The 47,120-nt window shown below is 71.6% G+C and carries 42 protein-coding genes and 1 tRNA gene; 16 read left to right on the forward strand and 27 right to left on the reverse strand.

The window, feature by feature from the left end; genetic code table 11:
* Positions 1-113: 113 nt before the first annotated feature.
* From ABZZ74_RS40935 to ABZZ74_RS40960, 6 genes are all read right to left on the reverse strand, one after another.
* Complete coding sequence (locus ABZZ74_RS40935; RefSeq protein WP_356949226.1) at positions 114-1,328, reverse strand: acyl-CoA dehydrogenase; 1,215 nt, start codon at positions 1,326-1,328, stop codon at positions 114-116.
* A 6-nt stretch (positions 1,329-1,334) separates the two neighbouring features.
* Entirely contained in the window at positions 1,335-2,357 is a 1,023-nt protein-coding gene (locus ABZZ74_RS40940) for a phosphotransferase family protein (protein ID WP_356949227.1), read from the reverse strand.
* A gap of 134 nt (positions 2,358-2,491) precedes the next feature.
* Positions 2,492-2,809 (reverse strand): DUF202 domain-containing protein, encoded by a 318-nt coding sequence (locus ABZZ74_RS40945; RefSeq protein ID WP_356949228.1) that lies wholly within the window; start codon positions 2,807-2,809, stop codon positions 2,492-2,494.
* Complete coding sequence (locus ABZZ74_RS40950; RefSeq protein WP_208780979.1) at positions 2,806-3,198, reverse strand: DUF202 domain-containing protein; 393 nt, start codon at positions 3,196-3,198, stop codon at positions 2,806-2,808. The genes ABZZ74_RS40945 and ABZZ74_RS40950 overlap by 4 nt, the downstream gene beginning before the upstream one ends.
* Positions 3,195-3,719, reverse strand: coding sequence for an NUDIX domain-containing protein (locus tag ABZZ74_RS40955; protein WP_356949229.1), 525 nt, complete (start codon positions 3,717-3,719; stop codon positions 3,195-3,197). The genes ABZZ74_RS40950 and ABZZ74_RS40955 overlap by 4 nt, the downstream gene beginning before the upstream one ends.
* Positions 3,720-4,293: 574 nt before the next feature.
* Complete coding sequence (locus tag ABZZ74_RS40960; protein WP_356949230.1) at positions 4,294-5,187, reverse strand: DMT family transporter; 894 nt, start codon at positions 5,185-5,187, stop codon at positions 4,294-4,296.
* Between the two features lie 395 nt (positions 5,188-5,582).
* Between ABZZ74_RS40960 and ABZZ74_RS40965 the strand changes: the two genes are divergently transcribed.
* From ABZZ74_RS40965 to ABZZ74_RS40980, 4 genes are all read left to right on the forward strand, one after another.
* Entirely contained in the window at positions 5,583-6,524 is a 942-nt protein-coding gene (locus ABZZ74_RS40965; RefSeq protein WP_356949231.1) for a hypothetical protein, read from the forward strand.
* A gap of 34 nt (positions 6,525-6,558) precedes the next feature.
* Positions 6,559-8,097 (forward strand): APC family permease, encoded by a 1,539-nt coding sequence (locus tag ABZZ74_RS40970; RefSeq protein ID WP_356949232.1) that lies wholly within the window; start codon positions 6,559-6,561, stop codon positions 8,095-8,097.
* Between the two features lie 124 nt (positions 8,098-8,221).
* Positions 8,222-8,974 carry a molybdopterin-dependent oxidoreductase gene (locus ABZZ74_RS40975; RefSeq protein ID WP_356949233.1) on the forward strand — a complete coding sequence of 251 codons (753 nt, stop codon included), beginning with the start codon at positions 8,222-8,224 and terminating at the stop codon, positions 8,972-8,974.
* Positions 8,958-9,584, forward strand: coding sequence for a cytochrome b/b6 domain-containing protein (locus ABZZ74_RS40980; RefSeq protein ID WP_356949234.1), 627 nt, complete (start codon positions 8,958-8,960; stop codon positions 9,582-9,584). The genes ABZZ74_RS40975 and ABZZ74_RS40980 overlap by 17 nt, the downstream gene beginning before the upstream one ends.
* On the opposite strand, the gene ABZZ74_RS40985 is transcribed toward ABZZ74_RS40980, so the two are convergent.
* The 5 genes from ABZZ74_RS40985 to ABZZ74_RS41005 form a co-directional block, all read right to left on the reverse strand.
* Positions 9,522-10,631 (reverse strand): hypothetical protein, encoded by a 1,110-nt coding sequence (locus ABZZ74_RS40985; RefSeq protein WP_356949235.1) that lies wholly within the window; start codon positions 10,629-10,631, stop codon positions 9,522-9,524. The two genes, ABZZ74_RS40980 and ABZZ74_RS40985, sit on opposite strands and share 63 nt — an antisense overlap.
* 108 nt (positions 10,632-10,739) lie before the next feature.
* Entirely contained in the window at positions 10,740-11,771 is a 1,032-nt protein-coding gene (locus ABZZ74_RS40990) for an L-idonate 5-dehydrogenase (RefSeq protein ID WP_356949236.1), read from the reverse strand.
* A 14-nt stretch (positions 11,772-11,785) separates the two neighbouring features.
* On the reverse strand, positions 11,786-12,544 hold the full coding sequence (locus ABZZ74_RS40995; protein WP_356949237.1) for an SDR family oxidoreductase: 759 nt from the start codon (positions 12,542-12,544) through the stop codon (positions 11,786-11,788).
* Positions 12,545-12,554: 10 nt separating this feature from the next.
* Positions 12,555-13,952 (reverse strand): gluconate:H+ symporter, encoded by a 1,398-nt coding sequence (locus ABZZ74_RS41000; protein ID WP_356949238.1) that lies wholly within the window; start codon positions 13,950-13,952, stop codon positions 12,555-12,557.
* 38 nt (positions 13,953-13,990) lie between these two features.
* Positions 13,991-14,509 carry a gluconokinase gene (locus tag ABZZ74_RS41005; protein WP_133047179.1) on the reverse strand — a complete coding sequence of 173 codons (519 nt, stop codon included), beginning with the start codon at positions 14,507-14,509 and terminating at the stop codon, positions 13,991-13,993.
* Between the two features lie 130 nt (positions 14,510-14,639).
* On the opposite strand from ABZZ74_RS41005, the gene ABZZ74_RS41010 reads away from it, so the two are divergent.
* Positions 14,640-15,341 (forward strand): FCD domain-containing protein, encoded by a 702-nt coding sequence (locus tag ABZZ74_RS41010; protein ID WP_356949239.1) that lies wholly within the window; start codon positions 14,640-14,642, stop codon positions 15,339-15,341.
* 6 nt (positions 15,342-15,347) lie between these two features.
* Here the strand turns inward: ABZZ74_RS41010 and ABZZ74_RS41015 are convergent, their stop codons facing one another.
* The 4 genes from ABZZ74_RS41015 to ABZZ74_RS41030 form a co-directional block, all read right to left on the reverse strand.
* Entirely contained in the window at positions 15,348-15,740 is a 393-nt protein-coding gene (locus tag ABZZ74_RS41015) for a YchJ family metal-binding protein (protein ID WP_356949240.1), read from the reverse strand.
* Between the two features lie 18 nt (positions 15,741-15,758).
* Positions 15,759-17,129, reverse strand: a complete 1,371-nt coding sequence (locus ABZZ74_RS41020; RefSeq protein ID WP_356949241.1) for a M1 family metallopeptidase — start codon at positions 17,127-17,129, stop codon at positions 15,759-15,761.
* A 77-nt stretch (positions 17,130-17,206) separates the two neighbouring features.
* On the reverse strand, positions 17,207-21,073 hold the full coding sequence (locus tag ABZZ74_RS41025; protein WP_356949242.1) for a Pls/PosA family non-ribosomal peptide synthetase: 3,867 nt from the start codon (positions 21,071-21,073) through the stop codon (positions 17,207-17,209).
* A 346-nt stretch (positions 21,074-21,419) separates the two neighbouring features.
* Positions 21,420-21,507: transfer RNA gene (locus ABZZ74_RS41030), tRNA-Leu, on the reverse strand.
* Between the two features lie 198 nt (positions 21,508-21,705).
* On the opposite strand from ABZZ74_RS41030, the gene ABZZ74_RS41035 reads away from it, so the two are divergent.
* The 3 genes from ABZZ74_RS41035 to ABZZ74_RS41045 all read left to right on the forward strand — a co-directional run bounded on the left by ABZZ74_RS41035 (position 21,706) and on the right by ABZZ74_RS41045 (position 24,391).
* The gene (locus tag ABZZ74_RS41035; protein ID WP_208779349.1) at positions 21,706-23,031 is read left to right on the forward strand and encodes a M20/M25/M40 family metallo-hydrolase; all 1,326 of its coding nucleotides are present in this window, start codon (positions 21,706-21,708) and stop codon (positions 23,029-23,031) included.
* Between the two features lie 136 nt (positions 23,032-23,167).
* Positions 23,168-23,401 carry a chaplin ChpH gene (gene chpH, locus ABZZ74_RS41040; RefSeq protein WP_356949243.1) on the forward strand — a complete coding sequence of 78 codons (234 nt, stop codon included), beginning with the start codon at positions 23,168-23,170 and terminating at the stop codon, positions 23,399-23,401.
* 156 nt (positions 23,402-23,557) lie between these two features.
* A complete protein-coding gene (locus tag ABZZ74_RS41045) occupies positions 23,558-24,391 on the forward strand; it encodes a chaplin (RefSeq protein ID WP_356949244.1) in 834 nt (277 codons plus the stop codon).
* Between the two features lie 80 nt (positions 24,392-24,471).
* Here the strand turns inward: ABZZ74_RS41045 and ABZZ74_RS41050 are convergent, their stop codons facing one another.
* Entirely contained in the window at positions 24,472-24,660 is a 189-nt protein-coding gene (locus ABZZ74_RS41050; protein WP_046732800.1) for a DUF5703 family protein, read from the reverse strand.
* Between the two features lie 47 nt (positions 24,661-24,707).
* Here ABZZ74_RS41050 and ABZZ74_RS41055 point away from each other — a divergent pair, with 47 nt between their 5' ends.
* On the forward strand, positions 24,708-25,397 hold the full coding sequence (locus ABZZ74_RS41055) for a hypothetical protein (protein WP_356949245.1): 690 nt from the start codon (positions 24,708-24,710) through the stop codon (positions 25,395-25,397).
* A gap of 76 nt (positions 25,398-25,473) precedes the next feature.
* Here the strand turns inward: ABZZ74_RS41055 and ABZZ74_RS41060 are convergent, their stop codons facing one another.
* Together ABZZ74_RS41060 and ABZZ74_RS41065 are read right to left on the reverse strand one after the other, a co-directional pair.
* A complete protein-coding gene (locus ABZZ74_RS41060; RefSeq protein WP_356949246.1) occupies positions 25,474-27,753 on the reverse strand; it encodes a helix-hairpin-helix domain-containing protein in 2,280 nt (759 codons plus the stop codon).
* A complete protein-coding gene (locus ABZZ74_RS41065) occupies positions 27,750-28,736 on the reverse strand; it encodes an aldo/keto reductase (protein ID WP_356949247.1) in 987 nt (328 codons plus the stop codon). The genes ABZZ74_RS41060 and ABZZ74_RS41065 overlap by 4 nt, the downstream gene beginning before the upstream one ends.
* A gap of 172 nt (positions 28,737-28,908) precedes the next feature.
* On the opposite strand from ABZZ74_RS41065, the gene ABZZ74_RS41070 reads away from it, so the two are divergent.
* Both ABZZ74_RS41070 and ABZZ74_RS41075 read left to right on the forward strand, forming a co-directional pair.
* Entirely contained in the window at positions 28,909-29,964 is a 1,056-nt protein-coding gene (locus ABZZ74_RS41070) for an LLM class F420-dependent oxidoreductase (protein ID WP_356949248.1), read from the forward strand.
* Between the two features lie 175 nt (positions 29,965-30,139).
* Complete coding sequence (locus ABZZ74_RS41075; protein WP_356949249.1) at positions 30,140-30,925, forward strand: ferritin-like domain-containing protein; 786 nt, start codon at positions 30,140-30,142, stop codon at positions 30,923-30,925.
* A 1-nt stretch (position 30,926) separates the two neighbouring features.
* On the opposite strand, the gene corA is transcribed toward ABZZ74_RS41075, so the two are convergent.
* Positions 30,927-31,922, reverse strand: a complete 996-nt coding sequence (gene corA, locus ABZZ74_RS41080; protein ID WP_356949250.1) for a magnesium/cobalt transporter CorA — start codon at positions 31,920-31,922, stop codon at positions 30,927-30,929.
* Between the two features lie 62 nt (positions 31,923-31,984).
* On the opposite strand from corA, the gene ABZZ74_RS41085 reads away from it, so the two are divergent.
* The 4 genes from ABZZ74_RS41085 to mshC all read left to right on the forward strand — a co-directional run bounded on the left by ABZZ74_RS41085 (position 31,985) and on the right by mshC (position 35,465).
* Positions 31,985-32,671, forward strand: a complete 687-nt coding sequence (locus tag ABZZ74_RS41085; protein WP_356949251.1) for a histidine phosphatase family protein — start codon at positions 31,985-31,987, stop codon at positions 32,669-32,671.
* An 85-nt stretch (positions 32,672-32,756) separates the two neighbouring features.
* Positions 32,757-33,347, forward strand: a complete 591-nt coding sequence (locus tag ABZZ74_RS41090; RefSeq protein ID WP_133047159.1) for a DUF3090 domain-containing protein — start codon at positions 32,757-32,759, stop codon at positions 33,345-33,347.
* Entirely contained in the window at positions 33,311-34,141 is an 831-nt protein-coding gene (locus ABZZ74_RS41095) for an SCO1664 family protein (protein ID WP_356949252.1), read from the forward strand. Before ABZZ74_RS41090 ends, ABZZ74_RS41095 begins: the two co-directional genes overlap by 37 nt.
* A gap of 94 nt (positions 34,142-34,235) precedes the next feature.
* Positions 34,236-35,465: a cysteine--1-D-myo-inosityl 2-amino-2-deoxy-alpha-D-glucopyranoside ligase gene (gene mshC / locus ABZZ74_RS41100; RefSeq protein ID WP_356949253.1), complete on the forward strand. Its 1,230-nt coding sequence runs from the start codon at positions 34,236-34,238 to the stop codon at positions 35,463-35,465.
* Positions 35,466-35,534: 69 nt separating this feature from the next.
* On the opposite strand, the gene ABZZ74_RS41105 is transcribed toward mshC, so the two are convergent.
* The 8 genes from ABZZ74_RS41105 to ABZZ74_RS41140 form a co-directional block, all read right to left on the reverse strand.
* Complete coding sequence (locus tag ABZZ74_RS41105; RefSeq protein ID WP_356949254.1) at positions 35,535-36,119, reverse strand: hypothetical protein; 585 nt, start codon at positions 36,117-36,119, stop codon at positions 35,535-35,537.
* A 61-nt stretch (positions 36,120-36,180) separates the two neighbouring features.
* Positions 36,181-37,902, reverse strand: a complete 1,722-nt coding sequence (locus tag ABZZ74_RS41110; protein ID WP_356949255.1) for a S8 family peptidase — start codon at positions 37,900-37,902, stop codon at positions 36,181-36,183.
* A gap of 234 nt (positions 37,903-38,136) precedes the next feature.
* A complete protein-coding gene (locus tag ABZZ74_RS41115; RefSeq protein WP_133047154.1) occupies positions 38,137-39,042 on the reverse strand; it encodes a PAC2 family protein in 906 nt (301 codons plus the stop codon).
* Positions 39,043-39,205: 163 nt separating this feature from the next.
* Positions 39,206-39,877 (reverse strand): FadR/GntR family transcriptional regulator, encoded by a 672-nt coding sequence (locus ABZZ74_RS41120; protein ID WP_133047153.1) that lies wholly within the window; start codon positions 39,875-39,877, stop codon positions 39,206-39,208.
* Positions 39,878-40,005: 128 nt separating this feature from the next.
* Positions 40,006-41,622 carry a glycerol-3-phosphate dehydrogenase/oxidase gene (locus ABZZ74_RS41125; RefSeq protein WP_356949256.1) on the reverse strand — a complete coding sequence of 539 codons (1,617 nt, stop codon included), beginning with the start codon at positions 41,620-41,622 and terminating at the stop codon, positions 40,006-40,008.
* 51 nt (positions 41,623-41,673) lie between these two features.
* Complete coding sequence (glpK, locus tag ABZZ74_RS41130; protein ID WP_356949257.1) at positions 41,674-43,215, reverse strand: glycerol kinase GlpK; 1,542 nt, start codon at positions 43,213-43,215, stop codon at positions 41,674-41,676.
* Positions 43,216-43,265: 50 nt separating this feature from the next.
* Positions 43,266-44,060 carry an MIP/aquaporin family protein gene (locus tag ABZZ74_RS41135; RefSeq protein WP_356949258.1) on the reverse strand — a complete coding sequence of 265 codons (795 nt, stop codon included), beginning with the start codon at positions 44,058-44,060 and terminating at the stop codon, positions 43,266-43,268.
* A 348-nt stretch (positions 44,061-44,408) separates the two neighbouring features.
* Positions 44,409-45,173, reverse strand: a complete 765-nt coding sequence (locus ABZZ74_RS41140) for an IclR family transcriptional regulator (protein ID WP_356949259.1) — start codon at positions 45,171-45,173, stop codon at positions 44,409-44,411.
* Positions 45,174-45,456: 283 nt separating this feature from the next.
* On the opposite strand from ABZZ74_RS41140, the gene ABZZ74_RS41145 reads away from it, so the two are divergent.
* Positions 45,457-47,120 (forward strand): homocysteine S-methyltransferase family protein (locus ABZZ74_RS41145; protein ID WP_356949260.1); only part of this gene is annotated, 1,664 nt, incomplete at its 3' end.

Below are 47,120 nucleotides of genomic sequence, written 5' to 3' on the forward strand. Positions count from 1 at the left end.
GCTGCACACCTACAATCACCACCGCGGACACACCGCACTGAAAGGGCAACCACCCGCCAGCCGCGTCCCCAACCTCACGGGTCAGTACACCTAGCGGGCCCCGGCCCCCGCCATCACAGGTACTTCTTCAACTCCCGGCGGGCCAGCGAGCGCTGGTGCACCTCGTCAGGGCCGTCCGCCAGCATCAGCGTGCGGGCGCCGGCGTACAGCTCGGCGAGCGGGAAGTCCTGGCTGACGCCGCCCGCGCCGTGCAGCTGGATCGCGCGGTCGATGATGTCGACGACCGTGCGGGGCGTGGCGATCTTGATGGCCTGGATCTCGGCGTGGGCGCCCTTGTTGCCGACGGTGTCCATCAACCAGGCCGTCTTCAGCACCAGCAGACGCAGCTGCTCGACGGCCACGCGCGCGTCGGCGATCCAGTTCTGCACGACGCCCTGCTGGGCCAGTGCCTTGCCGAAGGCGGTGCGGGAGACGGCCCTGCGACACATCAGCTCGATGGCGCGCTCGGCCATGCCGATCAGCCGCATGCAGTGGTGGATCCGGCCGGGACCGAGGCGGGCCTGCGCGATGGCGAAGCCGCCGCCCTCCTCCCCGATCAGGTTGGTGACCGGCACACGCGCCTGGTCGAAGAGCACCTCGGCGTGGCCGCCGTGGTAGTGGTCCTCGTAGCCGAAGACCTGCATCGCGCGCTTGACGGTGACGCCCGGGGTGTCGCGGGGGACCAGCACCATGGACTGCTGGCGGCGGATGTCGGGCCCGTCCGGGTCCGTCTTGCCCATCACGATGAAGATCTTGCAGTCCGGGTTCATCGCCCCGGAGATGTACCACTTGCGCCCGGTGATGACGTACTCGTCGCCCTCGCGCCGGATGTGCGTGGTGATGTTGGTGGCGTCCGAGGAGGCCACCTCCGGCTCCGTCATCGCGAACGCCGAGCGGATCTCACCGGCCAGCAGCGGCTCGAGCCACTGCTTCTTCTGCTGCTCGTCGCCGAACTGCGCGAGCACCTCCATGTTCCCGGTGTCCGGTGCCGCGCAGTTGAGGGCCGTGGGCGCCAACTGCGGGCTGCGGCCGGTGATTTCGGCGAGCGGGGCGTACTGGAGGTTGGTGAGACCGGCGCCGTACTCGCCGTCGGGGAGGAAGAGGTTCCACAGCCCCTGCCTGCGCGCCTCGGCCTTCAACTCCTCGACGACGGCCGGGGTGTCCCACGGGGACGCGAGCGCTGCGCGCTGCTCCTCCACCACCGCCTCGGCCGGGTAGACGTACTCGTCCATGAAGGCGAGCAGCTTGGCGCGCAGATCCTCGGTGCGCGCGTCGAACGCGAAGTCCATGTGCGATCAGCCTTCCTGAAGGGTCGTCAGACCGTGCTCGATGAAGACGGGGACCAGGCCCCCGATGCGGTCGAAGCCCTGGCCGACCGTCTGGCCCAGCGTGTAGCGGTAGTGGATGCCCTCGAGGATCACGGCGAGCTTGAACCAGGCGAACGCCGTGTACCACGAGACGGCCGAGACGTCCCGCCCGGAGCGGGCCGCGTACCTCTCGACCAGTTCGGCGGGGGCCGGGTGGCCGGGGGCCTCGGCGGTCGTGGAGACGGGGGAGTCGGGCGTGCCGAGCGGCAGGCTGTACATCACCAGCAGGCCGAGGTCGGTGAGCGGGTCACCAAGCGTGGACATCTCCCAGTCCAGGATGGCCTTGATCTTGTCGTCCGCTCCGATCAGCACGTTGTCCAGGCGGTAGTCGCCGTGGACGACGGTCGGTGCGGGCGAGGTCGGCAGGCGGCGGCCGAGCTCGGCGTGCAGCTCGTCGATGCCGGGCAGGTCGCGGTTGCGGGAGGCGTCCAACTGCTTGCCCCAGCGGCGCAGTTGCCGGTCCAGGAAGCCCTCGGGGCGGCCGAAGTCCGCGAGACCCACCTCGGCGGGGTCCACCGCGTGCAGCTCCACCAGTGTGTCCACCAGGGACAGCACCGCGCCCCGGGTCCGCTCGGGGCCCAGCGGGGCGAGCTGGCCGGCGGTGCGGTACGGAGTGCCCTCGACGAACTCCATGACGTAGAAGGGCGCCCCCAGCACCTCCTCGTCCTCGCACAGCAGCACCGGCCGGGGCACCGGCACCTCCGTCGGGTGCAGCGCGCTGATGACCCGGTGCTCACGCTTCATGTCGTGCGCGGTGGCCAGGACATGGCCCAGCGGAGGCCGCCGTACGACCCACTTCGAGGTGCCGTCCGAGAGCGCGTACGTCAGGTTCGAGCGTCCGCCCTCGATCAGCCGGCCGGTCAGCGGGCCCTGCACCAGACCGGGCCGCTCGCGCTCCAGCAGGGAGCGCAGCCGGTCGAGATCGAGACCTGGCGGATGATCGGGGCTCATCGGTGCTCCTTCGCGGGCGCGTGAACGGGACTCGCCCCATCATGCCGACTGGTCGGTATGTCGTCCAGTGCCAGGACTCGAAGTGACCGGGGCCACCCTGGGCCGAAGCTCGCACGGGAGCCTGCTCCCCACGTTCAGAACACCAGTGTCGCCCCACACGCCGCCATGGCCACCGTGCACAGGATGGCAGCCATGGCGTGGCGGGGAGCCAGGACGACGGGAGCCGCGTCCGCCGCGAGTGCGCGGATGCGGCGGTGGGCCAGGAGGAGGAAGGCCAGCCAGAGGGCGCAGCACAGGGCGCAGGCGACGACGCCTACCGACGACACGCCGCCGTGCAGTGCCGTCTTCATGGCCAGTACAGCGACCACCGTGCTCGCCAGGGTCGTACGACGCCACGCGAGGCGGGTGCGTTCGGGCTGCAGGCCGGGGTCACGGGTCTCGGCCGTGCTCATCCCTCCCACCCGACCAGGACCACGACGACCATCGCGACGGCCACGATCGCGACGACCACACTGAGCAGGGCCGGGAAGCGGGAGACCGGGAGGTCCTCGCCCCGGCGCATGGCCCGCTCGCAACGCATCCAGTGGTTGACCGCGCGCAGCGAGCACAGCACACCGGCGCCCAGCAGGGCGAGCGCCAGCCCGACGCGCCAGGCCCAGCGCAGGTCGGGGAGGAACTGGTCCACCGCGAAGCCGCCGCCGATCAGCGCGAGGGCGGTGCGCAGCCAGGCGAGAAACGTGCGCTCGTTGGCCAGGGAGAACCGGTAGTCGGGGGTGTGGCCTTCCTCTCGGACCTGCTCGGGGGCGAACCAGAGCCGGACGTTACGTGCGAAGTCGATCACGTCGAGGACTTTATCCGGTGCGCCTTCAGGCGTTCGAACGCGGCCAGCCCGTCCGGCACCCACTCCCAGTCCGCGAGCCGCCGCTCCACCTCGGCCTCCGGGAGGAAGTCATGCCAGGCGACCTCCTCGACCTGGGGTCGGACCGGCAGTGCGCAGCGCACCTCGTACACCGCCGACCACCAGGTGCGACCGGCGCCGTCGTCGTACAGGAACTTGAAGAGGAAGCGGGGGGTTGGCAGGCCCGTGACGCCCAGTTCCTCCTCGGCCTCGCGCAGGGCAGCCTCGTCGTAGGACTCGCCCGCGCCGACCACACCGCCGACGAACATGTCGTACAGGGAGGGGAAGACCAGCTTGGTCGGGGTGCGGCGGTGGACGAAGACGCGGCCCTCGGCGTCCCGGGCCTGAATGAAGACGCAACGGTGCCGCAGACCCTTGGCGTACGCCTCGCCGCGCGGGGACTGCCCGATGACCTGGTCGTGCTCGTCGACGATGTCGAGGATCTCGTCTGCCGGGTTCGTCATACGGCCATCCAAGCAGGCCGCAGTCGGTTCGGCGGCAGCTCCCGGCTCCGCTCGGCTCGTCCCGGGAGGGGGCTGGTGGGTGTGCTGCCGCCGTGCAGTCGACGCGCGACGGTGAACGCAGGGATGCCCCCCCCCGCGAGCACCCTGGTGTCTGGCGGCGTGGGAATGCGCTGGGGTGAACGGGCCCGCCGTCGGTTCGGCTGGAGGTCCGGGATCCGGTCGGCTCGTCCCGGGAGGGGTCGGTGGGCGGGATGCCACCGTGGAGCCGGCGCGCAACGATGAACGTCGGGACGGCGCCCGCGAGCGGTGTCAGCCGAGTCCGGCCGTGGCGGCCGAGGTCGCTGCCTGGTGTCTGGCGGCGGGAAAGATGGGTTGGGGTGAACGGGCCCGCCGTCGGTTCGGCTGGAGGTCCCGGATCCGGTCGGCTCGTCCCGGGAAGGGTCGGTGGGCGGGATGCCACCGGGGAGCCGGCGCGCAACGATGAACGTCGGGACGGCGCCCGCGAGCGGTGTCAGCCGGGTTCAGCCCTGACGGCCGAGGTCGCTGCCTGGTCCGGCGGCGCGCTAGGCAGCCGTCAGTTCGGCTGCAGGTCCCGGATTCGTTCGGGCTTGGCCGTGCCGGTCGGCATGCAGGGGTGCAGGCCGAGCAGGACGATGCCGCCGACGATCGCCGCGAGGCCCGCCGCCTCCCAGGCCAGGGCGCCGGTGTCGGTGCGCAGCCGGTCGCCCAGGAAGCCGACCCCGCACAGGATGCCGGCCAGCGGCTGGGCGGCGGTAAGGGCGGGCAGGGACATCCGCAGGGGTGCCGTCTCGAAGGCGCTCTGGACCAGGATCAGGCCCGTGACACCGAGCGCGGCCACGCCGTAGGGCTGCCAGGTGGTGAACAGTTCGGTGAAGCCGCCCTCGGAGAAGCGCTGGCCGCTGATCCGGGTGAGGGCGTCCTGGACGCCGTAGAGGACGCCCGCGGCGAGGGCCAGCAGCACGGGGGCGGCGCTCAGCCGGGAACGCTTGGCGTACGTCGTCAGGAGCAGGGCCAGTCCGAGCATGGCGCCGATGATCAGCCAGTGCCGGAAGGGGTCGGTGAGCGCGCTGCCTCCGCGTGGCTGGCCCGCGACGATGAAGGCCGTGACGCCTCCCGCGAGCAGTGCGAGTCCGGTCCACCCCTGACGGCCGAGCGGCTGCCGGGTCTGGCGGCGGGAGAGGGCCAGCGCGAACAGCAGGTTGGTGGCGAGGAGCGGCTCGACCAGGGAGATCTCGCCCTCGCTCAGCGCGACGGCGCCGAGCACCATGCCGACCACCATCAGCCCGATGCCGCCCAGCCAGCGCGGCACCCGCATCAGGTCCAGGAGCAGCCGGGGCGAGAGGAAGTCACCCAGGGGCGCGTGCTGTGCCGCGTTCTGCTGGAGCACGAAGCCGAAGCCCAGGCAGCATGCCGCGCTCACGGCGAGAACCAGAACCAGAACCGACACGCTGCGTACCTCGATCATTGGGCCGGGCTACGGGGGGCGTTTGGGTGACTGTAGCGTCCCAGTGCCCGGCGTGCCCCTGGGAGTACTCGTATTCGGGCGGTCGACCCGTCACTTCGCGCCGTCGATCAAGGGGCGGTCGAGGGCGGTGACACGGCCGTCCGGACATGGTGCGGGGTAAAAGGGGACGGTTGCCATGGCGTACGCCACACCCCGGCCCCGGCCCGCGTCCGCGCGGCGGATGTCCGGATCTCAACTACCACAGGGACAACGGAAGTTGACGCGTGTAAGGCTCAGTCGACTCTTGACGTAAACCATTGGCTGCCGGTTTGCTGTGCGTGATCAGACGAAGGCAGTCCGCAGCCCTACGCCGACCGTGCCGCGTGAGGAAACCCGAGGTGACTCCACCCCCACCGCCCCTCGGCCGGGCCCGCAAACGTGCGGCCCAGGTCATGGACGCGGCTCTCGACGACGGCGAGCTCGTCGCCGCCCGGGCCGCCCTGGCGCAGGGGCGGTGGCAGGTGGCGCGGTCGCTGCTCGTGCACACGGGGGACGACTGGGACCGGCGCGGCCACCGGGTGGTCGTGCTCGCGCAGGAGCGGCACGCCGCCGCCTGGGCGCGGGACTGGCTGCTCGCCGAACCCGATTCCGGCGACGGGGCCCTGCTTCTCGCGCTGGCCCTGGTCGAGCGCGCCGCACGCGGCAAGGAGCAGCCGGACGAGGCCCGCGAGGCCTGTCGGCGCGCCGCGGGCCTGCTGCCCGCCGACCCCACTCCTTGGCTCGGACTCCTCCTGCTGGAGCAGGCCTGGGACGAAACCGAGCGGATCTTCGGCCAGATCCGCGCCCGATACGCCGACCACCACCATGCCCACCACGTGATGGTCGCCCGCCTCGCCGAACGCCATGCCGAGGCCGGACCCGATCCGCTGCACGAGGTCTACGACTTCGCCAACTGGTCCGCCGAACAGGCCCCCGCCGACTCCCCGCTCGCCGTCCTGCCGGTCATCGCGCACGCCGAGCGCTACCGCGTCCTCGCCGCCCACGGCCATGAACCCGCCAACCCCGCCGCCTCCCGCCACTGGACCGGACGCCGGGCCCGGCAGGTCATGAAGGCCGCCTTCGATTGGTGGCTGGAGTGGGAGCACGAGGGCCACCCGCGCCGGCTGGTCGACCTGAACTTCCTGGCCCACGCCAAGGTCTGCGAGGGCCGGGGCGCCGAGGCGGCCGCCCTCTTCCACCGGATCGGCGAGCACGCCACCGCCGCGCCCTGGTCCTACCCCGACCGCGATCCGTACTCCGCCTTCCGTGCCGCGCGCACCGCCGCGCTCGGCACGGCATGACAGACCCGACACCGACCCCGAGGACGGTCCCTACATGGCCACCGAGAATTCCAGCGCGAGCAGACCCGCCGCCGGCATCAGCACCTTCAAGGGCCAGGAGCGCGCACTGCGGGCCGACCGCCTCGGCACGGGCGGTCTGCTGCTGTCCGTGCTCGCCGCGACCGCCCCCCTCATGGTGGTCGCGGGTGTCATGCCCACCACATTCGCGGTGATGGGGATCGTCGGCCAGCCGCTGCTGTTCGTCGTCCTCGGCGTGGTGCTGATCCTCTTCAGCGTCGGGTACGCCGAGATGAGCCGGCACGTCCACAACGCGGGCGCCTTCTACGCCTACATCTCCCGCGGCCTCGGCGGCACCGCCGGCGCGGGCGCCGCCCTGGTGGCCCTGGTCGCCTACAACGCGCTCCAGGTCGGCATCTACGGCATCTTCGGCTTCGAGGTCTCCGGGCTGTTCGCCACCTACGCCCACGTGGACATCGCCTGGTGGATACCGGCGCTGGTGGCACTGGCGGTCGTCGGCGCGCTCGGCTGGCTGAAGATCGACCTCAACGCGCGGGTGCTGGGAGTGCTGCTGATCGTCGAGGTGATCCTTGTGGTGATCTTCGACGTCGCCGCGGTGGCCGACCCGGCGACGCAGGGCCTGTCGCTGCACGCCTTCAATCCGGACACCCTCAGCGGCGCGGGCGTCGGCACCGCCCTGTGCTTCTGCATCGCGGCCTTCCTCGGCTTCGAGCAGGCCCCCGTGTACGCGGAGGAGACCAGCAGGCCGCACATCCTGGTGCCGCGCGTGATGTTCCTCGCGGTCGGCGGTGTCGCCGTCTTCTTCGCCGTCAGCTGCTGGGCGCTGACCGTCGCCGCGGGACCCTCCCAGGTCGTCGGCGTGGCGCAGAAGGAGAGCGCCGGCATGCTCTTCTCGCTGACCGACTCCCGCCTCGGCGGAACCTTCACCGACGTGCTGCACGTGCTGTTCGTGACCGGCATGTTCGCCGCCATGCTCAGCTTCCACAACGTCGTCGCCCGCTACACCTTCGCCATGGGCCGCGAGGGCCTGCTGCCGCGCGCCTTCGGCCGCACCACCGGCACCAGCGGCGCCCCCGGCACCGGCTCGCTGCTGCAGACGGCCGTCTCGGCGGTGATCGTGATCGTCTTCGCGGTCGCCGACAACAAGCCCACCGGTGATCCGACGGCGCCCGTGCTGCACCTGTTCACCTGGTTCGGCAACATCGGTGCGCTCGGGGTGATCGTGCTGATGGCGGCCGCCTCCGTGTCGGTGATCGTCTTCTTCGCCCGGCGCGGGGCCGTGGGCGCGCAGGCCTGGCGGCTGGCGACCTCGGCGCTTGCCGCCGTCGCCCTGCTGGTGATCGCCGGCTACACGGTCAAGGACTTCGACGTCCTGGTCGGCGCCGGTCCCGACTCGGCGCTGAGCTGGGTTCTGCCCGGCACCGTCGGCCTCGCCCTGATCGTCGGTCTCGTCCAGGGCCTGGTCCTGCGCTCGCGCGCACCCGAGGCCCACGCCCGCATCGGCCTCGGCAACGAGGCGTTCCAGCTGGAGAAGGCGGCCCAGGAGACGGCGTAGCACCGCAGCGTCGACGGCATGGCACCGGGGCGTTTCTGAGAACGCCGTAAGAAGTGCTTACGGAACCCTGACGAGCACCCGCGATTCCTGGTCCGGCGGGGCCCGCGGGTGTTCGAATGGATACGTGAACCCCGAACAACCCGAGGAGCCGGGCAAACCGGCGCCGTCCACGCAACGCGGCACCCCGGTCGGCCGCCGGGTCCTGCTCGGCACCATCGGCCTGGGCGCCCTCGGCGTGGTGACCGCGCCCACCGTGCAGCGCGCCCTGGAGAGCTTCCTCGGCGCCGCCGCGGGCAAGGACCCCACCGGCCTGACCGGTCTGCTCCCGAACGGCGGCGGTTTCCGCTACTACTCGGTGACCACCTCGGTACCGCACAAGGACGCCTCGAACTACCGCCTCACCGTCGGCGGACTGGTCGACCGCCCGAAGACCTACACGCTCGACGACCTGCGCGCCCTGCCGCAGACCCGGCTGGTCAAGGACGTCCAGTGCGTCACCGGCTGGCGGGTCCCGGACACCCCCTTCGAAGGGGTACGGCTCTCCGACCTGCTGGACGCGGCGGGCGTGCGGTCCGGCGCCGGGGCGGTCCAATTCACCTGCTTCGACGGCGCCTACACCGAGAGCCTCACCCTCGACCAGGCGCGCCGCTCCGACGTCCTGGTGGCCCTGCGCATGCAGGACAAGGAGATCGGCCACGACCATGGCGGCCCGGTCCGCCTGTACGTGGCGCCGATGTACTTCTACAAGTCCGCCAAGTGGCTCTCCGGCATCACCGTCACCGAGCACGTCAAGCGCGGCTACTGGGAGCACCGGGGCTACGACGTGGACGCCTGGGTCGGCAAGTCGAACGGACGCGACGATGACCCTACGAGCTGAGGCGCGCACCCCGGCGGCCACCGAGGTCCGCCGGTTCGGGCCGGTGCAGAAGTGGGTGCACCGGACCACGGCCGCGCTGATGGGCGTGTGCGTGGTGACGGCCGCCTTCCTCTACGTCCCGCAGTTCGCGGAACTGGTCGGCCGCCGCGAGCTGGTGGTGCGCGTCCACGAGTGCGCCGGGCTCGCCCTGCCGGTGCCCGTGCTGGTGGGCCTGGTCTCCCGGCACTTCCGCGCCGACCTCGGGCACCTCAACCGCTTCGGGCCGCACGACAAGACGTGGCTGCTGGCGGTCGTGAGCCGGGACAAGCGCCGCTCCTCGCGTCCGGCGGCGAAGTTCAACGCCGGGCAGAAGATCTACGCGTCCTGGATCGCCGGGGCCACGCTGGTGATGCTCGGCACGGGCCTGATCATGTGGTTCACCCATCTCACCTCGATCGTGTGGCGCACCAGCGCGACCTTCGTGCACGACTGGCTGGCGCTGACCATCGGGATCGTCATCGCCGGGCACATCGGCATGGCGATCGGCGACCCGGAGGCCCGAAGCGGCCTACGGACGGGGAAGGTGAGCCGGGAGTGGGCGAAGCGGGAACACCCTCTCTGGCGTCCTTGAACCGGGCCCGGCGGGCGGCCCTGCCCTTTCCGTCGGCTGCGAGCTCTCGCCAGGTGACGGGACCGTGACGGTGGGCGCCACCACCGTGAAGGCGTCCTTCAGACGTGCCTCGGTGCTGCCGTAGCGGACGACCACGTCGACGGATGCCGGATAGGAAGCCAGGGTCGGTACGACCGCCGACAGCACCACTTCGTCGCCCGACACGGAGCGCAGCACGCTCGGCACGGGCAGCGCGCGCCCGCCGATGGACACGCTTCCGAACCTGGGCAGTTCGGCGGGGTCGAAGTAGGTGCCGTGCAGCTCGATCCCGACGGTGTCGCCGGGCTGGGCCACCTCGGTGTCCACCCCGGCGATCCGGTAGGCGCACGCGGGCGCGGAGCCCGAGGAGGCCTTCAGCCGCACGGTGGCGTGCGGATGCAACCGGTGCAGCTCCAGCAGCCCGCCGAGGACGGCGTGGGCGGCGCGCCCCTTGCACGTGTCGACCTTGCCGGCCAGCGCGGTGTACTCCCTGGCCACCGTCGCCCAACCCCCGCCTCGGCCCTGCACGGCGAGACAGGCGGTGGCCAGAGCCCGCAGCACCCGCCACTCGGGGTCGGCGGAGGCCGCCGGGACGACCGTGAGGACGGCCCGGCACCGGCCCGGGTCCCTCAGCTGGTCGTAGACACCGGCCGGGTCGGGCGCGGGGTCGGCGTTGGGGGAGACCGGGCCGGGCGGAAGCCAACCCGGGCTCAGAAGAAGGCTGCTGCTGTGGCTGGGAGAGGGCGTGGGGGAGCTGCGACGGGGGGTCGTGGCGCCGGGATGGTGGTGCGGAACGTCCGGGCGTACGGTCCCCATGGCCTCCCCGGCCGGTGACTGACGGGGAGTGGGGGAAGGCGGTGCTGTACGGGGGCCGTCGGTGACCGTGGGACCGGTGGTCACGATCGAGCTGCCGCGGCCTCCGCCGTCCGGGCTGCCACTTCCGTCACCGCCGAAGGCCGCGACGGCCACCGCCACCGCTCCCGCCACGAGCAGCCCCGAGATGCGCATCCCGAGGGAAACCGCCATCATGCCCCCCGACACGGTCCGCCCCCGGAGCTCCCAGGCCCGGGGATCTCCTCATCATGCGGGCGGCCACGCGCCCGGGGAACCCGTATTCGGCTGATCCTTGGGGAATGTTCAGGAAGTCCCGAAGTCCAGCAGCACCTTGCAGGACCGGCTGCGGTCCGCCGCCAGTGCGAAGGCCGACCCCGCCTCCCGCACCGGGACCACCGCGCTGACCAGCCCGTCGAAGGCGGGCTCGGCCGCCAGCAGCCGCAGCGCCTCGTCGAACTCGGTGTCGAAGCGGAAAGCGCCCCGCAGTTCGATCTCCCGGCTGACGACGAGATTGCCGGCGAAGGGAGAGAGCCCCGGCGGCAGCATCCCCAGCTGGACCACGACCCCGCCGCGCCGCACCAGCCGCAGACAGGCGTCCAGCCCCGCCGCCACCCCGGACGCCTCCACGGCCACGTCCACCTCGGACGGCCACCCGGGATCGTCCGGGTCGTCGGCCCGTACGAGGGTGTCGGCGCCGGCGAGGCGGGCGTACTCCAGGGCGGCGGGGAGCAGGTCGGTGACCGTGACCCGTGCGGCGCCCGCCGCCCTGGCCGCCGCGACGACCAGACAGCCGATGGGTCCGGCGCCGGTGACCAGGACGTGCCTGCCGGTCACGTCCCCGGCCCGGCGCACCGCGTGCAGGGCGACGGACAGCGGCTCGGCGAGGGCCGCCCGGCGCAGCTCCAGCCCCTCCGGAAGCGGCCTCAACTGCTCGGTGGGGACGACCACTCGGGCCGCGAAACCGCCTTGTACGTGGGGGAAGCGGGCCGCGCTGCCGAGGTAGCGGGTGTCCCGGCAGACGTTCCGGCGTCCGTCCACGCACTCCGGGCAGGCACCGCAGGGACTGGCCGGGTGCACGGCGACGGCCGTACCCGCGGCGGGACTTGCGGGGGACGGGGAGCCGTACGCGAGGACCGTCCCGACCACCTCGTGCCCGAGCAGCATCGGCTCCCTCAGGCGGAAGTCGCCGACCCCGCCGTGCCTCCAGTAGTGCAGGTCGGACCCGCAGACCCCGCCGTAGCGGACGGCCACCAGGGCCTGTCCGGGGGCGGGTTCCGGGACCGGCAACTCCTCGACGCGCAGGTCGTCCTGACCGTGGATCACACAACCGAGCATCCGCGGGGCCCCCTTCACAGCACGCTCGTCATTCCGCCGTCGACGTACAGCACCTGTCCGCCGACGAAGTCCGCGGCGGGCGAGGCCAGGAAGAGCACCCCGCCCACCAGGTCCTCGGTACGGCCCCAGCGGCCGGCCGGGGTGCGGCGGCGCACCCAGGCACTGAACTCCTCGTCCTCGACGAGGGGTTGGGTCAGCTCCGTCTCGATGTAGCCCGGCCCCAGGCCGTTGACCTGCACACCGTGCGGGCCCCAGTCGGCGCACATGCCCTTGGTCAGCATCTTCAGCGCGCCCTTGGTGGCCGCATAGGGCGCGATGCCGGGGCGGACCACCTCGCTCTGCAGCGAGCAGATGTTGACGATCTTTCCGTGACCGCGGGCCGTCATGTACCGGGCCGCCTCCCGGCCGACGAGGAAGGCGCTGGTGAGGTTGGTGTCCAGGATGCGGTGCCAGTCGGCGTCGGTGAACTCCAGGAGCGGGGCGCGCAGTTGCATGCCCGCGTTGTTGACGAGGATGTCCAGGGGGCCGACCCGCTGTTCGACGTCCGCCAGACCGGCCTTCACGGAGGAACCGTCCGTCACGTCGAACACGGCCGTGTGCACGTCGCCGGGCAGTTCCGCGGCCGCCTTGGTGAGGCGGTCGGCCTCCCGGCCGTTGAGGACCACCGTGCATCCGGCCTCCGCCAGGCCCCGGGCGAGGGCCAGCCCGATGCCCCGGCTGGAGCCGGTGACCAGGGCCCTGCGGCCGCTGATGTCGAACAGGGGGTGACTCATCCTCGTACTCCTAGATGACCAGTGAGAGGAGCAGGACCAGGCCGCCCGCGACCACGGAGATGATGGTCTCCATGACGGACCAGGTCTTGATGGTCTGGCCGACGCTCAGCCCGAAGTACTCCTTCACCAGCCAGAAACCGGCGTCGTTGACATGGCTGAAGAAGAGCGAGCCGGCGCCGATGGCCAGGACCAGCAGGGCGGTGTGCGTGGTCGACATGTCGGCCGCGAGCGGGGCGACCAGACCGGCCGCCGAGACCGTCGCCACCGTCGCCGAACCGGTGGCGAGCCGGATGATCACCGCGATCAGCCAGGCCAGCAGCAGCGCCGGGATCGACCAGTCCTTGGAGATGTCCAGGATCATCCGGCCCACGCCGGTGTCGATCAGCGTCTGCTTGAAGCCGCCGCCCGCGCCGACGATCAGCAGGATGCCGGCGATGGGCGCGAGTCCCTGCTCGACCAGCGGCGTGAGCCGCTCCCGGCCGAACCCGGCGGGCCGCAGCAGCGTGAAGATGCCGACGAGCACCGCCGCGAGCAGGGCGATCAGCGGGTTGCCTATGACGTCGAAGACGCGCTGGGTGATGTCGTCGGGGTTGTCGATCACGATGTCGACCAGTGCCTTGGACAGCATCAGCACGACCGGCAGCAGGACGGTCGCCAGGGTGGCGCCGAAGCCGGGGCGGTTCTCCAGTTCCTCGGACGCGCGCGGCGGCAGCATCCGCTCGGGGACCGGGACGTCGACCCAGCGGGCCGCGACCTTGGAGAACAGCGGGCCGGCGATGATCACCGTCGGGATGGCGACCAGGATGCCCAGCGCCAGCGTCACACCGAGGTTGGCCTTGACGGCGGAGATCGCGACCAGCGGACCGGGGTGCGGCGGGACGAGACCGTGCATCACGGACAGACCGGCGAGCGCCGGGATGCCGATGCGCATCACGGAGTAGTTGCCGCGCTTGGCGACCATCAGCACGACCGGGATCAGCAGCACGATGCCGACCTCGAAGAACAGCGGGAGTCCGATGACCGAGGCGATCAGCACCATCGCCCACGGCATCGCCCGGCCGCCGGCCTTGGCGAGGATGGTGTCGACGATCTCGTCCGCTCCGCCGGAGTCGGCGAGCATCTTGCCGAGGATGGAGCCCAGGGCGATCAGCACACCGACGCTCGCGACCGTGGTGCCGAGTCCGGTGGTGAAGCTGAGGATGACCTTGTCCAGTGGGGCACCCGCGACGGCACCGAGCACCAGCGAGCCGATGGTCAGGGACAGGAAGGCGTGCAGCTTGAACTTGGTGATGAGCACGACGATGACGGCGATGCCCACGAGTACGGCGATGCCCAGCTGAGCGTGGCCGGCCGAGGTGATCGGCTCGGGTGCGTCCGCTGCCAGCATCTCGACGCTGAGTCTGGTCACGGTTTTCCCTTGCAGGTACGGGGAGTTGGGTAGGGGTCTTACCGGGCCGGGTGGGGGAGTGCGCTCAGCGCCTTCATGGCCCGTTCGGTGATCTCTTCGGGGCTGCCGGTGACGTCCACCGCGACACCCGCCTCGTCCGGCTGGAGTGGCTGGAGGGTGGCGAACTGGGAGTCGAGCAGCGCCGTCGGCATGAAGTGACCCTGCCGATGCGACATCCGGTCCTCGATCAGGGCACGGTCGCCCGTGAGATGGACGAAGACGACACCGGGGGCGGCGGCGCGCAGACGGTCGCGGTACGACCGCTTCAGCGCCGAGCTGCTGACCACCCCGCCGAGCCCGGCCCGCTCGTGCGCCCAGGCGCCGATGGCGTCGAGCCACGGCCACCGGTCCTCGTCGTCGAGCGGGACGCCGGCCGACATCTTGGCGATGTTGGCCTGCGGGTGGAAGTCGTCGCCCTCGGCGTACGGAACGCCGAGCCGCGCCGCGAGCAGGGGACCGATGGTGGTCTTCCCGGTGCCCGCGACGCCCATGACCACGACGACATGGGGGGTGCTCATCGCTGCCTCACTGTCCTCTTCGACACATGATGTCGACGTAACTGAAACCGATTAGGTACGACGAATTCAAGACCCCGGCATAAATAAGTCTGACTTTTTATGCCTGTGATCCACCCCGTACTCTGAGTGCATGAGCACAGCGGGCCGGGGGCTGCACGGCCGTGTACTGGACACCCTCGGCCCCGCGATCACAGCGGGCGAGTACCCGCCGGGCAGCGTTCTGCGCACGGACGAGCTGGCACAGCGTTTCGACGTGTCACGGTCGGTGATGCGGGAGGCGGTCCGGGTCCTGGAGTCCATGCACCTGGTCGAGTCGCGCCGGCGCGTGGGCGTGACCGTGCGCCCGAAGGCCGAGTGGAACGTGTACGACCCGCAGGTCATCCGCTGGCGCCTGGCCGGCGCCGACCGCCCCCGTCAGCTGCGCTCACTGACCGTGCTGCGCTCGGCGGTCGAACCGGTCGCCGCCGCGCTCGCGGCGAGGAACGCCAGCGCCGAGCAGTGCGCCGAACTCACCCAGTGCGCCCTCGGCATGGTCGCCAACTCCCGCGGCCACAAGCTGGAGGAGTACCTCGTCCACGACGTGGCCTTCCACCGGGTGATCCTCGCCGCCTCGGGCAACGAGATGTTCGCGCGCCTCGGGGACGTCGTCGCCGAGGTCCTCTCCGGCCGCACCCACCACGACGTGATGTTCGAGGACCCCGACCCCGCCGCCGTCACCCTCCACGTCCAGGTCGCCGAGGCGGTACGAGCGGGCGACGCGGCCCGCGCGGAGGAACTCACCAGGGAGATCACGGTGGGGGCGCTGCAGGAGCTGGACATCCTGGCGCCCTGACCGGCGTCAGTCGAGGAACTCCCCGTCCACGTACACCCACGCCCCCTCCACCCGCTCGAAGCGGCTCCGCTCGTGCAGCGCGCCGCCCCTGAAGGACGCGCGGAAGGTCACCGTGCCGGTGGCGTGGAAGGCCGAGCCGTCCGCGGTGTCCAGGATCTCCAGGCCCGTCCAGCGCATCCCTGGGTCGAAGCCGACCCGGGCGGGGCGGGTCCGCGGATGCCAGGTGCGCAACAGGTAGGGCTCGTCGCGCCGGACGAAGGCGCTGTAGCGCGAGCGCATCAGCGCCTCGGCGGTGGGTGCGGCCGCCTCACCCCGGTGGAAGCGGCCACAGCACTTCTCGTACGTCCCCGGCAGACCGCAGGGACAGGACGGTGAGGGGCGTCGGGACATGGGGGCCATTCTGCCCGGCCCGCCCGCCTACGCCGACTCGGCGTTGGTGGGCGGGTGCGAGGGACGCGCCGGGATCTGGGCCGGCAGCGCGGGCAGCCGGGTGCCGTACACCCAGGCGTCGAAGAGGCCGTCCAGCGGTTCGTCCGCGTAGCGGTTCGCATGGGCCGTGAACGTCGTGGTCGTCACCGCCCCGCCCCGGTGCAGTCCCGCCCAGCCGCGCAGCATACGGAAGAAGGCCTCGTCGCCCATCGCGCAGCGCACCGCGTGCAGGACCAGCCCGCCGCGCTCGTAGAGCCGGTCGTCGAACATCGACTTGCGTCCCGGATCGGCCAGCCGGAGGTCCTGCGGCTGCGAGGACAGCAACCGGTGCGCGGCGGCGGCCAGTTGCTGCGCGCTGCGCCCGCCGGACCGCTCCGACCACAGCCACTCCGCGTACTTGGCGAAACCCTCGTTCAGCCAGATGTGCCGCCAGTCCGCGATGGACACGCTGTTGCCGAACCACTGGTGCGCCAGCTCGTGCGCCACCAGCCGCTCCCAACCCCGGGCCCCGTCCACATGGTTGGCGCCGAACAGCGACAACCCCTGTGCCTCCACGGGCACATCGAGTTCCTCCTCGGTCACCACGACCGCGTACTCGTCGAACGGGTAGGGCCCGAACAGCTCCTGGAACAGATCCATCATCTGCGGCTGCCGCGCGAAGTCCCGTGAGAACTCCGGCAGCAGATGCGCCGGGATGTGCCCGTGCTGCGGCACCCCGCCCGGCCCCGGGTCGCCGAGCAGCACCGTCTGGTACTTGCCGATCGCCAGACCGACGAGATAGCTGGAGGTCGGCGCGGCCTGCTCGTACACCCAGGTCGTGGTGGACGCCTTGGTGGTACGGGTCAGCAGCCTGCCGCCCGCGACCACCGCGTACGCGGACGGCGTGGTGACGGAGATCTGGTACGAGGCCTTGTCGGCGGGCCGGTCGTTGCACGGGTACCAGGACGGCGCCCCGATCGGCTGGCTGGCCACCAGCGCCCCGTCCTCCAGCTCCTCCCAGCCGAGCCCGCCCCAGGGGCTGGGGACCGGCTTGGGGTTGCCCGACCAGTGCACCTCGACCGGGAAGGCGGCACCGGGGCGGACCGGCTTGGCGGGACGGACCCGCAGCCGGCCGCCGCGGTGCGTGTAGTGCGCCGGGCGGCCGTCCACCTTGACCCGGCCGATCTTGAAGTCGGCCAGGTTGAGGGTGAACTCGGCGAGCGGCGAGCGACCCGCTATGGCGCTGATCCGGGCGCTGCCCGCCAGCCGGTTGGGACCAGGACGGTAGTCCAGCGTGAGCTCGTACCGGTGCACGCGGTAACGGGCATCACCGTGTTCCGGAAAGTACGGGTCCGAACCACCCGACTGCTGAACTGCCACTGCCGCTTCTGCTCCCTGCGCCGTCGAACCACTCGCTCCCGCCGGTACGCCGCTCACCGGTGTCGAGTGGCCCGCGTTCAGGGACGCCATGCCTCGATCGGGTTGCCGAGCCAGCGGGTGTCGTCCGGGACGGACTCCGCGGCCATGACGAGCGACGCGGGACCCAGGGTGGTGCGGGCCCCGATCGTGCTGCCGGGCAGCACGATCCCGCCAGGGCCCAGCGTGGCGCCCTCACGGAGAACAACAGTATCCGTCCGCAAGATCCGGTCGTGGAAGAGGTGGGTCTGCAGGACGCAGCCCCGGTTCACGGTCGCCGCGTCCTCGAGGGTCACCAGGTCGGTCTCCGGCAGCCAGTAGCTCTCGACCCAGACGCCCTTGCCGATCCGGGCGCCGAGCCCGCGCAGCCACGCGGTCATCACCGGCGTGCCCGGCACGGAACCGGCCAGCCAGGGCACCGCCACGACCTCGACGAAGGTGTCGGCGAGCTCGTTGCGCCACACGTAACCGCTCCACAGCGGGTGCTCCCCGGTGTGGTGCCGGCCCACGAGCAGCCACTTCGCGACGACCGACACCAACGCGGCCACCGCACCGGCCCCGAGCAGCACGACACCCGACAGCAGCGCGGCCCACGGCCCGAGCAGGCACAGCAGGGCCGCCGTGCCACCCGCGATCGCGGCCGAGCAGAACACCGGCACGATCCGGCACAGCTCCACCAGGCCGCGCGCCCACAGCAGCCGGGCCGGCGGGTCGTACGTCCGGCTCTGGTCGCCGCTCTCGGCGTTCCGCGGCAGCTTCACCGGCGGCAGCCCCAGGTAGGAGCTGCCCTTCTTCGCCTTCTTCGGCGTCGCGGACAGCACGCCCACCAGCCCGCCGTCCGGCACGCTGCGCCCCGGCGCGGTCATCCCGGAGTTCCCCAGGAACGCCCGCCGCCCGATCTCCGCGCGCCCGATCCGCATCCAGCCGCCACCGAGCTCGTACGGCGCGGTCAGCGTGTCGTCGGCCAGGAACGCGCCCTCGCCGACCGTCGTCAGGCTCGGCAGCGCCAGCACCGTGGACACCTCCGCGCCCCGCCCGATCCGCATCCCGAGCAGCCGCAGCCACACCGGCGTGACCAGCCCGGCGTACAGCGGGAACAGCGTCTCGCGCGAGCGGTCCATCAGCTGCGTGACCGTCCAGGCCTGCCAGCCGGTCCGGCTGTGCGTCGGGTACGTCCCCTCACGCAGGCCCAGGCTCAGCAGCCGCACGCCGACGAGGATCTGCAGCGCGTACGCCGCCCCGAACGCCAGCGTCGCCGGGACGAGGGCGAGCGCGGCACCGCGCAGGGGCGCGGCCGGATCGATGAGGGCGTGCGCCACGAGGAAGGCGGCCCCGCACGCGATCAGCGGCAGCGCGGAGAGCACGAGGCCCGTCAGGCCGTACATCACCCGCCAGTACGTGCCGCGCTGCGGGCGCTCCTTGGGCCAGTTCCGCTTGGCCTTGCCCAGCTTGACCGCGGGCGCGCCCGCCCAGCGCTGGCCGGTCGGGATCTGCCCGTTCACCGCGGAACCGGGGGCCACCTCGGCGCGCTTGCCGACGCGGGCGCCCGGGAAGAGCATGCTGCGGGTGCCGACGGTGGCGTGGGCGCCGACCTTGACCTGCCCGATCTCCAGCCGGTCGCCGTCCAGCCACCAGCCGGAGAGGTCCACCTCGGACTCCACGGCGGCGCCCCGGCCCAGCTTGAGCATGCCGGTGACGGGCGGCAGCGAGTGCAGGTCGACGTCCTGGCCGATCTTGGCGCCCAGCGCGCGGGCGTACCGCTCCAGCCAGGAACCGGTCAGCGTGGTCGCCCCGCTGAACTCGGCCAGCCGCTCGGCGGTCCACAGCCGCAGATGGACGCCGCCACCGCGCGCGTACCGGCCGGGCTCGACGCCCCGCAGCAGCAGCCGTGCGCCGCCCGCGGCGATCGCGAGCCGTCCGGGCGGGCTGAAGAGCGCGATGCCGCCGGCCGCGAGCAGCCACCAGGGCGCCGTCGGCAGCCAGGACCAGGCGGGCAGCAGATTGCCGAGCGCGGCCAGCACGATCGTCCAGCGCAGACCGAGCAGCGTGAACAGCGGGACCAGGAGCAGCAACTGGACGACCTTGGCGCGGACCGGCACCGGGGCGATCGTGCGCCGGGCGCCGTCGTCCTGCGCCGACGCCTCCAGGTGGCGGGCCAGCTTGCGCAGCGTGGGCTGCTGGTAGATGTCGAGGACGGCCGCGCTCGGGTAACGGGTGCGCAGCCTCGTCGTCAGCTGGGCGGCGGCCAGGCTGCTGCCGCCGATCGCGAAGAAGTCGTCGCGGGCGCCGCTGACCGGGATGCCGAGGACTTCCGCCCACTGCTCGGCCAGCCACGCCTCGGTGCCGTAGAGCTGCTCGGCCGGACCACCGGTCTCCAGACCCTCCAGCGGCCAGGGCAGCGCGTTGCGGTCGACCTTGCCGGACGTGCGGGTCGGCAGGTCCTCGACGGGGGCGATCAACGGTACGAGCGCGGCGGGCAGCTCGGCGCGCAGCTTCTCCACCGCGGCCGCGTGGTCCCAGCCGTCCTGGGTGACGACATAGCCGACCAGGAGCTGGTTGCCGCTGCGGGCGGTGCGCACGGCGGCGGCCGCGCCGGCCACCCCGGGCAGCGCCTGCAGCGCGGCGTCCACCTCACCGAGCTCGATCCGGCGCCCGCCGAGCTTGATCTGCTCGTCGGCGCGCCCCAGGAACACCAGCCCCTCCCGCTCGGCTTTCACGAGGTCACCGCTGCGGTACGCCCGCTCCCAGCCCAGCGACTCGAGGGGCGCGTACTTCTCCGCGTCCTTCTCCGCGTCCAGGTACCGGGCGAGACCGACCCCGCCGATCACCAGCTGACCGCTCTCGCCCATCGGGACGGGCTCCCCGGCCTCGTCGACGACGGCCAGCTCGTAGCCGTCCAGCGGCAGTCCGATGCGGATCGGTTCCTCGCCGCTCATCAGTGAGGCGCAGGCCACAACGGTCGCCTCGGTGGGCCCGTAGGTGTTCCAGACCTCGCGCCCCTCCGTCACCAGCCGCTGCACCAGCTCGGGCGGGCAGGCCTCGCCGCCGAAGATCAGCAGACGAACGTCGTTGAGGGTCTCCGGCTCCCAGAGCGCGGCGAGCGTCGGGACGGTGGAGACCACGGTGATCTCCTGCTCGACCAGCCACGGGCCCAGGTCGGCGCCGCTGCGGACCTGCGAGCGCGGGACCGGCACCAGACAGGCGCCGTAGCGCCAGGCCAGCCACATCTCCTCGCAGGAGGCGTCGAAGGCTACCGACAGGCCCGCCATCACGCGGTCACCGGGACCGATCGGGTCCTCGGTGAGGAACAGCGCGGCCTCGGCGTCCACGAACGCGGCGGCGCTGCGGTGACTGACGGCGACGCCCTTGGGTTTGCCCGTCGAGCCGGAGGTGAAGATGATCCACGCGTCGTGCTCGACGCCCGGGCGGGCGGCGGGCACGTCACCGCGCCCGTTGACGGTCAGCTCGTGCGCGGCGCCGACGACGGCCCGCACCTCGGCCTCCCCGAACACCAACTCGGCCCGCTCGTCGGGGTCCTCGGCGTCCACGGGGACGTAGGCGGCTCCCGCGGCCAGGACCGCGAGGATCGCCACGTACAGGTCGTTGGTGCCGGACGGCACGCGGACGCCCACGCGGTCACCGAGTCCGACACCGGCCGCGCCGAGTTCGCGCCGCAGCCGCTCCACCTCGCCGGCCAGCTCCCGGTAGGTGAGCTGGACGGTGCCGTCGTCCAGGGCGAGTTCGTCCGGGTACGAGCGCACGGACGCGTCGAAGATGTCGACAAGCGTGCGGGGGGAGGCCGCCTGACCTCCCGAAAAACGTGCGGTGTCGCCGAACTGCTGGTGGATCTCAGCGCTGAGCTCTTCGTCGAGCAGGCCGAGAGCACTGCTCTCGTGTATGGCTGCCATCGGGTCCTCGCGTCTCGATCCCGGAAGCCTCCGGGGCGCTGGCGGGCCCGCAGGTCTGCCTGGGGTTGTCCTCCTCCAGCTCCGTAACAAAAGGGAAATCTTAGTACGACGCTAGGTTCATGCCATCTGATCAGCCACTCGGAAGGGCCGTTCGGGACACCATGAAGCCCCGCAGACCACCTCTGACCTGGTGATCTTCAAGGCGGAGAGAGATGTCCCACACCGTGGGTGAGGAGAGGCTCACGGGGCGCATGTGGCGCCCGACGCGAGAGGGCACATGCACGGCGCCCGACCAAAACACAAACGGTGCCGACCGAATATCGGTCAGCACCGGAGTGTCCGCTGATGGTGTCCGAGGGGGGACTTGAACCCCCACGCCCGATAAAGGGCACTAGCACCTCAAGCTAGCGCGTCTGCCATTCCGCCACCCGGACAAGGTGTCTGTCGTGCGGGGTTTCCCCCGCGGCGACGAAGGAAACATTACCAGGCTCCCGGGGGTGCCCGATCACCCCCCGTCGCGACCCCGCCCCGGCGTGAACGGCGTGTGACGGGCCGGGCCCGGCCTTGGGGCGCGGCCGGGGTCGGAGGGAGGATGAGGGGAACCACCAGCAGTGACAGCGGGAGGAAGCAGCGTGAGCGACACGGACACGACCAGGACCGTCACCGGCGAGGACGAGGTCGTGGACCTCTGCCGCGAGCTGATCCGGATCGACACCAGCAACTACGGCGACCACTCGGGGCCCGGCGAGCGCAAGGCCGCCGAGTGGACGGCCGAGAAGCTCGCCGAGGTCGGCCTGGAACCGCGGATCTTCGAATCGCACCCGGGCCGCGCCTCGACCGTGGCCCGTATCGAGGGCGAGGACCCGTCCCGGCCCGCGCTGCTGATCCACGGCCACCTGGACGTCGTACCGGCCAACGCCGACGACTGGACCCACCACCCCTTCTCCGGCGAGGTCACCGACGGGTGCGTGTGGGGGCGTGGGGCGGTCGACATGAAGGACATGGACGCCATGACCCTCGCCGTCGTGCGCGACCGGCTCAGGAGCGGCCGCAGGCCCCCACGGGACATCGTGCTGGCGTTCCTCGCCGACGAGGAGGCAGGCGGCACGTACGGCGCCCGGCACCTCGTCGACAACCACCCGGACCTCTTCGAGGGCGTCACCGAGGCGATCAGCGAGGTCGGCGGGTTCTCGTTCACGGTGAGCGAGCAGCGGCGGCTCTATCTGATCCAGACGGCCGAGAAGGGCATGCACTGGATGAAGCTGACCGTGGCCGGGACGGCGGGCCACGGCTCGATGATCCACCGCGACAACGCGATCACGGAGCTCTCGGAGGCCGTCGCGCGCCTCGGCCGGCACACCTTCCCGGTCCGGGTCACCAAGACCACCCGCGCCTTCCTCGACGAACTCGGCGACGCGCTCGGCACCGAGCTGGACCCCGAGGACATGGAGTCGACGCTGGCCCGGCTCGGCGGCATCGCCAAGCTCATCGGGGCGACGCTCAGCAACACCGCCAACCCCACCCAGCTGGGCGCCGGTTACAAGGTCAACGTCATCCCGGGCGAGGCCACCGCGCACGTCGACGGGCGCTTCCTGCCGGGGCACGAGGAGGAGTTCCTCGCCGACCTGGACCGGATCCTCGGCCCGAAGGTGCGCCGTGAGGACGTGCACTCCGACAAGGCCCTGGAGACCTCCTTCGACGGCGCCCTGGTCGAGGCCATGCAGTCCTCGCTGCTGGCCGAGGACCCGACCGCCAAGGCGATCCCGTACATGCTCTCCGGCGGCACGGACGCCAAGTCCTTCGACGACCTCGGCATCCGCGGCTTCGGCTTCGCGCCCCTCAAGCTGCCCCCGGAGCTGGACTTCGCCGGCATGTTCCACGGCGTCGACGAGCGGGTTCCGGTGGACGGCCTGAAGTTCGGCGTGCGCGTTCTCGACCGTTTCATCGACGCATCGTGACCTCCGTAATCGTCAGCCTGTACGGAACTGACTGAGAAGAGTGAATGCGCTCATAAGCTCGTAGCTCCATTAATCCCTCCTCGTTACAGGTGATGCGATCCGCTACTTGGGATCGCATTGCCAACAAGGAGGAATAATGATCAAGAAGGTCGTCGCTGCTGCGGCTGCCACTGGTGGTCTGGTTCTCGCGGGTGCGGGCCTGGCCGTCGCCGACGCCGGCGCTCAGGGTGCCGCGGTGCACTCCCCGGGTGTCGCGTCCGGCAACGTCGTTCAGGTTCCGGTGCACATCCCGGTGAACGTCTGCGGCAACACGGTCTCCGTGATCGGGCTGCTGAACCCCGCCTTCGGCAACACCTGCGTCAACTACTGACGTCGGCCCCCAAGGGGTCGTTTGTTCACGCCGTCGGCTCCGGAGTGCGTGCCATGCGCTCCGGGGCCGACCGGCCTTTTTCGCGTGATCGAGATCCGCGAGAACCAGGTCAGGATCGAAAACCAGGTCAGGATCGAAGGCAGGGGGAATTCAGCAATGCGACAGGTCACCCGCAAGGGCCTGATGACCGTGGCGGCCGCGACCGGCGTCCTCGCCGCCGCGGGCGGCTACGCCCATGCCGACTCGGGGGCGAGCGGCTCGAGCGCGGACTCGCCCGGCGTGCTGTCGGGCAACACGGTGCAGGCGCCGGTGCACGCGCCGGTCAACGTGTGCGGCAACACGGTCAACGTCGTCGGGCTGCTCAACCCGGCGGTGGGCAACAAGTGCGCCAACCACGGCGGCTACGGCGGATACGGCGGTTCTGGAGGCTACGGCGGCCACGGCGGATACGGCGGTTCCGGGGGCCACGGCGGTGGTACGGGCTCGCACGCCGGCGGGCACACCGGCGGCTCGCCCGGCGTCGGCTCGGGCAACCACGTCCAGGCACCGATCGACGTGCCGGTGAACGTGTGCGGCAACACGGTCGACGTCGTCGGCGTCGGCAACTCCGCGACCGGCGACGACTGCGCCAACGGCGGCTTCCACGGCGGCGGTCACGGCACGCCTCCCGGGGGCGGCCACGAGACGCCGCCCGGTACGCCGGGCGGTCCCGGCACTCCGGGGCACCCGGGCGGCCCCGGCACCCCGGGTCACCCCGGCGGTCCGACGCACCCCGGGGCCCCGGGCACGCCGTCCGCGCCGGGCGGCACGGGTCCCAGGGGCTCCTCGCAGGTCAACCACCCGGGCACCCAGTCGCTCAGCAGCCCCCTGGGCGGCGCACAGCTCGCTCACACCGGCAGTGACCTGCCGCTGGGCGTCGTGCTCCCGGTGGGCGCGGGCGCGCTGCTCGGCGGCGCGGTCCTCTACCGCAAGTCCCGCGCGAGGGCGTAGCGCCGCGTGAACGCGTCACGGAGCGGGCCCCGCCTCGGTGGGGCCCGCTCCGTGTCCGCCGTCTCCGTCGCCGTCTCAGCTCACCACGTGGCTCGTACCTGGCGGATGATCCGCCGGCGCAGCCGCACCCTGCGGCTGCCGTCGCGCATCAGGCTGAGGCGGTCCAACTCCCAGTGTCCGTACTCGGCATGGTCCGTCAGCAGGCGTGTGGCTTCCTTGCGGGAGACCCCGCGAGGCACGTACACGTCGACAAATTCGTATTCCGGCATCGCATCTATTGTGCGGGCTGGGGCCCGGTACGGATAGCGTCTGCACTATGTCTGATGCTGCGCAGCCCACCGCTGCCGAGGTACGCGCCGCCGCCGAGGCGGTCAAGACCGCGCTCGACCGTCACCTGGCGGCGGTCGAACGCAGGTCGGGTGAGGACGACCCGGCCGTCTACGAGGCGTTCAACCAGCTGGCGGCGGCCGCCGAGGCGTACGACGAGCTGCTCTACGACCGTTACGACGAAGTGACCCCCTTCGAGATCCCCGGCGGAGACGACTCCCTGCCGCCGTACACGGGGCCGGAGGAGCCGAACGCGCTGAGCGTGCTGATCCGTCGCGACTACACCGTGGTGGAGCCGCAGCGGCTGCTGGCCCAGGCGCAACGGGTGGAGGCGGCGGACGAGGACAGTACGCAGGTCTCCGGCACGGTGCCGGGGGCGCTGGGGGTGCTCTTCGGTGAGTTCGAGCCGGACGAGATCGCCTCGCGGCACAAGGAGTTCGGGCTGGAGGAGGGCGACTCCACGCTGTGGGTGACGGCCGCCGAGGATCCCGCCGAGGCGGGGGAGTGGCTGGAGGCGCCGTTCGAGGGGGCCGATCCGCAGAGCGTGATCTGCCGGTTCGACGTCAGCGCGGTGTTCGACGACGAACTCGACGACGAGCTCGACGGGGACCTGGAGAGCGAGCTGGACGGCGAGCTCGACGGGGACGAGGATCTGGAGCCGCTGGACATCGATCGCTGAGGCTCCCCGCGACGGCGGCGGTCACGGATGATGCCGTGACCGCCGCCGTCGTATGTGCGCGGGCAGGGGGGATGGGTCAGCCGGACGTCGGCAGTTGGGTCGCCAGGAGGACGGGCAGGCGGGTCGTCCGCGGCTTGGGCGGGATCTCGGACACCGCCCTGGCCAGTGCCTGTTCCGCGCCGTGGACCACGGAGAGATGGCGGTCCGCCCGGCCGAACGCCGTGTAGACCCACGGTCGGTTCAGGGCCTGGGTAGCGTCCCCGGGGAGGACCACGACCACCGCCGGCCAGCGCGTGCCCACCGCCTGGTGCGCGGTCAGCGCCCAGCCATGGCGCACGGACTGCTCCACCCGCTCTTTCGGTACGACGACGGGGGCGCCCGCGCAGGACAGGTGCAAGCCGTCCGCGTCGGCCTTGACGACCTGGCCCGGCAGGGTACGTCCAGGGGTGGGGGAGTAGGCGACGCGGTCGCCGGGGTCGAAGCCGCCGAACCGGCCGGGGCCGGGGTTGAGGCGTTCCTTGAGCGCGGTGTTGAGGGCGCGGGTGCCGGCCGCGCCACCGTGGCCCGGCGTGATCACCTGGGTCTGCTCGGCCGGGACGCCGATCGCGCGCGGCACCGAGTCGGCGACCAGCTGGACGGTGCGGTGCACGGCCTCGCCGGCGTCCCGCACCGGCACGATCACGACCTCCTTGCCGGGCGCCTCGACCTGGTTGAGCTCCCCGACGCCGATGCCGGAGACCAGCTCACCGAGGGGGCCCGGGTCCGGGGTGCGTGAGGCGACCTGCGGGCAGACCCGTGCGGCCAGCAGATCCGCGAACACTCTCCCGGGCCCGGCCGACCACAGCACCGCCGGATCCCCGGACAGCACCAGCCGCGCACCGTCCGGCAGCGACTCGACGAGCAGGGCGGCGGTCTCGACGTCCAGCTGAGGTGCGTCGAGCACCACGAGGAGGTCCAGGTCGAGCGCGCCGTCCGCATCCCGGCCGGGGCCTTCGGTCCCGGAGAGGAGGCCGGCGACGGTGGCGACCGGGGGTGCGGCCTGCGGGGAGCCGGCGGCCGAAGCGGCGTCACCGGGCGCCGACGCGTCGGGACCTTCCACGGCGCCGCCCGCCACCGGACCGTCCGCGGCAGTCTCGCCCGCCGCGCCGCACAACCGGACGAAGCGGTCGCGGCCGGTCGGGGTGTGGGCCGCCGCCCAGGCGCGGAGCCCGAGCGCGGTGGCCGTGCGCAGCAGCGCCGCCGGTTCGGCGAGGGACGCCTCGCCGCCGGTGTGCAGGACCAGGCCGTGGGCGTTGACCGCGCGGATCAGTTCGGCGGTGGAGCCCTTCGCCGAGGCCGCCGCGCCCTCCCACTCCTCGGCCGAACCGTCCTCCTTCGGCACGGAGTTGACCAGTCGGGCCAGACCGTCCGCGAGGCTCTCCTCCGCGAGGGCCAGGCGCTCCAGGCCGACGAGGACACGGACCGGCCGTTCCTCGCCCTCCTCGTCGTCCGCCGGCTCCGGCGCGCGCGGGTCCAGGGCGTCCTGGAAGACCAGTGCCTCGCCCTCCGCGACGGTGCTCTGTACGGCGGCGTCGGCGTCCGGCACGCTCCGCTGGGCCAGCGCGGCGGTGAGCGCGGGCATCTCCAGCGCCGTGTGCCCGGCGAGGGCCGCCTGCTCCAGCAGCCACCCCGTCAGCGCCCGACCCCGCCGCTCGTCGTCCGGCCCGGCGTCCGCGCCCAGCAGCGCCCGCGCGAAACCGTCGGCCTGCTCGGGCCGTACACCGCCGACTCGCAGGAGCAGCCAGGGGTCCGCCCGCAGCCGCTCGTCCGCTCCCTCGCCGAGGGCGGCGGCGACCTGTGCCGCGAGCGCCTCGGGAGCGCCACCGGCGGTCAGCACGCCCCGTACCGCCTCGACGTGCTCCGCCGCGGGGGCCGAGGGCGCGGCGGCCTCCGGCGTCGGCTGCGGGCGCCGTACCGGTTCCGGCGCGGGTCTGCGCGGGGTGGGGGCCGGTTCGGTGAAGGCGGTGGCCACGGGCTTGGCACCGCTCTCCACGGCCCGTACGGCGGCCAGCAGATCGGCGGCCTTGCCGCTCAGTTTGCCCCCGCTCTCGATGGGCCCCTTCTTCTCCGCCTTCCGCCGCTCGATCCGCTCCCGCTCGATCTCCTGAGCCGCCAACTCGGCCTCGGCCTCGGACAACTCAGCGCCGCTCTCCGCAGCAGCCTCCTCGGCGGTGCCGTCGGCCGCCGCCGCGGTGTCGCCCGGTTCCGCGGGGGTCCCGGGCGTGCTGTCCGCCGGTGCCTCGGGCGTGCCGTCCTGCGGTGTGCCGCCCGGTGTCCCCGGCTCGTTCTCCTCCGTGGTCTCGGGCTCCGTGCTCACAGCGTGCTCCAGTCGTGATCGGGATAGCGGTGCACGGGCGCCGACACATCGTCGAGCGCCCGGCAGATCTCGTCAGGAAGACTAAGGGCCTCCACTGACAATGCCGCCGTGAGCTGCTGCGCGTTGCGCGGACCGATGACGGGCGCGGTCACTCCCGGCCGGTCGCGGATCCAGGCGAGGGCGACCTGGAGGGGCGTCACGGCGAGCCCGTCGGCCGCGGTCTGGACGGCGTCGACGATCCGGCTCGCCGTGTCGTCGAGGTACGGCGCGACGAAGCGGGCCATGTGCTCGGAGGCGCCGCGGGAGTCGGCGGGGGTGGCCTCGCCGCGATACTTGCCGGTCAGCACTCCCCGGCCCAGCGGGGAGGACGGAAGCAGACCGATGCCCAGGTCCAGCGCGGCCGGCAGGACCTCGCGCTCCACGCCCCGCTGCAGCAACGAGTACTCCATCTGCGTGCTTGCCAGCCGCGTCCGCGCCCCGGGCACCGCCAACTGCCATGTCGCCGCCTTGGCCAGCTGCCAGCCGCAGAAGTTGGAGACCCCGGCATAGCGGGCGCGCCCGCTGCTCACCGCCAGGTCGAGGGCCTGCAGGGTCTCGTCGAGCGGGGTGTACGGGTCGAACGCGTGGACGTGCCACACGTCGACGTAGTCCGTGCCCAGGCGGGCCAGTGAGGCGTCGAGGGCCGAGAGCAGATGGCCCCGGGAGCCGTCGACGCGGCGGTCCGGGTCCGGCACGCTGCCCGCCTTGGTCGAGATCACCAGGTCCCGGCGCGGGACCAGCCCTTCTATCAGGCGCCCGAGCAGATACTCGGCCTCTCCGTCGCCGTACACGTCCGCCGTGTCGACGAGACTGCCGCCCGCCTCCCAGAACGTCTTCAAGAGGTCCGCGGCGTCGTGCTCGTCGGTGTCCCTGCCCCACGTGAGCGTGCCGAGTCCGATGCGGGACACGCGAAGGCCGGTGCGGCCGAGATGCCTCTGCTCCATGAACGCCGACATTACTGGCCTGAACAGGCCGTGTGGGGGCCTGTGGACGACCAGTTTCCCGGCCTGGCACCGCGCGTCGCCGCCACTGTGCGGGACGTGACATCCCACGCCCGCGCAAGCCACGCTACTGTCAGCTCCACAGGGACGTTACTGATCGGTAAGGGGAATCGGCATGCAGCTCGGGCTCAACCTCGGCTACTGGGGTGCCGGAATGGACGCGGACAACCTCGCGGTGGCCCAGGAGGCCGACCGCCTCGGGTACGCCGTCTGCTGGGCCGCGGAGGCCTACGGCTCCGATGCGGCCACGGTGCTCACCTGGGTCGCCGCGAAGACCGAGCGCATCGACGTCGGCTCGGCCATCTTCCAGATCCCGGCCCGGCAGCCCGCGATGACCGCGATGACCGCGGCCACCCTGGACTCCCTCTCCGGCGGCCGCTTCCGCCTCGGTCTCGGCGTCTCCGGGCCGCAGGTCTCCGAGGGCTGGTACGGCGTCAAGTTCGACAAGCCGCTGGCCCGCACGCGCGAGTACGTCGAGATCGTGCGCAAGGCCATGAGCCGTGAGCGGCTGACGTACGAGGGCGAGCACTGGACCCTGCCGCTGCCCGGCGGCCCGGGCAAGCCGATCAAGCTGACCGTGCACCCCGAGCGCGAGTACATCCCGCTGTACATCGCCGCGATCGGCCCCAAGAACCTCGAGCAGACCGGCGAGATCGCCGACGGCGCCCTGCTGATCTTCCCCTCCGCGCAGCACCTGGAGGAGACGACCATCAAGTACCTGCGCGCGGGGCGCGAGAAGGCCGGCAAGACCATGGACGGGTTCGACGTCCACCCGACCCTGCCGCTCGCCCTCGGCGAGGACAAGGACGTGGCCACGCTCGCCGACGCCTTCCGCCCCTACACCGCGCTGTATGTCGGCGGCATGGGCAGCGCCAAGCAGAACTTCTACAACCAGCTCGCCCAGCGCATGGGCTTCGAGGCGGCCGCCGCCGAGGTCCAGGAGAAGTACCTGGCCGGCGACAAGCAGGGCGCCGCCGCCGCGATCCCGCACGAGCTGATCGACCGGACGACGCTGCTGGGCTCCGTGGACCGCATCGCCGACCGCATGAAGGAGTACGCGGCCGCCGGGGTCACCACCCTCTCCCTCAACCCCGCCGGCTTCACCCTGGAGGAGCGCATCGCCTCCCTGCGCGCCGGCACCGAGGCCCTGGAGCGGGCCGGGCTGGCCTGATGTCTCTGCGGCCGTGGTGGGGGCTCGGGGGTCTTCCCCGCCACGGCCGTCACGGGGAACAACGCGCCGTCGCGCACGCGGTTACGCCCCGGACGTGACCCTGTCGCTCCTTCTTTTGGCGGAGTTGTCCCCGATACCTGTTGCGATGCCCCTGTTGGGCTATTTGACTCGTTCTATGCTTTCGGCCAAGAGTCTGTTCCAGGAGATCCTCGACGACGACGCGTCCTTCGCGCTGTTCTGCTCCATCGCGGCCAGCGGGGAGTCCCAGGGCGGCTGGGAGAACGGCCGGATCGCGGCCCTGGTACCGGAGAGCGAACGCGACCTCGCCCCGAAGATCGCCCGGCACGGCGCCGACGAGGACAAGCACGGGCGCATCTTCAACGCCCTGATGAAGAAGCGCAGGCTCGAAGCGGTCCCGGTGCCGCCCGAGACCGACTACACGATGCTCCTGGAGCGGCACGGCATCGGTCTCGCCCACGAGAAGCTCAAGGCCGACGAGACGCTCACGGTGCACGACCTCGTCACCTACCTCGCCCACAGCCGGGTCACCGAGCAGCGCGCCTCCGAGCAGATGGAGCTGCTGCGCCGGTACTTCGCCGACCACCCCGACATCGGCCGCGCGGTCAGGATGATTTCCAGCGACGAGAACAACCATCTCGCCTACTGCCACGAGGAGTTGCTGCGCCTCGCGCGCGCCGGTCACGGCCGCTCCATCCAGCGCATCCTGCGGGAGTGCGCGCTCGCGGAGATCCGCGTCTATCGGGACGTCAGCCTCGCCGTCATGGACCACATGGGGCGCCTGCTCGGCTGGCCGCGGGCCAAGTCGGCGGCGCTCGCGGCCGGTATCCACGCCGTCTACGCCTACGAGCGGTTCGCGGGCTGGCGGCGCATGGTGAGCCTGCGGATGCCCGAGCGCCGCGACGCCCTCGGCGGACCGGCCACCGCAGCCGAGTTCGCCTGAGCTACAGCCAGCCCCGCTTCTTGAACGTCCGGTACAGCAGCCACTCCAGCGCGGCCATGATCAGGATCACCGCCGGGTACGACCACACCCAGTGCAGCTCCGGCATGTGGTCGAAGTTCATGCCGTAGATGCCCGCGATCATCGTGGGGACCGCGGCCATGGCCGCCCACGCGGAGATCTTCCGCATGTCGTCGTTCTGCCGGACGCTGATCTGGGCCAGATGCGCCGACAGCACGTCCGAGACCAGCCGGTCCAGGCCCTCCACCGTCTCGTTCACGCGCGCGAGGTGGTCACCGACGTCACGGAAGAACGGCCGTGCCTTCTCGTTGACGAAGGGCACCGTGGCGCCGTACTGCCCGGTCCCCGCCAGCCGGTTGACCGGCAGCGCCAGGGGGCCCGTCGCCCGGCGGAACTCCAGCACCTGCCGCTTGAAGGTGTAGATCCGCGACGCGGTGTTGCGCGATCCGCCGACGTCCGGGCTGAAGACCTCGGCCTCCAGTTCCTCCAGGTCGGTCTGCAGCTCGGTCCCCACCTCCAGGTAGTGGTCGACGACGGCGTCGGAGACGGCGTACAGGACCGCGGTCGGTCCCTTCCCGAGCAGCTCGGGCTCGTTCTCCAGCCGCTTGCGCACCGCCTTCAGCGGGGCACCCTCGCCGTGGCGGACGGTCACCACGAAGGAGTCACCGAGGAAGACCATGACCTCGCCGGTGGTGACCCGGTCGCTGTCCGGCTCGTACACGACCGGCTTGAGGACGAGGAAGAGCGAGTCGTCGTACACCTCCAGCTTGGGCCGCTGATGGGCGTTCAGGGCGTCCTCCACTGCCAGCGGATGCAGCCCGAACTCCTGGGTGACCAGGTCGAACTCGTCCTCCGACGGCTCGTGCAGCCCGATCCAGACGAACCCGCCGGCCGCCCGTGCGTCCGCCAGCGCATCGGAGAGGTCCTCCGGGCCCTCCGTCCGCTGTCCGTGGGTGTAGATGGCGCAGTCGACGATCACAGAACGTTTTCTCCCGTCCTCGTACGCCCGCCACGTGCGGGCGTATGCCTACCCTGGGCCGCATGCCCACGCTTCTCCTGGTCCGGCACGGACGATCCACCGCCAACACCGAGGGGGTGCTCGCCGGCTGGACGCCCGGTGTCGCCCTCGACGAGCGCGGCGCCGCGCAGGCCGCCGCGCTGCCCGGCCGGCTCGCCGCCCTGCCGATCTCCGAGGTCGTCACCAGCCCGCTGCAGCGCTGCCAGGAGACGATCCGGCCGCTGCTCGAGGCCCGGCCCGAACTCACCGTCCACACCGACGAGCGGATCGGGGAGTGCCACTACGGCGACTGGTCCGGCCGCAAGCTCGCCGAGCTCAAGGACGAGCCGCTGATGGAGGTGGTACAGGCGCACCCCAGCGCCGCCGCGTTCCCCGGCGGCGAGTCGATGCGCGCGATGCAGACCCGCGCCGCCGAGGCCGTACGCGAGTGGAACGCGCGCGTGGAGCGCGACCACGGCGCCGGCGCCGTCTATGTGATGTGCTCGCACGGCGACATCATCAAGTCGCTCGTGGCGGACGCACTCGGACTTCATCTCGACCTCTTCCAGAGGATCTCCGTAGAACCGTGTTCCATCACCGCGATCCGTTACACCCGCCTCAGGCCCTTCCTTGTGCGGCTCGGTGACACCGGAGACCTCGCGTCGCTGGCGCCGCCTGAGGAGCCCCCGGCCGATGACGCCCCGGTGGGGGGCGGTGCGGGCGCACCGTGATCGTCGCGCGCAGTAGGGTGAAGCGGTTCACGCAGTCGCGCTCACACAGACGCCCCCGTACACACCGATCCCATGGAGACAGGACGTGTCCCGTCAGGTGTTCCTCTACGACCCCCCGGACCGCTTCGTGGCGGGCACGGTCGGGCTGCCCGGACGCCGTACGTTCTTCCTCCAGGCCACCGCAGGCTCCCGGGTGACCAGCGTGGCCCTGGAGAAGACCCAGGTCGCCGCCCTCGCCGAGCGCATGGACGAACTGCTCGACGAGGTCGTACGGCGCAGCGGCGGCAACGCGGCCGTCCCGGCCGTCGCACCCACCGAGATCTCCGACACCGAACCGCTGGACACCCCCGTCGAGGAGGAGTTCCGGGTCGGCACCATGGCCCTCGCCTGGGACGGCGAGGAACAGCGCATGATCGTCGAGGCGCAGGCCCTCGTCGAACTCGACGCGGACTCCGAGGAGGATCTCGCCGAGGCCGAGGAGCGCCTGCTGCAGGACGAGGAGAACGGGCCCCCGATGCTGCGGGTCCGGCTGACCGGCGCGCAGGCCAGAGCCTTCGCCAAGCGCGCCCTGGACGTCGTCAACGCCGGGCGGCCGCCGTGCCCGCTGTGCAGCCTCCCGCTGGACCCGGAAGGACACGTATGTCCGCGCCAGAACGGATACCGCCGCGGAGCGTGACGACCGACGAGCCGCTCGCCGACCTGCTCACCCACGGCGAGCTCACGGTGCGCGGCCGGATCCGCGACGCGTCCAACGCGGCCCTGTACTGCACGGTCGCCCAGGAGGGCCGGGAGGCCACCTGCGTCTACAAGCCGGTGGCCGGCGAGCGGCCCCTGTGGGACTTCCCCGACGGCACGCTCGCCCAGCGCGAGGTGGCCGCCTACGAGGTCTCCGAGGCGACCGGCTGGGGCCTGATCCCGCCCACCGTGCTGCGCGAGGGACCGTACGGCGAGGGGATGGTCCAGCTGTGGATCGAGGCGACCCCCGAGGCCGACCTGCTGGCCCTGGTGGATGCCGAGGAGCCCGAACCGGGCTGGAAGGCCATCGGCTTCGCCGAGGTCGGTGACGGAAAGACCGCCCTTCTGGTGCACGCCGACGACGAGCGGCTGCGCCGGCTCGCGGTGCTGGACGCGGTGATCAACAACGCCGACCGCAAGGGCGGCCATCTGCTGCCCACCGAGGACGGCCGCCTCTACGGCATCGACCACGGAGTGACTTTCAACACCGAGAACAAGCTCAGGACGCTGCTGTGGGGGTGGGCGGGCGAGCCCCTGACGCCGGAGGCGATCGACGCCCTCAAGGGTCTCCAGGAGGCCCTGACCGCCGAAGGAGCGCTGGCCGGGCGGCTGTCCGCCCTGATCACCGCCGCCGAACTCGACGCCACACGCGCGCGTGTCGCCGTACTCCTGGAGACCGGCACCCACCCGGAGCCCTCCGGGGAGTGGCCGGCCATTCCCTGGCCGCCCGTGTAGGAGCAGACTGGCCGGTAAGGCGCAAGACCGCCTTACCGGCCATCCGGCCCGGTCCGGTTCGTATACGGAACATCCGTCCGGTTAGGCTCATGACATGCATGCCTGGCCCGCTTCCGAGGTCCCCGCCCTGCCTGGTCAGGGCCGCGACCTGAGGATCCACGACACCGCGACCGGCGGTCTGGTCACCCTCCAGCCCGGTCCCGTCGCCCGCATCTACGTCTGCGGCATCACCCCTTACGACGCGACCCACATGGGTCACGCGGCGACCTACAACGCGTTCGACCTCGTTCAGCGCGTGTGGCTCGACACCAAGCGGCAGGTGCACTACGTCCAGAACGTCACCGACATCGACGACCCGCTGCTGGAGCGCGCGCAGCGGGACAGCGTCGACTGGGTCGCCCTCGCCGAGAAGGAGACGACGCTCTTCCGCGAGGACATGACCGCCCTGCGGATGCTGCCTCCGCGGCACTACATCGGCGCCGTCGAGGCCATACCCGGCATCGTCCCGCTGGTGGAGCGGCTGCGTGACGCCGGTGCCGCCTACGAACTCGAGGGCGACATCTACTTCTCCGTCGGCTCCGACCCCCACTTCGGCAAGGTCTCGGGCCTCGACGCGGCCGCCATGCGGCTGCTGTCCGCCGAGCGCGGCGGCGACCCGGACCGCCCGGGCAAGAAGAACCCGCTGGACCCGATGCTGTGGCTGGCCGCCCGCGAGGGCGAACCCAGCTGGGACGGCGCCTCCCTGGGCCCCGGTCGCCCCGGCTGGCACATCGAGTGCGTCGCCATCGCCCTCGACCACCTCGGGATGGGCTTCGACGTCCAGGGCGGCGGCTCCGACCTCGCCTTCCCGCACCACGAGATGGGCGCGTCCCACGCCCAGGTGCTCACCGGCGAGTTCCCCATGGCCAAGGCGTACGTCCACGCCGGCATGGTCGCCCTGGACGGCGAGAAGATGTCCAAGTCCAAGGGCAACCTGGTCTTCGTCTCCCAGCTGCGCCGGGACGGTGTCGACCCGGCCGCCATACGGCTCGCGCTGCTCGCCCACCACTACCGGGCCGACTGGGAGTGGACCGACCAGGTCCTCGAGGACGCCGTGCGCCGGCTCGGCCGGTGGCGCGCCGCCGTCTCCCGCCCCGACGGACCGCCCGCCGAGGCCCTCGTCGAGGAGATCCGCGAAGCCCTCGCGAACGACCTGGACGCCCCGGCCGCGCTCGCCGCGGTCGACCGCTGGGCCGCGCGGCAGGACGCCGAGGCCGGTACGGACGCCGGGGCCCCCGGTGTCGTCTCGCGCGCCGTGGACGCCCTGCTGGGTGTGGCCCTGTAGCCAGGCCCGACACGGGAGAGGGGCGCTTCCCCGCGGGGGAAGCGCCCCTTTCGTGCGGTGCGGCGCGGGTCAGATCCGGTGGATCCGTACGCTGCGCAGGATGTTGGGCGACTGGATGTCCCAGACGCCGATCACCTGGTGGCCGAAGGCGAACGCCTCCTGGATCTGCTGGTGCAGCTGCGGGACCGGGTCGTTCAGGACCCGGAACTGACCGTTGATGCGCAGGAAGACCTGCTGCGGCTGCCCCTGCTGCGGCTGCAGGACGTCGACGAAGCCGTTGGCCACGCCGGAGGCCAGGGACTGCGTCTGGGCCTGCTGGACGACCTGCTGGAGGACGGCCTGCGCGAGCTGCTGGAGCTGCTGCTGGATCTGCTGCTCCTGCTGCTGGGCCTGCTGGTCGTGCTGCTGCGTCTCACCGTAGGGCTGTTGCTGCTGGCCGAGTTGCTGCAGCAGCTGCTGGAAGGGCTGCTGCTGGCCGAGCTGTTGGAGCTGCGGCATCATGCCGGCCCCCGGCCATCCGGCGGACTGCTGGCCGAACGGCTGCTGCTGGAACGGCTGCTGCTGTCCGAGCTGTTGCTGCTGGTGGGGCGATGTGCTCGGGAACTGCTGGCCCTGCTGTTGTCCCAGTTGGCTCATCTGCGGGGTGGTGCTCATGCGGTGTCACCTTCCCTGAACGAAGACTTGCCTTGACGGGTCGGTCTTTCCTGGGGATGCGTCAGCCCGTTACGACCAGGCCGACGATCTCGTCGTCCGAGAACCACACCCGGACATCGGGCCGTCCGCCCGCGAAGGCGGTGTGCACCGCCTGCCGGATCTCGGGGGACGGGTGGTTGAGGTTGCGCCAGGCGCCGGCCACGAACAGCCGGAGCCTGGGCGGGAGTTCGCGGGGATACGGCAGCAGCTCGTCCCAGTACCGCTCGGCCTGGCCCGAGCCGACCGCCTGCGGCAGCAGCCTGCCGACCGCCGCCCTGATGTCCGGCCGGTTGCCGATCCGCTGGGAGGCGGGCCGGCCGGGCGCGTCCTGCTGCGGGGAGCCGGTGGACCGCACCACCTCGCGCACCCGCTCCGGGGACATCGGGGGCAGCGAGGCCGCCTTCAGCATGCCCTGCAGGGCGGCCAGCGCGCCGACCACCACCGGAGAGGCGGAGGACGTTCCGGAGAAGGTGTCCGTGTACCAGGCGATCTCCTCGGGCCCGCCCTGCAGATCGCCGGGCCGGTCCCAGAAGCCGCCGGTCGTGGTGACCTCGCGGCCCCAGCCCTGGGCGTCCAGCCGGGCGCCGTAGTTGGAGAAAGCCAGCCGTGAGCGGTCCGGTCCGTGGTCGCGGCCGTGCGTACCGGGCGGCGGGGCGCCCGCGCCGACCAGGACGGCGCCGGAGGGCTGGTTGGAGGGGTTGAACGGGTTGCGCCACCACTCCGGGAACTCGTCGGGGCGCCGCTCGTACACCGCGTCGTCCAGCGACTCGCCCCCGTTGCCGGCCGCCTCCACGACCAGGACGCCCCGCGCGGTGGCGTAGCGGATGGCCGCGAAGTCGTCCGGCCACCACTCGATCGCGACGTAGCCGCGCTGGTCGTCGCGTTCGGCGTACTCGAACCGCGGTCCGGGGCGGTGCAGTTCGACCAGGACGACGTCGCCGGGGCCGAGCCGGTCGGCCGCCGCGTGGATCGCGGCCGCTGTGCCGATGCCCTGGAAGGACGCGGCCGCGGTCACCGCCTCCGGCACGATGCCGTTCACGCCCGACTCGCCCCGGTCACCGCCGATCACGCCGATCACGGCGGTGCCGTGGTTGCGCCAGGCCAGGTCGGTCAGGGGCGTGCCGACCACGACGCCGGCCAGCTTGGCGGCCAGGTCCTCATGGCCCAGCTGCCAGGCGCCCTCGACGTCGATGACCGTCACCCCCTGACCGGACCCACCGGGCCGCTGCCAGGCCCAGTGGGCGTCCACTCCCTCCGGCGCCGGACGCAGATAGCCCTGACGGCCGCTGAAGTCCGGGGTGACGGGGGCGCCTTCCTTGAGCCGGCGGTCGTCGTCGACCGAGGCGGGCACGGCGCCCGGCTTGACGTAGGCCGTGTCGATCCCCGGCAGCGCGGCGATCCGCGCCCGCAGCTCCTGCGCCCGGCTCCCGCCGCCCCGTACCCGGTAGAACAGCGTGAGGTCGGGGACGTCCGGCTCGCCCGGCGCGGCGGCCGACTGCTGGAGCCGCTCCTCGCTGCCGAACAGTGGCTCCAGCGTGAGCTGTTCGTCGCCGAGGAACATGTCGAGGGCGGAGACATCGGCACCGGCCGCCGAACGGACGCCTTCGGCCCGGGCCCGCAGCCGGGCCTCGGGACGGGCGACGACGATCAGTTCCTGCTCGGCTCCGCGATAGGTGAATCCCGCTCCGTCGGGGCCCGGCCCGGAGGCTCCCGGGCCCTCGGCCGGCTGTACCTGGTCGCTCATCGGTACCGCTCCCTTCGGTCCGTGCGGGTGCGCCGTCGCTGCACAACCAAGCACGCCCGGGGCGAGGCGTCCAGACCGTTTTCGCCAACTTCGTTTGAAACAAGTTGAATTGGGTAACGTGTGCAATCCGTCTGGAAACAGAGGTCCCGCCTCAAACCGGCCAAAGGCTGCAGAAGGTCCTGCGGAAGCGCGGACACGAAAAAGGGCGGTGCGCCCGGCGCACCGCCCTTCTCCTCACTCCTCGGAGGACTCGTCGTCCTCGCCGCCCGGTTTCGGCGGCGTCGTCGGGGGTTTGGTATGGCCGTCCCGGCGCCGCAGATACCGCTCGAACTCGCGGGCGATCGCCTCGCCCGACGCCTCCGGCAGCTCCGCGGTGTCCCGGGCCTCCTCCAGCGTCTGGACGTACTCGGCGACCTCGCTGTCCTCGGCCGCCAGCTGGTCCACGCCGACCTGCCAGGCACGCGCGTCCTCGGGCAGCTCGCCCAGCGGGATGCGCACGTCGATCAGGTCCTCCAGCCGGTTGAGCAGGGCCAGGGTCGCCTTCGGGTTCGGCGGCTGCGACACGTAGTGCGGCACGGCGGCCCACAGCGACACCGCCGGTACGCCGGCGTGCGTGCAGGCCTCCTGCAGGACGCCGACGATGCCCGTGGGGCCCTCGTACTTGGTCTCCTCCAGGTCCATCCGCTGGGCCAGATCCGGGTCGGACGTGGTCCCGCTGATCGGGACCGGACGCGTGTGCGGGGTGTCGCCTAGCAGGGCGCCCAGGACGACCACCAGCTCCACGCCCAGCTCGTGCGCGAAGCCGAGCAGCTCGTTGCAGAACGAGCGCCACCGCATGGACGGTTCGATACCGCGGACGAGCACGAGATCACGCGGCTTCTCGCCGCCGACCCGGACGACGGACAACCTCGTCGTCGGCCAGGTGATCTTGCGTACCCCCGCGTCCATCCACACCGTGGGGCGGTTCACCTGGAAGTCGTAGTAGTCCTCGGCGTCCAGCGCCGCGAAGACCTCGCCCTTCCATTCCCTGTCCAGATGCGCGACCGCGGTGGAGGCGGCGTCGCCGGCATCGTTCCAGCCCTCGAACGCGGCCACCATGACCGGGTCGATCAGCTCGGGAACCCCCTCGAGCTCGATCACCCAGGCCTCCTTCCGACGTGCCCTCGCTTGACCCACCAACCTTACGGCGTCCGGCGGGGGCGCCCGCAGCCCCCTTGCACGGGGGAGTGAACGATCACTGCCCCGTCCGAGCCGCTCGAACACCCAAGATCGCCACCCCGGGCCACCCCGGCGCGGAAGCCGCTCAGAGCGTCGAGCGCAGCCACTGCTCCACGCTCGCGATGTGCACCGTCGCCCAGGAGCGGGCCGCCTCCGCGTCCCGGTCGTGCAGGGCGGCGAGGATCGCGCGGTGCTCGTGCAGGGTGCGGCTGACGGCGTCCTCCTGGGTCAGACCGCGCCAGATCCGGGCCCGGGTGGTGGGCCCCGACAGACCGTCCAGGAGGGAGCACAGCACGGAGTTGCCGGAGCTCTGCACGATGCCCCGGTGGAAGTCCAGGTCGCAGGCGACCAGCTCCTCCACCGACGGCGTCTCGCCCAGCTTGTCCAACTGGGCCGACAGCGCGTCCAGTTGCTGCTCGCTGATCCGGGAGGCCGCCATCGCGGTCGCGGCCGGCTCCAGGATGCGGCGCACCGCGAGGAACTCCAGGACCGTGTCGTCCCGGTGGAAGTCGACGACGAAACTCAGCGCCTCCAGCAGGAGTTGCGGGTCCAGACTGGTCACGTACGTGCCGTCGCCCTGCCGCACGTCCAGGATCCGGATCAGCGACAGGGCACGTACCGCCTCGCGCAGTGAGTTGCGGGAAAGGCCCAGTTCGGAGGCGAGTTCGCTTTCTTTCGGCAGTCGGTCGCCGGGGCGCAGCGCGCCGGAGACGATCATGCCCTTGATCTTCTCGATCGCCTCGTCGGTGACTGCCATGTCCGGCCTCCCTGTCGCTCCCGCATGCCGTAAAGACATCCGATGTCTTACGACGACATTATGGGGGTTCACCGGGCTGAAGGGGGCGGCTCCGTCGGCGGGGAGCCGCCCCCTTCCCGGCGGGGCGGCTACTTCTTGTCCAGCAGGTCCTGCACCTTGGCGCGGACCTCGTCCGTGGCCAGGCCCCGGATCGTCAGCGTCGTGCGGCGGCGCAGCACGTCGTCCGGGGTCTCCGCCCACTCGTTGTCCCGGGCGTAGACGACCTGCGCCCAGATCTCCGGAGCGTCCGGGTGCACCCGCTCGCCCAGTTCCGGGTTGTCGTTCGCCAGGCGGGCGATGTCGAAGGCCAGGGAGCCGTAGTGCGTCGCCAGGTGCTTCGCCGTGTCGGCGGCCATTCGTGGACCCGGCGCCGGGTTGTCGACCAGCAGACGGTGGGCGACCGCGCGCGGGTTGGCGACACCGGGCAGCGGCAGCTTCTTCGGCAGGGAGGCGATCGGCTCGAAGTCGTCACCGAGCGGAGCGCCCGGCAGCGCCTCCAGCTTCTTCATGACCGTGCGGCCGATGTGCCGGAACGTCGTCCACTTGCCGCCCGCGACGGACAGCATGCCGCCGCGGCCCTCGGTGACGACGGTCTCGCGCTTGGCCTTCGCCGTGTCGCCGGGACCGCCCGGCAGCACCCGCAGACCCGCGAAGGAGTAGGTGATCAGGTCACGGCTCAGCTGCTGGTCCCGGACCGAGAACGCGGCCTCGTCCAGGATCTGGGCTATGTCCTTCTCGGTGACCGCGACATCCGCCGGGTCGCCCTCGAACTCCTCGTCGGTCGTGCCGAGCAGCAGCATGTCCTCCCAGGGGAGGGCGAAGGTGATGCGGTACTTGTCGATGGGGGTGGCCAGCGCCGCCTTCCAGGGGGAGGTGCGCTTGAGGACCAGGTGCGCTCCCTTGGAGAGGCGGATGGACGGAGCCGCGTTCGGGTCCTCCATCCGGCGCAGGTGGTCCACCCACGGGCCGGTCGCGTTCAGCACCAGCCTGGCGTTGACGCCGAACTCGTCGCCCGTCGTACGGTCCTTCAGGTCCGCGCCGGTCACCCGGCCCCCCGTGAACCTCAGGCCGGTCACCTCGGCGTGGTTCAGCACGACGGCACCCGCCTCGACGGCCGCGCGGACCGTCATCAGCGCCATGCGCGCGTCGTTCATCTGGTCGTCGCCGTACACCGCGACGGCCTTGAGGTTCTCGGTGCGCAGCTCGGGCACGTCCTGGGCCGCCTTCGCGGGCGACAGGAGGTGGCCGACGCCGTCACCGAACGCGGAGAGCGCGGAGTAGGCGAAGACGCCCGCCCCGAGCTTCGCAGCGCCGTGCGGCCCGCCCTTGTACACGGGGAGGTAGAACGTGAGCGGGTTCGCCAGGTGGGGGGCCACCTGGCGGGAGACCGCACGGCGCTCGAAGTGGTTCTCCGCCACCAGCTTCACCGCGCCGGTCTGCAGATAGCGCAGACCGCCGTGGAGCAGCTTGGAGGAGGCGGAGGAGGTGGCGCCGGCGAAGTCGCCGGCGTCGACCAGAGCCACCCTCAGGCCGGACTGCGCGGCGTGCCAGGCGGTGGAGATGCCCAGGATGCCGCCGCCGATCACAAGAAGGTCGTACGACGCCTTGGCGAGCTGCTCCCGGGTCTCGGCCCGGCTCGGGTTCGAGCCGGAGGCCGGGTGCGTCCCCAGGGCAGGCACGGACTGGAGGGTGGACTGACTGGTCATTTCGGGTTCTTACTCCTCATCAGAGCGTGCGAGAGCCGTCAGGAGCTCTCGTCAGCTCTCGTCGTCCTCGAGCCAGCCCATGGTCCGCTCGACGGCCTTGAGCCAGCTCTTGTACTCACGGTCGCGGGCGTCCGCGTCCATGCGGGGGGTCCACTCGGCGGCCCGGCGCCAGTTGGCGCGGAGGTCGTCGGTGCTGGTCCAGAAGCCGACGGCGAGACCGGCGGCGTAGGCGGCACCGAGGCAGGTGGTCTCGGCGACCATCGGGCGCACCACGGGCGCGTCCAGGAAGTCCGAGAGGGTCTGCATCAGCAGGTTGTTGGAGGTCATGCCGCCGTCGACCTTGAGGGCCGCAAGCTCCACGCCCGAGTCCTTGGTCATGGCGTCCGTGATCTCACGGGTCTGCCAGGCGGTGGCCTCCAGGACCGCACGGGCCAGGTGCGCCTTGGTGACGTACCGGGTCAGACCGGCGATCACACCGCGGGCGTCGGAGCGCCAGTACGGGGCGAACAGACCGGAGAAGGCCGGCACGAAGTAGGCGCCGCCGTTGTCCTCGACGGACAGGGCGAGCGTCTCGATCTCGGCGGCGGTGGAGATCAGGCCCATCTGGTCGCGCATCCACTGCACCAGCGAACCGGTGACGGCGATCGAGCCCTCCAGGGCGTAGACCGGCTTGTCGTCGCCGATGCGGTAGCCGACCGTGGTCAGCAGGCCCGAGTAGGAGTTGATGATCTTCTCGCCGGTGTTCATCAGCATGAAGGTGCCGGTGCCGTACGTGGACTTGGCCTCGCCCTCGGAGAAGCAGGTCTGGCCGAACAGGGCCGCCTGCTGGTCGCCGAGCGCGGAGGCGACCGGGATGCCGCCGAGCAGCTCGCCCAGCTTGCCGCCGGTGACCTCGCCGTAGATCTCGGAGGAGGAGCGGATCTCGGGCAGCATCGCCATCGGCACACCGATCGACTCGGCGATCTTCTCGTCCCACTCCAGCGTGTGGAGGTTCATCAGCAGGGTGCGGGAGGCGTTGGTGACGTCGGTGTAGTGCTTGCCGCCGTTGACACCACCAGTGAGGTTCCAGATGACCCAGGTGTCCATGGTGCCGAAGAGGATGTCGCCGCGCTCGGCGCGCTCGCGCAGGCCCTCGACGTTGTCGAGCAGCCAGCGTGCCTTGGGGCCGGCGAAGTAGGAGGCGAGGGGGAGACCCGTCTCGCGGCGGAAGCGGTCCTGGCCGACGTTGCGGCCGAGCTCCTTGCACAGGGCGTCGGTGCGGGTGTCCTGCCAGACGATGGCGTTGTGGACCGGCTCACCGGTGTTCTTGTCCCACAGCAGCGTGGTCTCGCGCTGGTTGGTGATGCCGATGGCCTTGATGTCGTCCCGGGTGATGCCGGCCTTCTGGATGGCTCCGGCGACGACCTCCTGGACGTTGGTCCAGATCTCGTTGGCGTTGTGCTCGACCCAGCCCGGCTTTGGGAAGATCTGCTCGTGCTCCTTCTGGTCGACGGAGACGATACGGCCGTCCCGGTCGAAGACGATGCAGCGGCTGGAGGTGGTGCCCTGGTCGATGGCGGCGATGAAGGGGCCGGCGGTGTGCGCGTCGGTCACTGTGTGCTCCTGGGGTTCCGTGAGTTAGGGGGAGGGTCTACCGAGTTGCTTTAAGCAAAAGCGACGTTGTAGATGCCTGCAGCGATCGCGCCGCCGATGAGCGGACCGACCACCGGGATCCAGGCGTAGCCCCAGTCGGAGCCGCCCTTGTTGGGCAGGGGCAGAAGGGCGTGCACGATGCGCGGGCCCAGGTCACGGGCCGGGTTGATCGCGTAGCCCGTCGGGCCGCCGAGGGAGAGACCGATCGAGACGACCACGAGCGCGGTGATCAGGGCGCCCAGGGTGCCCAGGCCGTTGCCCTTGTCGTTGAGGCCCTGGGTGAGGACCGCGAGCACCAGGACCACGGTGCCGATGATCTCGGTGGCGAGGTTCTGCCAGACGACCCGGATCTCCGGACCGGTGGAGAAGATGCCGAGCACGGGGCCCGCGCCCTTCTCCTGCGCCTCGACTGCCTTGGCCGCGGTGGCCTGCGCACCGGGACCGCCGACGATCTCCCGGTCGGTCAGGTGCGCGTGGAACTGGCCGTAGTAGGCCACCCAGACCAGAGTCGCACCGATCGCGGCGCCGAGCAGCTGGCCTGCCCAGTAGACCGGGACGTTGCTCCAGTCGCCGTCCTTGATGGCGAGCGCGAGCGTCACGGCCGGGTTGAGGTGGGCGCCGGAGAGCGGCGCCGAGGTGTACACGGCCGTCAGTACGGCGAAACCCCACCCGAAGGTGATGGCGAGCCAGCCGGCGTTACGGGCCTTGGAGGCCTTCAGCGTCACGGCGGCGCAGACGCCTCCGCCGAGCAGGATGAGTATGGCGGTACCGATGGTCTCGCCGATGAAGATGTCGGAGCTGGACACCCGCGACTCCTTTGTCCTTCGTCCAGGGGACCGAACCCCGGGTCCCTCCGGAGGTTCGAGCTGCCCTCGGGGGTGAGAGCGGTGTCGGCCCTTGGCGTTGTCACACTCTAACGCGTATTGCCGGTAGGTGTTCGACAATGCCGACCGATGGACGGGAGTCTTGCCGGGGCGTTACGTGCTCGTCAAGAGTTGTGTTGTCGAAAGCACGGCCGAAAACACGATCGTTACTCATCGCCGCGAACAGTCGATCTTGCAGGTCAGATGGGTACTGGCGAGTAACAACAAGAGCCGGGGCACACCACCGTGCCCCGGCCTCGCTCACCTCTGCTCGTACAGGCGTACGACCCCTCAGAACCGCCCCGCCCCCAGGTCCCGCGAGACCGCGCGGGCGCAGTCCCGCACGGCCGCGATCAGCTCAGGACGCAGCTCCCCGTCCCGGCGCAGCCGCTCCACCGCACCGGTGATGCCGACCGCGCCCACCGGCATCCGCCGCCGGTCATGGATGGGCGCGGCGACCGACGCCACGCCCTCCCAGGTCTCCTCGACGTCGGACGCGTAGCCACGCGCGCGCGTGATGTCGAGGATGTGCTCGAAGTCGTCCAGGTCGCACGTGGTGCGCTCGGTGAACGGCTTGCGGTCGGCCTCGACCGCCTCGCTGTGCGCCACCGGGTCGTACGCCGACAGCACCTTGCCCAGAGCCGTGGAGTGCAGCGGCTGCATCGCCCCGATCTCCAGCACCTGCCGGCTGTCGTCGGGCCGGAAGACGTGGTGCACGATCAGCACGCCCTGCTGGTGCAGCACGCCGAGATAGACGCTCTCGCCGCTCGAGCGCGCCAGGTCGTCCGTCCATACCAGGGCGCGCGCCCGCAGCTCGTGCACATCGAGATAGGTGGTGCCCAGGCGCAGCAGCTCGGCGCCCAGCTGATAGCGCCCGGAGGCGTCGTCCTGCTCGACGAAGCCCTCGGCCTGCAGGGTGCGCAGAATGCCGTGGGCGGTGCCTTTGGCGAGGCCCAGCGACGAGGCGATGTCCGAGAGGCCGAGCCGTCGCTCGCCGCCCGCGAGGAGCCGCAGCATCGCGGCCGCCCGTTCGAGCGACTGGATGTTCCGTGCCATCGCCGTCCTGCCTCCGTCCCCTTCGACAGCCGAGTTACGGCGCCGCTGCCGCTGTTCGGCAATGTCGAACACTACCGGTCGATGCCGACCCACCGCTAATGGTCGGTAGACATCTGTTGCGTCACCGGTGTCCCGTCGGTGACCTGCCGCCATCCTGGTCCGTCCCGTGGACTGAGCGACCATCCGGGACGGGACCCGGCTACCCTGGCGGCGTGCGCCCTCCCTGGGAAGACCCGGGGAACCCGCAAAGCCGACAGCCGTCGCACTCAAGGGAGCCCTTTTCATGGCCTCGTCGCCACTGACCCCTTCCGCCGACAGCCGGACCCGTGCGTCCGCGCTCCGTGAGGCCCTCGCCACCCGGGTGGTGGTCGCCGACGGAGCAATGGGCACCATGCTCCAGGCCCAGGAGCCCACCCTCGAGGACTTCCAGAACCTCGAAGGCTGCAACGAGGTCCTCAACGTCACTCGCCCCGACATCGTCCGTTCGGTCCATTCGGCCTACTTCGACGCCGGCGTCGACTGCGTCGAGACCAACACCTTCGGCGCCAATCTCACCGCACTGGGCGAGTACGACATCGCCGAACGCGTCGCCGAGCTGTCCGAGGCCGGCGCCCGGATCGCCCGCGAGACGGCGGACGAGTTCGCCGCCCGGGACGGCCGGCAGCGCTGGGTCCTGGGCTCCATGGGCCCGGGCACCAAGCTGCCCACCCTCGGCCACACGACCTTCGGAGCCATCCGCGACGCCTACCAGCAGAACGCCGAGGGCCTCCTCGCCGGCGGGGCCGACGCCCTGCTGGTGGAGACGACCCAGGACCTGCTGCAGACCAAGGCATCGGTCATCGCCGCCCGGCGGGCGATGGAGACCGCGGGCTACGAGGTCCCACTGATCGTCTCCGTGACCGTCGAGACGACCGGCACGATGCTGCTGGGCTCGGAGATCGGTGCCGCGCTCACGGCGCTGGAGCCGCTGGGCATCGACATGATCGGCCTGAACTGTGCGACCGGCCCGGCGGAGATGAGCGAGCACCTGCGCCATCTGGCCCGGCACGCCCGCGTCCAGCTGTCCTGCATGCCGAACGCCGGTCTGCCGGTCCTGGGCAAGGACGGCGCCCACTACCCGCTGACCGCGCCGGAGCTCGCCGACGCGCAGGAGACCTTCGTCCGCGAGTACGGCCTGTCGCTGGTGGGCGGCTGCTGCGGCACCACGCCCGAGCACCTGCGCCAGGTCGTCGAACGCGTCCGCGAGCTCGCCCCCACCGAGCGTGATCCGCGTCCGGAGCCGGGTGCGGCGTCGTTGTATCAGTCGGTGCCGTTCCGTCAGGACACCTCGTATCTGGCGATCGGTGAGCGGACGAACGCCAACGGGTCGAAGAAGTTCCGCGAGGCGATGCTGGCGGCCCGCTGGGACGACTGTGTGGAGATGGCCCGGGAGCAGATCCGTGAGGGCGCGCACCTGCTGGATCTGTGCGTGGACTATGTCGGCCGGGACGGTGTGGCGGACATGCGGGAGCTGGCGGGCCGGTTCGCGACCGCCTCCACCCTGCCGATCGTGCTGGACTCCACCGAGGTCGACGTCATCGAGGCCGGCCTGGAGAAGCTGGGCGGCCGCGCGGTCATCAACTCGGTCAACTACGAGGACGGCGACGGCCCCGACTCGCGTTTCGCCCGCGTGACCCGGCTGGCGCGGGAGCACGGGGCGGCTCTGATCGCGTTGACCATCGACGAGGAGGGCCAGGCCCGCACGCCGGAGAAGAAGGTCGAGATCGCCGAGCGGCTGATCGCCGACCTGACCGGGAACTGGGGGATCCTGGAGTCGGACATCCTCATCGACACCCTGACCTTCACCATCTGCACCGGGCAGGAGGAGTCCCGCAAGGACGGGGTGGCCACCATCGAGGCGATCCGCGAGCTCAAGCGGCGCCACCCCGAGGTGCAGACCACGCTGGG

Source organism: Streptomyces sp. NPDC006476, from assembly GCF_040612015.1.
Taxonomy (GTDB): domain Bacteria; phylum Actinomycetota; class Actinomycetes; order Streptomycetales; family Streptomycetaceae; genus Streptomyces; species Streptomyces griseorubiginosus_B.

Bases quoted from the DNA above. Each gene is read 5' to 3' on its own strand.
- ABZZ74_RS40935 (WP_356949226.1), bottom strand. From the start codon at position 1,328: ATGGACTTCGCGTTCGACGCGCGCACCGAGGATCTGCGCGCCAAGCTG.
- ABZZ74_RS40940 (WP_356949227.1), bottom strand. From the start codon at position 2,357: ATGAGCCCCGATCATCCGCCAGGTCTCGATCTCGACCGGCTGCGCTCC.
- ABZZ74_RS40945 (WP_356949228.1), bottom strand. From the start codon at position 2,809: ATGAGCACGGCCGAGACCCGTGACCCCGGCCTGCAGCCCGAACGCACC.
- ABZZ74_RS40955 (WP_356949229.1), bottom strand. From the start codon at position 3,719: ATGACGAACCCGGCAGACGAGATCCTCGACATCGTCGACGAGCACGAC.
- ABZZ74_RS40970 (WP_356949232.1), top strand. From the start codon at position 6,559: ATGGCCACCGAGAATTCCAGCGCGAGCAGACCCGCCGCCGGCATCAGC.
- ABZZ74_RS40980 (WP_356949234.1), top strand. From the start codon at position 8,958: ATGACCCTACGAGCTGAGGCGCGCACCCCGGCGGCCACCGAGGTCCGC.
- ABZZ74_RS40985 (WP_356949235.1), bottom strand. From the start codon at position 10,631: ATGATGGCGGTTTCCCTCGGGATGCGCATCTCGGGGCTGCTCGTGGCG.
- ABZZ74_RS40990 (WP_356949236.1), bottom strand. From the start codon at position 11,771: ATGCTCGGTTGTGTGATCCACGGTCAGGACGACCTGCGCGTCGAGGAG.
- ABZZ74_RS40995 (WP_356949237.1), bottom strand. From the start codon at position 12,544: ATGAGTCACCCCCTGTTCGACATCAGCGGCCGCAGGGCCCTGGTCACC.
- ABZZ74_RS41005 (WP_133047179.1), bottom strand. From the start codon at position 14,509: ATGAGCACCCCCCATGTCGTCGTGGTCATGGGCGTCGCGGGCACCGGG.
- ABZZ74_RS41010 (WP_356949239.1), top strand. From the start codon at position 14,640: ATGAGCACAGCGGGCCGGGGGCTGCACGGCCGTGTACTGGACACCCTC.
- ABZZ74_RS41015 (WP_356949240.1), bottom strand. From the start codon at position 15,740: ATGGCCCCCATGTCCCGACGCCCCTCACCGTCCTGTCCCTGCGGTCTG.
- ABZZ74_RS41025 (WP_356949242.1), bottom strand. From the start codon at position 21,073: ATGGCAGCCATACACGAGAGCAGTGCTCTCGGCCTGCTCGACGAAGAG.
- chpH (WP_356949243.1), top strand. From the start codon at position 23,168: ATGATCAAGAAGGTCGTCGCTGCTGCGGCTGCCACTGGTGGTCTGGTT.
- ABZZ74_RS41045 (WP_356949244.1), top strand. From the start codon at position 23,558: ATGCGACAGGTCACCCGCAAGGGCCTGATGACCGTGGCGGCCGCGACC.
- ABZZ74_RS41050 (WP_046732800.1), bottom strand. From the start codon at position 24,660: ATGCCGGAATACGAATTTGTCGACGTGTACGTGCCTCGCGGGGTCTCC.
- ABZZ74_RS41055 (WP_356949245.1), top strand. From the start codon at position 24,708: ATGTCTGATGCTGCGCAGCCCACCGCTGCCGAGGTACGCGCCGCCGCC.
- ABZZ74_RS41065 (WP_356949247.1), bottom strand. From the start codon at position 28,736: ATGGAGCAGAGGCATCTCGGCCGCACCGGCCTTCGCGTGTCCCGCATC.
- ABZZ74_RS41070 (WP_356949248.1), top strand. From the start codon at position 28,909: ATGCAGCTCGGGCTCAACCTCGGCTACTGGGGTGCCGGAATGGACGCG.
- ABZZ74_RS41075 (WP_356949249.1), top strand. From the start codon at position 30,140: ATGCTTTCGGCCAAGAGTCTGTTCCAGGAGATCCTCGACGACGACGCG.
- ABZZ74_RS41085 (WP_356949251.1), top strand. From the start codon at position 31,985: ATGCCCACGCTTCTCCTGGTCCGGCACGGACGATCCACCGCCAACACC.
- ABZZ74_RS41095 (WP_356949252.1), top strand. From the start codon at position 33,311: ATGTCCGCGCCAGAACGGATACCGCCGCGGAGCGTGACGACCGACGAG.
- mshC (WP_356949253.1), top strand. From the start codon at position 34,236: ATGCATGCCTGGCCCGCTTCCGAGGTCCCCGCCCTGCCTGGTCAGGGC.
- ABZZ74_RS41105 (WP_356949254.1), bottom strand. From the start codon at position 36,119: ATGAGCACCACCCCGCAGATGAGCCAACTGGGACAACAGCAGGGCCAG.
- ABZZ74_RS41110 (WP_356949255.1), bottom strand. From the start codon at position 37,902: ATGAGCGACCAGGTACAGCCGGCCGAGGGCCCGGGAGCCTCCGGGCCG.
- ABZZ74_RS41120 (WP_133047153.1), bottom strand. From the start codon at position 39,877: ATGGCAGTCACCGACGAGGCGATCGAGAAGATCAAGGGCATGATCGTC.
- ABZZ74_RS41125 (WP_356949256.1), bottom strand. From the start codon at position 41,622: ATGACCAGTCAGTCCACCCTCCAGTCCGTGCCTGCCCTGGGGACGCAC.
- ABZZ74_RS41140 (WP_356949259.1), bottom strand. From the start codon at position 45,173: ATGGCACGGAACATCCAGTCGCTCGAACGGGCGGCCGCGATGCTGCGG.